General features: G+C 44.6%; 41 protein-coding genes, 6 tRNA genes and 3 pseudogenes (1 of these 50 only partly in view). 14 read left to right on the top strand and 36 right to left on the bottom strand.

Annotated features, from left to right (window positions below; translation table 11 throughout):
• Nucleotides 1–6: 6 nt before the first annotated feature.
• The 10 genes from AB4180_RS14375 to lolB all read right to left on the bottom strand — a co-directional run bounded on the left by AB4180_RS14375 (nt 7) and on the right by lolB (nt 5527).
• Nucleotides 7–91 (bottom strand) — tRNA-Leu (locus AB4180_RS14375).
• Between the two features lie 93 nt (nt 92–184).
• Nucleotides 185–261, bottom strand: a tRNA-Met gene (locus tag AB4180_RS14370).
• A 77-nt stretch (nt 262–338) separates the two neighbouring features.
• Nucleotides 339–413, bottom strand: a tRNA-Gln gene (locus AB4180_RS14365).
• Between the two features lie 29 nt (nt 414–442).
• Nucleotides 443–527 (bottom strand) — tRNA-Leu (locus tag AB4180_RS14360).
• 67 nt (nt 528–594) lie between these two features.
• Nucleotides 595–671, bottom strand: a tRNA-Met gene (locus AB4180_RS14355).
• 280 nt (nt 672–951) lie between these two features.
• Nucleotides 952–2043: a redox-regulated ATPase YchF gene (gene ychF, locus AB4180_RS14350; RefSeq protein ID WP_029223110.1), complete on the bottom strand. Its 1092-nt coding sequence runs from the start codon at nt 2041–2043 to the stop codon at nt 952–954.
• Nucleotides 2044–2053: 10 nt separating this feature from the next.
• On the bottom strand, nt 2054–2644 hold the full coding sequence (pth, locus tag AB4180_RS14345; RefSeq protein WP_010439162.1) for an aminoacyl-tRNA hydrolase: 591 nt from the start codon (nt 2642–2644) through the stop codon (nt 2054–2056).
• 370 nt (nt 2645–3014) lie between these two features.
• Entirely contained in the window at nt 3015–3959 is a 945-nt protein-coding gene (locus tag AB4180_RS14340; protein ID WP_012603389.1) for a ribose-phosphate pyrophosphokinase, read from the bottom strand.
• A 27-nt stretch (nt 3960–3986) separates the two neighbouring features.
• Complete coding sequence (gene ispE, locus AB4180_RS14335; protein WP_032500305.1) at nt 3987–4862, bottom strand: 4-(cytidine 5'-diphospho)-2-C-methyl-D-erythritol kinase; 876 nt, start codon at nt 4860–4862, stop codon at nt 3987–3989.
• Entirely contained in the window at nt 4859–5527 is a 669-nt protein-coding gene (lolB, locus tag AB4180_RS14330) for a lipoprotein insertase outer membrane protein LolB (protein WP_017103964.1), read from the bottom strand. Before lolB ends, ispE begins: the two co-directional genes overlap by 4 nt.
• Nucleotides 5528–5687: 160 nt before the next feature.
• Between lolB and hemA the strand changes: the two genes are divergently transcribed.
• From hemA to ybaK, 8 genes are all read left to right on the top strand, one after another.
• The gene (gene hemA, locus AB4180_RS14325; protein ID WP_017103965.1) at nt 5688–6947 is read left to right on the top strand and encodes a glutamyl-tRNA reductase; all 1260 of its coding nucleotides are present in this window, start codon (nt 5688–5690) and stop codon (nt 6945–6947) included.
• Nucleotides 6948–6975: 28 nt separating this feature from the next.
• Complete coding sequence (gene prfA, locus AB4180_RS14320) at nt 6976–8064, top strand: peptide chain release factor 1 (protein ID WP_009848728.1); 1089 nt, start codon at nt 6976–6978, stop codon at nt 8062–8064.
• 5 nt (nt 8065–8069) lie between these two features.
• Nucleotides 8070–8942 carry a peptide chain release factor N(5)-glutamine methyltransferase gene (prmC, locus tag AB4180_RS14315; protein WP_102250346.1) on the top strand — a complete coding sequence of 291 codons (873 nt, stop codon included), beginning with the start codon at nt 8070–8072 and terminating at the stop codon, nt 8940–8942.
• A gap of 190 nt (nt 8943–9132) precedes the next feature.
• On the top strand, nt 9133–9516 hold the full coding sequence (locus AB4180_RS14310; protein WP_102250347.1) for a SirB2 family protein: 384 nt from the start codon (nt 9133–9135) through the stop codon (nt 9514–9516).
• A 27-nt stretch (nt 9517–9543) separates the two neighbouring features.
• Nucleotides 9544–10353, top strand: coding sequence for a SirB1 family protein (locus AB4180_RS14305; protein ID WP_009848725.1), 810 nt, complete (start codon nt 9544–9546; stop codon nt 10351–10353).
• 22 nt (nt 10354–10375) lie between these two features.
• Nucleotides 10376–11230 (top strand): 3-deoxy-8-phosphooctulonate synthase, encoded by an 855-nt coding sequence (gene kdsA, locus AB4180_RS14300; RefSeq protein WP_083784152.1) that lies wholly within the window; start codon nt 10376–10378, stop codon nt 11228–11230.
• Between the two features lie 545 nt (nt 11231–11775).
• On the top strand, nt 11776–13437 hold the full coding sequence (gene ushA / locus AB4180_RS14295) for a bifunctional UDP-sugar hydrolase/5'-nucleotidase UshA (RefSeq protein WP_102250348.1): 1662 nt from the start codon (nt 11776–11778) through the stop codon (nt 13435–13437).
• A 118-nt stretch (nt 13438–13555) separates the two neighbouring features.
• The gene (gene ybaK / locus AB4180_RS14290; RefSeq protein ID WP_009848722.1) at nt 13556–14029 is read left to right on the top strand and encodes a Cys-tRNA(Pro) deacylase; all 474 of its coding nucleotides are present in this window, start codon (nt 13556–13558) and stop codon (nt 14027–14029) included.
• Between the two features lie 107 nt (nt 14030–14136).
• Here ybaK and rluF read toward each other — a convergent pair whose 3' ends face one another.
• From rluF to AB4180_RS14275, 3 genes are all read right to left on the bottom strand, one after another.
• Nucleotides 14137–15276 carry a 23S rRNA pseudouridine(2604) synthase RluF gene (gene rluF, locus AB4180_RS14285; RefSeq protein WP_017103970.1) on the bottom strand — a complete coding sequence of 380 codons (1140 nt, stop codon included), beginning with the start codon at nt 15274–15276 and terminating at the stop codon, nt 14137–14139.
• 177 nt (nt 15277–15453) lie between these two features.
• Complete coding sequence (gene smrA, locus AB4180_RS14280) at nt 15454–16035, bottom strand: DNA endonuclease SmrA (protein ID WP_102250349.1); 582 nt, start codon at nt 16033–16035, stop codon at nt 15454–15456.
• Nucleotides 16036–16202: 167 nt separating this feature from the next.
• The gene (locus tag AB4180_RS14275) at nt 16203–16343 is read right to left on the bottom strand and encodes a DUF3149 domain-containing protein (protein ID WP_004736246.1); all 141 of its coding nucleotides are present in this window, start codon (nt 16341–16343) and stop codon (nt 16203–16205) included.
• Between the two features lie 255 nt (nt 16344–16598).
• Between AB4180_RS14275 and AB4180_RS14270 the strand changes: the two genes are divergently transcribed.
• Nucleotides 16599–16675 (top strand) — tRNA-Pro (locus AB4180_RS14270).
• A gap of 503 nt (nt 16676–17178) precedes the next feature.
• Here AB4180_RS14270 and AB4180_RS14265 read toward each other — a convergent pair.
• Both AB4180_RS14265 and AB4180_RS14260 read right to left on the bottom strand, forming a co-directional pair.
• Complete coding sequence (locus AB4180_RS14265; RefSeq protein ID WP_017099139.1) at nt 17179–17601, bottom strand: hypothetical protein; 423 nt, start codon at nt 17599–17601, stop codon at nt 17179–17181.
• Between the two features lie 121 nt (nt 17602–17722).
• Nucleotides 17723–18585 (bottom strand): annotated as a pseudogene (locus tag AB4180_RS14260) (TraB/GumN family protein).
• Between the two features lie 404 nt (nt 18586–18989).
• On the opposite strand from AB4180_RS14260, the gene AB4180_RS14255 reads away from it, so the two are divergent.
• On the top strand, nt 18990–21644 hold the full coding sequence (locus tag AB4180_RS14255) for a beta-N-acetylhexosaminidase (RefSeq protein ID WP_017099142.1): 2655 nt from the start codon (nt 18990–18992) through the stop codon (nt 21642–21644).
• 536 nt (nt 21645–22180) lie between these two features.
• Nucleotides 22181–22894 carry an oligogalacturonate-specific porin KdgM family protein gene (locus AB4180_RS14250; protein ID WP_009848608.1) on the top strand — a complete coding sequence of 238 codons (714 nt, stop codon included), beginning with the start codon at nt 22181–22183 and terminating at the stop codon, nt 22892–22894.
• A gap of 249 nt (nt 22895–23143) precedes the next feature.
• Here AB4180_RS14250 and AB4180_RS14245 read toward each other — a convergent pair whose 3' ends face one another.
• Both AB4180_RS14245 and AB4180_RS14240 read right to left on the bottom strand, forming a co-directional pair.
• Complete coding sequence (locus tag AB4180_RS14245) at nt 23144–23584, bottom strand: DUF411 domain-containing protein (RefSeq protein WP_029223113.1); 441 nt, start codon at nt 23582–23584, stop codon at nt 23144–23146.
• Nucleotides 23574–26351, bottom strand: coding sequence for a copper-translocating P-type ATPase (locus tag AB4180_RS14240; RefSeq protein ID WP_102250350.1), 2778 nt, complete (start codon nt 26349–26351; stop codon nt 23574–23576). Before AB4180_RS14240 ends, AB4180_RS14245 begins: the two co-directional genes overlap by 11 nt.
• A 318-nt stretch (nt 26352–26669) precedes the next feature.
• On the opposite strand from AB4180_RS14240, the gene gltX reads away from it, so the two are divergent.
• On the top strand, nt 26670–28097 hold the full coding sequence (gene gltX / locus AB4180_RS14235) for a glutamate--tRNA ligase (protein ID WP_017099633.1): 1428 nt from the start codon (nt 26670–26672) through the stop codon (nt 28095–28097).
• Nucleotides 28098–28173: 76 nt separating this feature from the next.
• Here the strand turns inward: gltX and AB4180_RS14230 are convergent, their stop codons facing one another.
• The 19 genes and pseudogenes from AB4180_RS14230 to AB4180_RS14140 form a co-directional block, all read right to left on the bottom strand.
• Nucleotides 28174–28638, bottom strand: a complete 465-nt coding sequence (locus AB4180_RS14230) for an Sbal_3080 family lipoprotein (RefSeq protein WP_017103976.1) — start codon at nt 28636–28638, stop codon at nt 28174–28176.
• An 8-nt stretch (nt 28639–28646) separates the two neighbouring features.
• Nucleotides 28647–29870 carry a beta-ketoacyl-ACP synthase gene (locus AB4180_RS14225; RefSeq protein WP_017099147.1) on the bottom strand — a complete coding sequence of 408 codons (1224 nt, stop codon included), beginning with the start codon at nt 29868–29870 and terminating at the stop codon, nt 28647–28649.
• Nucleotides 29867–30592 (bottom strand): 3-ketoacyl-ACP reductase FabG2, encoded by a 726-nt coding sequence (locus tag AB4180_RS14220; protein WP_017103977.1) that lies wholly within the window; start codon nt 30590–30592, stop codon nt 29867–29869. Before AB4180_RS14220 ends, AB4180_RS14225 begins: the two co-directional genes overlap by 4 nt.
• The gene (locus tag AB4180_RS14215; protein WP_017103978.1) at nt 30589–31053 is read right to left on the bottom strand and encodes a hotdog family protein; all 465 of its coding nucleotides are present in this window, start codon (nt 31051–31053) and stop codon (nt 30589–30591) included. Before AB4180_RS14215 ends, AB4180_RS14220 begins: the two co-directional genes overlap by 4 nt.
• On the bottom strand, nt 31046–32245 hold the full coding sequence (locus tag AB4180_RS14210) for a beta-ketoacyl-[acyl-carrier-protein] synthase family protein (RefSeq protein WP_017103979.1): 1200 nt from the start codon (nt 32243–32245) through the stop codon (nt 31046–31048). Before AB4180_RS14210 ends, AB4180_RS14215 begins: the two co-directional genes overlap by 8 nt.
• Before the next feature lie 5 nt (nt 32246–32250).
• Nucleotides 32251–32874: a DUF3261 domain-containing protein gene (locus AB4180_RS14205; RefSeq protein WP_017103980.1), complete on the bottom strand. Its 624-nt coding sequence runs from the start codon at nt 32872–32874 to the stop codon at nt 32251–32253.
• Complete coding sequence (locus AB4180_RS14200; protein ID WP_102250351.1) at nt 32871–35243, bottom strand: MMPL family transporter; 2373 nt, start codon at nt 35241–35243, stop codon at nt 32871–32873. Before AB4180_RS14200 ends, AB4180_RS14205 begins: the two co-directional genes overlap by 4 nt.
• Nucleotides 35215–35913, bottom strand: a complete 699-nt coding sequence (locus AB4180_RS14195; protein WP_017103982.1) for an outer membrane lipoprotein carrier protein LolA — start codon at nt 35911–35913, stop codon at nt 35215–35217. The genes AB4180_RS14200 and AB4180_RS14195 overlap by 29 nt, the downstream gene beginning before the upstream one ends.
• Complete coding sequence (locus AB4180_RS14190) at nt 35900–36430, bottom strand: thioesterase family protein (RefSeq protein ID WP_017103983.1); 531 nt, start codon at nt 36428–36430, stop codon at nt 35900–35902. The genes AB4180_RS14195 and AB4180_RS14190 overlap by 14 nt, the downstream gene beginning before the upstream one ends.
• 39 nt (nt 36431–36469) lie before the next feature.
• Complete coding sequence (gene hutH / locus AB4180_RS14185) at nt 36470–38017, bottom strand: histidine ammonia-lyase (protein WP_017103984.1); 1548 nt, start codon at nt 38015–38017, stop codon at nt 36470–36472.
• A pseudogene (locus tag AB4180_RS14180) lies at nt 37995–38960 on the bottom strand (glycosyltransferase family 2 protein); the annotation flags it as partial. The pseudogene AB4180_RS14180 and the gene hutH, both read right to left, overlap by 23 nt.
• Before the next feature lie 62 nt (nt 38961–39022).
• Nucleotides 39023–39815 (bottom strand): annotated as a pseudogene (locus tag AB4180_RS14175) (glycosyltransferase family 2 protein); the annotation flags it as partial.
• A complete protein-coding gene (locus AB4180_RS14170; RefSeq protein WP_017099155.1) occupies nt 39808–40170 on the bottom strand; it encodes a 3-hydroxyacyl-ACP dehydratase in 363 nt (120 codons plus the stop codon). The gene AB4180_RS14170 and the pseudogene AB4180_RS14175, both read right to left, overlap by 8 nt.
• An 87-nt stretch (nt 40171–40257) precedes the next feature.
• The gene (locus AB4180_RS14165; protein WP_017103987.1) at nt 40258–41640 is read right to left on the bottom strand and encodes an AMP-binding protein; all 1383 of its coding nucleotides are present in this window, start codon (nt 41638–41640) and stop codon (nt 40258–40260) included.
• A 6-nt stretch (nt 41641–41646) separates the two neighbouring features.
• The gene (locus tag AB4180_RS14160; RefSeq protein ID WP_017103988.1) at nt 41647–42204 is read right to left on the bottom strand and encodes a septation protein IspZ; all 558 of its coding nucleotides are present in this window, start codon (nt 42202–42204) and stop codon (nt 41647–41649) included.
• On the bottom strand, nt 42204–42461 hold the full coding sequence (locus tag AB4180_RS14155; RefSeq protein ID WP_009848591.1) for an acyl carrier protein: 258 nt from the start codon (nt 42459–42461) through the stop codon (nt 42204–42206). Before AB4180_RS14155 ends, AB4180_RS14160 begins: the two co-directional genes overlap by 1 nt.
• A gap of 10 nt (nt 42462–42471) precedes the next feature.
• Nucleotides 42472–42732, bottom strand: coding sequence for a phosphopantetheine-binding protein (locus AB4180_RS14150; protein ID WP_009848590.1), 261 nt, complete (start codon nt 42730–42732; stop codon nt 42472–42474).
• Nucleotides 42733–42838: 106 nt separating this feature from the next.
• The gene (locus AB4180_RS14145; protein WP_009848589.1) at nt 42839–43609 is read right to left on the bottom strand and encodes a 1-acyl-sn-glycerol-3-phosphate acyltransferase; all 771 of its coding nucleotides are present in this window, start codon (nt 43607–43609) and stop codon (nt 42839–42841) included.
• Nucleotides 43606–44385, bottom strand: coding sequence for a beta-ketoacyl synthase chain length factor (locus tag AB4180_RS14140; protein WP_017103989.1), 780 nt, complete (start codon nt 44383–44385; stop codon nt 43606–43608). The genes AB4180_RS14145 and AB4180_RS14140 overlap by 4 nt, the downstream gene beginning before the upstream one ends.
• A gap of 71 nt (nt 44386–44456) precedes the next feature.
• On the opposite strand from AB4180_RS14140, the gene AB4180_RS14135 reads away from it, so the two are divergent.
• Together AB4180_RS14135 and AB4180_RS14130 are read left to right on the top strand one after the other, a co-directional pair.
• A complete protein-coding gene (locus AB4180_RS14135; protein ID WP_017103990.1) occupies nt 44457–44846 on the top strand; it encodes a hypothetical protein in 390 nt (129 codons plus the stop codon).
• Nucleotides 44847–44875: 29 nt separating this feature from the next.
• Nucleotides 44876–45866, top strand: partial view of a methyltransferase gene (locus AB4180_RS14130; RefSeq protein WP_102250352.1) — the 5' portion only. 83 nt of this gene lie beyond the right edge of the window; only the first 991 of its 1074 coding nucleotides appear in the window; the start codon lies at nt 44876–44878; the stop codon falls past the right edge of the window.

Here is a 45866-nt window from a genome sequence, read left to right as displayed (position 1 = left end):
AAATAATGGTGCGGTCGGAGAGACTTGAACTCTCACACCTCTCGGCGCCAGAACCTAAATCTGGTGCGTCTACCAATTCCGCCACGACCGCAGCAAAGCTTTTACTCTAGCGAAGAGTATAGTTATATCGACATTGGTGATTCAATATAACGTTGTTTGTACTTTTTCTTTCATAAAGAAAGAATGGTGGCTACTGCGGGATTCGAACCTGCGACCCCATCATTATGAGTGATGTGCTCTAACCAACTGAGCTAAGTAGCCATCTGAGAGCGAAGTAATATAATATAATCTCGCTTCCAATGCCATTATCTTTTTAAAGATAATTACACTTTAAATAGTGGCTGGGCTACCTGGATTCGAACCAGGGAATGCTGGCATCAAAAGCCAGTGCCTTACCGCTTGGCGATAGCCCAACAGGATATCAATTAAGATATCTAAATAATGGTGCGGTCGGAGAGACTTGAACTCTCACACCTCTCGGCGCCAGAACCTAAATCTGGTGCGTCTACCAATTCCGCCACGACCGCTTTATTTCCTAAAAACTCTTTGTTGTCAAAAGACATACGTTTAATAACAAACAGAGTGCTTAGGAAATGGTGGCTACTGCGGGATTCGAACCTGCGACCCCATCATTATGAGTGATGTGCTCTAACCAACTGAGCTAAGTAGCCATTTCCAAATTGTTGCTCATTTCGAGACGTTGCCGCTTCGTTGTGAACGGGGCGCATTATGCGGAGTTGAGTGAAACCCGTCAACTTTTTTTTTGAATAAATCACGAATAAACATCTGTTCGGTTTCTTTTTAGTCAAAGAGGCGTATTTGTCAGCAAGAAATAGGTTCAAATGCCGATATATATAGGAAGTTAAGTTTTGGATAAGAAGCTCTTTAGAAAGAGCGAAAACGAAAAAGGCCAGTGAATTCACTGGCCTTTTATTAGATGTTTATCGGTAATTAAACGTTGAAACGGAAGTGAACAACATCACCATCTTTAACTATGTATTCTTTGCCTTCAAGACGCCATTTACCTGCATCTTTTGCTCCGCTTTCACCGCCAAATTCGATGAAATGTTCGTAACCAACTACTTCTGCACGGATGAATCCTTTTTCGAAGTCGGTGTGGATCTTGCCTGCAGCTTGTGGCGCAGTCGCACCTACAGGGATCGTCCAAGCGCGAACTTCTTTAACACCTGCAGTGAAGTAAGTCTGAAGAGTAAGTAGTTCGTAACCAGAGCGGATCACTCGGTTAAGGCCTGGTTCTTCGATACCCATGTCTGCAAGGAACTCTTCACGATCTTCATCGTCAAGTTCAGAAAGCTCAGATTCGATTGCAGCACAAACAGCAACAACAACGTTGTTCTCTTTTTCTGCGTACTCACGAACTGCGTCTAGGTAAGGGTTGTTTTCAAAACCATCTTCAGCAACGTTTGCGATGTACATTGTTGGCTTAAGCGTTAGGAAGTTAAGGTAGTCGATCGCCGCTACTTCTTCTTTAGCAAGTTCAACAGTACGAGCCATACCACCTTCAGTCAGGATAGGTAGTAGCTTTTCAAGAACCGTAGTTTCGAATTTAGCGTCTTTATCGCCGCCTTTTGCTTTTTTAGCATTGCGGAATATTGCACGTTCACAGCTATCTAGATCGGCAAGAGCAAGCTCAAGGTTGATCACTTCGATATCTTCGATAGGTGATACTTTGCCTGAAACGTGAACGATGTTTTCGTTTTCAAAGCAGCGTACAACGTGACCGATAGCATCAGTTTCGCGGATGTTAGCTAGGAACTTGTTACCTAGACCTTCGCCTTTAGATGCGCCAGCAACTAGGCCTGCGATATCTACGAATTCCATTGTCGTTGGAAGGATCTTCTGTGGATTAACAATTTTTGCTAATGCATCTAAGCGTAGATCTGGAACCGGAACGATACCTGTGTTTGGTTCGATCGTACAAAATGGAAAGTTTGCTGCTTCGATGCCTGCTTTAGTCAGTGCGTTAAACAGAGTTGACTTACCAACGTTTGGTAGACCAACGATGCCACATTTAAAACCCATGATATAAACCTTATTCTGCTTTGAACGTATGTAAGCGATTTTGTGCTTTTGGTAGGCCATCTTTCAATAAGATGTCTAGGCTACGAACCGATTCGTCAACGACAGCCTCGATACACTCTTGCTCTTTCGCAGGAGCTTTGCCTAATACATAACCTGCAACTTTATCTTTGTGTCCTGGATGGCCAATGCCTAATCTAAGACGATAGAATTCTTTATTGTTACCCTGTTTGCTGATGATGTCTTTCAGACCATTATGTCCACCATGACCACCACCTTTTTTAAACTTTCCAATACCTGGAGGAAGATCTAACTCATCGTGAGCGACCATGATCTCTTCTGGTTTAATTTGGTAGAACTTTGCTAAGGCAGCAACAGCTTTGCCTGACAAGTTCATAAAAGTCGTTGGGATCAGCAAACGAAGATCTTCACCATGAACCATGATACGACCCGTTAGGCCAAAGAACTTTGGTTCGTTCTTCAGTGTCACGTTGTGTACACGTGCTAATTCTTCAACTACCCAAGCACCCGCATTGTGGCGAGTTTTGGCGTATTCTGGACCTGGATTAGCCAGTCCAACGAGAAGTTTTATTTGTTGGCTCAAGGTATGGATCTCTCTTGGGATTTCAAAAAGCGCCGTATGATATCACAGTTTATGAAAAAGGTGCGAGCTAGCTGATAGCAACTCAATGATTCAAACTGTGGTCAAATTCACTTTGTGGTCGTTATACCAATCGTAGTAAATAACTGGTCACCCTAGCTAGTTAAAATGCTCGATAACTGCGTTATAATTTTTGATTGTAGAATAACTACTTATAAAAAAATCACGCCTTGTTCTCAAGCTTTTTTCCTGCGCTATTTCTGAACACTTACTTACTGTGATTGGTATTAGATATAAAAAAAGCACTTCATCGAATGAAGTGCTTAATATCTTTTTCAGATTGTTCTGCTAAAGCAAAGCTATAGAGCTTTGATTAGTTGAACATCGCAGAGATAGACTCTTCGTTGCTGATACGACGAATCGCTTCAGCAAGCATGCGAGAAAGGCTTAGTTCAGTTACTTTACCTGTCGCGGCCATTTCCGGAGAAAGCTTGATTGAATCGGTAACAATAACTTGGTCTAGAACTGAATTGCGGATGTTTTCTGCAGCAGTACCAGAGAATACAGCGTGAGTTGCGTAAGCGAATACACGCTTAGCACCGCGCTCTTTAAGCGCTTCAGCTGCTTTACATAGTGTGCCACCAGTATCGATCATGTCATCAACGATAACACAGTCACGACCTTCAACATCACCGATTAGGTTCATTACTTCAGAAACGTTAGCACGTGGACGACGCTTATCAACGATAGCGATGTCAACATCACCTAGCGCTTTAGCTGTAGCACGAGCACGTACAACACCACCAAGGTCTGGAGAAACCACAACTGGGTTTTCTAGGCCACGGTTAGCCATGTCTTCTAGAAGAACTGGAGTGCCGAAAATGTTATCAACAGGTACATCGAAGAAGCCTTGGATTTGCTCTGCGTGTAGGTCGATAGTCAAAACGCGGTCAACACCAACGTTAGAAAGGAAATCTGCAACAACTTTTGCAGTAATAGGCACACGAGCAGAACGTACACGACGATCTTGACGGGCATAACCGAAGTAAGGGATTACAGCAGTAATACGGCCAGCAGAAGCACGGCGCATTGCGTCAATCATTACCACCAATTCCATAAGGTTGTCATTGGTTGGTGCACAAGTTGATTGAATCAGGAATACATCGCTACCACGAACGTTTTCATTGATTTGTACAGCGACTTCGCCATCAGAAAAACGGTCTACAGTAGCATCTCCAAGAGAGATGTATAGACGATCAGCAATACGTTGGGCTAGTTCAGGTGTTGCGTTACCAGCAAATAGCTTCATATCAGGCACGGTGGAAACCTCGGGTTGCGTCCAGTTTTAAATAGATTGTGGGTGGGCTGATTGGTATTCAGCCAAAGTTTCTTTTAAAGGCGAAATGTTTCGTCCTCTCGCGACAAACGCGGAAACTGTGTCAGGCAGTTGCTCTAGCACTGATTCGGCTTCTTTTTTGCTGCTAAATTCAGCAAAAACGCATGAACCCGTACCAGTCAATCTCGACGGCGCGTATTGTAGCAGCCATGAAAGTTGCTTATCAACCTCTGGGTACAGCATTCGCACAATTTTTTCGCAATCGTTTACGTATTCTTGCTCTAGAAGCGTTGATAGTGCTCGCTTCGGCGTATTTCGAGTTAATTCTGAATGTGTGAATATGTCTACAGTTGCTATGCTCACTTGAGGTTTAACAACGAGATACCATTTCTCATCCGGATTAGCGGGTTGTAATTGTTCACCAACACCTTCAGCAAAGGCGGCGTGGCCTCGAACGAAGACCGGAACGTCTGCACCAAGCTTTAAGCCAATCTCAGCTAACTGGTCATCAGACAGGTTGAGTTGCCATAAATGGTTGAGCGCGACCAACACGGTTGCGGCATTTGAAGAGCCTCCGCCAATGCCACCTCCCATAGGAAGCACTTTCTTTAACTGAATATCCGCACCGAAAGTTGTCGATGTATATTGTTGAAGGGCAGTTGCGGCTTTCCAAATCAGGTTATCTTCTGTCGCAACGCCTGGAATTTCAGGTGTGATTGTTATCGAGCTTGTTTCTCGGTTTGCGGTAACCGTAAGTTCATCGCCAAAGTCGACAAACTGAAATAGGGTCTGAAGTTCGTGATAGCCATTATCGCGTCGGCCAGTGATATAGAGAAATAAATTCAGCTTAGCTGGCGAAGGCCAGTGCGTTGGCGTTGTTATCATTTTTTCAGTGTCCACTTCGAAACTACAATGTTGATTTTGTTCTCGTCTTGCTTGAATGACAATCGAGTAGGGAGGGGAATTGTCTCTACCTTTGCGTTGTCTTCACTAGAGTTCTTGCTGTCTTCACCAGATAATAGTGTACTCGGCATCTCTGTATTGCGATAGTTAGCAAAATTCAGGGTCCACAATTGACTGCTGACTTGTTTAGACAGAGATTCAAGCGTGTTAGTGCTGTTGAGTTGGTAGCTGTCTGCTTGGTCGGGAATGCCAAGGAACCATTGTGGTAGGTGATCAATGGGGATCTGCAATCCAGTAAGTTGCTCTACCAATACAGATGCACTTGCATGGGTGAATACTTGATCATCGTAAGTCACGACTTTTGCACCCAAACTGTCGATTGTAAGGTTCAAAGCGGTTTGACCAAGGAAAGTGGTCAGTCTTAATTGGCTTTGATTTGGGGAGTGCTTCCATATGAAGTTTAGGCTTTGGCGTTGCTCTGGAGAAATGTAAGCGAGCTTGCCTGAAGCTTGATAGTTTTCTATCTGTAAAAGCCTGTTTTGGTGACTTTGCCACTCAACGCTGGTCGGTTGTTCTGGGATAGACGAGCAACCCACCATAATGATGGTCAAAAAAATAAGAGACGTGATTTTTCGAAGCTTGCTCATATTTGCTCACAACTTGTTCAAATTTATCTAAAAAACGTCTCAACTATAGCATTGAATTCACGAACTCAGGAAAACAAATCCCGCTTGCTCTTTAAATGGAGCCATGCATCAAGTAAAATTCGCCCCTTGTTTCCATTCCCTGATCGAGAACTTCTGATACATGTCTTTGCTTGCCGTAGGTATCAATCACAATACAGCGTCGGTTGAATTGCGAGAAAAAGTCGCTTTTGGTCCAGATAAATTATCTGAGGCACTTAAGCAACTTAACGCAAATGCACACGTAAATGGAAGTGTCATACTTTCTACCTGTAATCGAACTGAAGTGTATTGTGACGTCAAAGGCGTGGCAAAAAACAAGTTGATCGATTGGCTGTCTGTATTTCATCAAGTTAGCCCTGAAGAATTAAAACCGAGTATCTACATCCATGAAGAACAAGCCGCGATTAAGCACTTAATGCGCGTTGCCTGTGGTTTGGACTCTCTGGTGTTGGGTGAACCACAGATTTTAGGTCAGGTGAAGCAAGCTTATACAGACTCTCGAGATAACAAATCTGTTGATGCTTCAATGGAAAAACTGTTTCAGAAATCATTTTCTGTCGCTAAGCGTGTTCGAACTGAAACTGAAATTGGCGGAAGCGCGGTTTCAGTTGCTTACGCAGCTTGCACATTAGCCAAACACATCTTTGAGTCGATTGCTGAATCAACGGTGTTACTGGTAGGTGCGGGTGAGACGATTGAATTGGTGGCAAAACACCTTTCAGCGAATGGTTGCACCAAGATGATTGTGGCCAACCGAACTCGTGAGCGTGCTTTAGGGCTAGCTGAAGAGTTTGGTGCTGAAGTGATTAGCCTCAATGAAATCCCCGTTCACCTGCATCGAGCGGATATCGTGATCAGCTCAACCGCTAGTCCACTGCCTATTATTGGGAAGGGCATGGTTGAGACCGCACTTAAGACAAGAAAACATCAACCGATGTTGTTGGTTGATATTGCTGTTCCCCGAGACGTTGAGTCTCAGGTAGGCGATCTGAATGATGCTTACCTATATTCCGTTGATGATCTGCAGTCGATTGTTGATGGCAACATTGAACAACGTAAAGTGGAAGCTATCCAAGCGGAAGCTATCGTTAGTGAAGAAAGTGCAGCATTCATGAGTTGGATGCGCTCACTGCAAGCGGTAGACAGTATTCGTGACTATCGCAAATCGGCCAATGAAATCCGAGAAGAATTATTAAGTAAGAGTTTACAATCACTTGCCGCTGGCGGTGACCCTGAAAAAGTCTTACTTGAGCTAAGTAACAAGCTCACAAACAAATTGATCCATGCTCCAACGCGTGCACTCCAAAGTGCAGCAGAGCAAGGAGAACCTGCAAAATTAACGGTCATTAGACAGAGTTTGGGCTTAGAAAACCCTCAATAATATTCGACCTCCAACAGAATAAGACATTATGAAAGCCTCGATTCTAATAAAGCTTGAAACACTTGTTGAACGCTATGAAGAAGTTCAACATCTACTTGGTGATCCCGATGTACTTGGGAATCAAGATAAATTCCGTGCCTTGTCAAAAGAGTATTCTCAATTAGAAGAGGTGACGGGGTGCTTTAAATCATACCAGCAAGCTCAAGAAGATTTAGAAGCTGCTGAAGAGATGGCAAATGAAGACGACGCAGAAATGCGTGAAATGGCTCAAGAAGAAATCAAAGATGCGAAAGCGAACATTGAACGTCTGACTGATGAGCTGCAAATTCTTCTGATTCCAAAAGATCCAAACGATGAGCGTAACTGTTTCTTAGAGATTCGTGCCGGCGCAGGTGGTGATGAAGCGGGTATTTTTGCGGGTAACCTTTTCCGTATGTACTCTAAGTTTGCCGAGAAAAAAGGCTGGCGCGTCGAAGTGATGAGCAGCAATGTTTCAGAGCAGGGCGGCTTTAAAGAGATGATCGCTAAAATCAGTGGCGATGCTGTTTACGGCACAATGAAGTTTGAGTCTGGTGGTCACCGTGTACAACGTGTACCTGAGACGGAATCTCAAGGTCGTGTTCATACATCAGCATGTACCGTTGCGGTTATGCCTGAGATCCCAGAAGCGGATCTTCCAGAGATCAAAGCTGGCGATCTTAAGATTGATACTTTCCGTGCATCTGGCGCGGGTGGTCAGCACGTTAACACCACGGATTCAGCAATCCGTATTACTCACTTACCAACAGGTACAGTTGTAGAGTGTCAAGACGAGCGTTCTCAGCATAAAAACAAAGCGAAAGCGATGGCTGTTCTTGCGGCTCGTATCGTTCAAGCTGAAGAAGAGCGTCGTGCTGCCGCGATTTCAGATACACGTCGTAACCTATTAGGTTCTGGTGACCGTAGTGACCGTATTCGTACGTACAACTACCCTCAAGGCCGTGTTTCTGATCACCGCATCAACTTAACTATCTACCGCCTGAACGAAGTTCTAGAGGGTGATATGCAAAGCCTGCTTGATCCTGTTCTACAAGAGCACCAAGCAGATCAACTAGCAGCACTTGCTGAGCACAACTAATTACTATGCAGTCAGCATATACGGTTGAAAGTGCTTTAAAGTCAGCAATCGTACAGCTTCAAGAGGGCGATAACACATCGCCCTCGATTGATGCTGCGGTACTGCTTTGTCACGCCTTAGATAAACCTAGCTCTTACCTACTGACTTGGCCTGAGAAGCATCTCACTTCAGAACAAGAATCCGAATTCCATACCCTTCTAAAACGTCGCTTAACCGGTGAGCCTGTGGCTTATATTGTTGGTGAACGTGAGTTTTGGTCGCTGCCGTTAAAAGTCTCTCCTTCTACTTTAATCCCGCGTCCAGATACGGAACGTTTGGTTGAAGTGGCGTTAGACAAAACGTATGGCAAGCAAGGTGCGATTCTCGATTTAGGAACTGGTACAGGTGCGATTGCTTTGGCATTGGCGTCTGAGATGCCGAACCGACCAGTGACGGGAATTGATCTTCGTCCGGAAGCGCAACAACTTGCGACAGAAAACGCTCAGCGATTAAATATCACTAACGCCACTTTTTTACATGGCAGTTGGTTTGAGCCTTTGAACCTGGCTAACTCTGAAAAAGAAGCGGTCAAGTTCTCGTTGATTGTCTCTAACCCACCTTACATTGAGAAGAATGACCCTCATTTATCTCAAGGTGATGTGCGTTTTGAACCGATCACAGCGTTAGTGGCTGAAGATAAAGGTTTAGCTGATATTCGATACATCTCTGAAAACGCACGAAGCTTTTTAGAAAACGAAGGTTGGTTAGCGTTTGAACACGGTTACGACCAAGGTTTAGCTGTACGTGAGATTATGCAGGCGCTCGGATATCTCGATGTTGTGACAGAGAAAGATTACGGTGGTAATGACCGAGTGACATTGGGTCGTTACTGTTCATAGGCTGCTGTTAATCATCTTGTGAGCAATAGATGATTAACTTGCTAAATTGATACCTTTAACTCGAAAATACGTTTAACTCGATAATGCATTTAACGCAGAAATACAGAGATTTTACGCAGAACTACAGAGCATTAACGGGTATTGTGTGGCTCGTGTTAACGAAAGACATATAAAAATATAAAGGAATACCATGTACGAAGGTCTAAAACATTTTCACCTATTAACGATTGCTATAAGCGCACTGCTTCTTTCGATTCGTTTCGCTCTTATGATGGCTAACTCACCGAAGCTTAAGCATCCTTTCTTACAGCGTTTCCCTCATATCAATGACTCATTGCTGTTGCTTTCGGGTATTTGTTTGATTTTTATCACTGGCTTTATTCCATTTACACCAGCAGCACCCTGGTTAACCGAAAAACTAACCTGTGTTATGGCTTACATCGCATTGGGCTTCTTTGCGCTTAAGCTAGGTAAAAACAAGCTACTGAGAGTGTTCTCTTTCTTTGGTGCGCTTGGCTGGTTAGCGATGGCAGGTAAAATTGCAATGACGAAGACACCAACATTTTTCGGTTAATTATCTCCTTATTTCGGTTAACTACCTATGTACGAATTTTTTGATGAAGACTTTGACCAGCTAGAGTTAGCTGAAGGTGCATTGATCTTAAATAAAGCGATTAACCCAGAAACTCAAGACAGTTGGGCTGAACAAGAGTTGGCGAGATTGTTAAAAGACGCCGAGTTTGCTTTGGTTAACGAAACGGATGAACAGCAGAAGTTTGAATCCTTTATTCGACTATTCTTTTATGAGTGGGGTTTTGCTGGGGATAAAGATGCGTATTTTTCTTCGGAAAACGCATTTATCGATAAAGTACTTGAGAGAAAAAAAGGCATTCCAGTGAGTCTTGGTGCGATCTTTCTTTATCTAGGTCGCAAGTTAGGCTTCCCTGTTGAAGGCGTGTCTTTCCCAACTCAATTCTTACTTAAAGTGAGTTGGTTCGGGCAAGCTGCTGTATACATTAACCCGTACAACGGCGAGTACGTTGGCGTGCAAACTTTACGAGCATGGCTTATTGGGCATGATGGCCCACTAGCTAAGGTAAAAGCTGAACACTTAGAAGTTGCTGACCACCCAACGATTATTGGTAAGTGGCTAGCGTTACTTAAGAGTGCATTGCTTCGAGAAGAGCGTTATACGCTTGCATTGAAGTGTACTGATCTTGCGTTAACGTTTGTGCCGGATGATCCGTATGAAATCCGCGACCGCGGCTTTATTTATCAGCAGCTAGACTGTCATCAAGTCGCTGCTACGGATTATCAATATTTTATCGACCAATGCCCAGATGACCCTGCATCTGAGCTACTAAAATCTCAAGTGAACGTCATGAACGAAAAGACAGTGGTTGTTCACTAATTAATAATTATTTAGAGAGAATATGATGGAACAGAAAACAGTTCACATTGGCAATATGCCAATTGCTAATGACAAGCCATTTACGCTATTTGCAGGTATGAACGTTCTTGAATCTCGCGATCTAGCTATGCAGATCTGTGAGCACTACGTGAAAGTAACAGAGAAGCTGGGTATCCCTTATGTATTTAAGGCGTCTTTCGACAAAGCAAACCGTAGCTCAGTTCACTCATACCGTGGTCCTGGCATGGAAGAAGGTCTTAAAATTTTCCAAGAGCTGAAAGATACTTTTGGCGTGAAGATCATTACTGATATTCACACAGAAGCACAAGCTCAGCCTGTTGCTGATGTGGTTGATGTAATCCAACTTCCGGCGTTCCTAGCTCGTCAAACCGACCTTGTTGAAGCGATGGCTAAGACTGGCGCGGTAATCAACGTGAAGAAACCTCAATTCATGAGCCCAGATCAAGTGGGTAACATCGTTGATAAGTTTGCTGAGTGTGGCAACGACAACATCATTCTTTGTGAACGCGGTTCTTGCATGGGTTATGACAACCTAGTAGTTGATATGCTTGGTTTTGGTGTAATGAAGAAATCATCAAACGGTAGCCCGATTATCTTTGATGTGACTCACGCGCTTCAAATGCGTGATCCATCAGGTGCTGCATCTGGCGGTCGTCGTGAGCAAACGGTTGAACTAGCTAAAGCGGGTATTGCGACGGGCATTGCTGGTCTATTTCTTGAGGCTCACCCTAACCCGGATCAAGCACGCTGTGATGGCCCATCGGCGCTACCGCTAGATAAGCTAGAACCGTTCTTGAAGCAGATGAAAGCACTTGATGACCTTATCAAAGGCTTCGAGCACATCGAAATCAAATAGTTTTATCTGATGTTAAGTCACTAGTATTAACTAGAGAGTGTTAACTCGTTATTTGATTGTAATAGACAAACGCCCAACTCTTAGAGTTGGGCGTTTTTTAATGGAACATCCGTTTAGTTCACCGAAGCCTCGGCCTATTTGGCCTATGACTAAGCTGTCTGTCTGTTCACGAACTTGTTTTGCAGTGCGTCAATCTACGATAGGCGATTAAATCCTTGTTAACAGAGCCTCTGATTCCCTAAGAAAGCGCTATAGGTGTGTGAGGTCTGTCCTGTTTGTAGTGAATTGCTGACGTTCATCACACTTTATAAGTAAACGATTGCCTGTGATGCAGGGGAAGTTTGAGTGTAATCTCATAATTTTGTTACACTTAACTGTTGATCTATGCGTGACCAATTCGACATAAATATGAAATCGTCGTGTTACATTTAGAATGTTAATTTAAGATTAGTCATGTTGAAGTCTTATTGTTCGAACTCCAGACAAGGAGTCGCAATGGATTATAGAAAGCAGTGGATTCCCCTAAAAAGTTCAAAGGTATGACAATGAAGCAACGCCTTATTCTAAAGACAGCACTAAGTGCTGCAATCCTAGCTACTTTGGCTGGATGTGCGTCTCAATCAGCTCATGATTGGAACCAAGACGAAACTTATAAGCTAACTATCCTGCATACGAACGACAACCATGGTCGTTTTTGGCAGAACAAATACGGCGAATACGGCATGTCTGCACGTAAAACGCTTGTTGACCAACTTCGTGCAGAAGTTGAAGCAGAAGGCGGTAGCGTGTTGCTTCTATCTGGCGGTGACATCAACACTGGTGTACCAGAGTCAGACCTTCAGGATGCAGAACCTGATTTTAAAGGTATGAATAAAATTGGTTACGATGCAATGGCATTAGGTAACCACGAGTTCGATAACTCACTAGACGTACTGCAAAAACAGATCTACTGGGCAAACTTCCCAATGCTATCTGCAAACATCTACGACAAAGCGACAGGCGAGCGTAAATTCCAAGCTTACGAGATGTTTGAAAAGCAAGGTATCAAGATTGCTGTTATCGGTCTAACGACTGAAGATACTGCGAAAATTGGTAACCCAGAATTTATTGCTGGTATCGATTTCCGTGACCCTAAAGAAGAAGCGAAGAAACTGATCGCTGAACTTAAAGAAACAGAAAAACCCGATCTTATCTTCGCTGTGACTCACATGGGTCACTACGAAAATGGTCAGCGTGGTGTTAATGCTCCGGGTGATGTAGCACTAGCTCGTTACCTAAATGAAGGCGATCTAGATATGATCGTTGGTGGTCACTCTCAAGAGCCTGTATGTATGGAAGGCCCTAACGTTGCGAAGCAAAACTTCAAGCCGGGTGATGAGTGTAAACCAGACGTTCAAAACGGTACTTACATCGTTCAAGCTCACGAATGGGGCAAGTACGTAGGCCGTGCTGATTACGAATTCCGTAACGGCGAACTAGAGATGGTGAGCTACGACTTGGTTCCCGTTAACCTTAAGAAGAAAGTTAAGATTGACGGCAAGAAGCAACGCGTTCTTATTCAAGATGAAATCGCACAAGATCCAGAGCTGCTTGAATTCCTACGTCCTTTCCAAGAACAGGGCCAAGCTCAGTTAGAAGTTCAAATCGCTGAGACAAATGGCAAGCTTGAAGGTGACCGTAACGTAGTTCGCTTCCAACAAACTAACCTGGGTCGTTTGATTGCGACTTCTCACATGGAGCGTGCAAAAGCAGACTTCGCTGTGATGAACTCCGGTGGCGTTCGTGACTCAATTGAAGCCGGCGATGTGACGTACAAAGATGTACTGACAGTACAGCCTTTTGCAAACATCCTGACTTACACTGATATGACTGGTAAAGAAGTTCTAGATTACCTAAACGTAGTGGCGACTAAACCTGTTGATTCAGGTGCTTATGCACAGTTTGCAGGTATTTCTATGACTGTCGCTGACGGTGAAGTATCGAATGTCTTCATCGGTGGCAAGCAGCTTCGTTTAGATGAAACGTACCGCTTTACGGTACCAAGCTTTAACGCTGCTGGCGGTGACGGTTACCCTAAACTGTCTGACCACCCTGGCTTTGTGAACACAGGTTTTGTTGACGCTGAAGTACTAAAAGAGTACCTAGAAGCAAACAGCCCTGTTGATGTGAACAAGTACGCGCCTTCAGGTCAAATGGTTTACAAGTAATTGAATCCAGTTAATTGAATCATTAGGTGCTAAATTAGATTGACTCTAGCACCATGATAAATTTAACTAAAGCGACGCCTCGGCGTCGCTTTTTGTTTATCTATCGTTTGGATTTGTTATGACCCCTGCAATCAATCTCGCCAAGAAAAAGAAAATCGCTCACAGTGTGCATCAGTATCATCATGATGCGAATAACACGAATTATGGATTAGAGGCTGTCGAAGCGCTTGGTCAAGATCCCAAACGTGTATTCAAAACGCTTTTGTTCAGCTTGAATGGTGTGGCGAAAGATTTGGCGGTTGCCGTTATTCCCGTCGATCAGAAGCTAAATCTAAAGTTTGCAGCAAAAGCGGCGAAAGGTAAAAAAGCAGAGATGGCTGATCCAGATATTGCTCAGAAAACGACAGGTTATGTGGTGGGAGGAATCAGTCCTCTTGGTCAGAAAAAAGCATTGCCTACCTTTGTTCATTCCAGCGCTACCGATTTTGAAACGATATGCGTGAGTGCAGGGAAGAGAGGGTTAGAGATCGAGCTAGACCCGAAAGACTTAGTACTACTTACGCGTGGTCAGTTTGCTGAACTATGCCTGTAGCTTGCGCTTTCCATAACGATAAACGTACATGATCATAAATAAAACGCCCGCTAGACTAATCTAGCGGGCGTTTCTTTATCGACAGTCCCGTTTTGAAAGGATTCTGACTACTTTTTCAAACCTAAAGTACCACCAACACGTTTCGTTACAGGCTTGTTCGGTCTGTTTGAATCTGGACTGCGGTTTGTCGGTTTACCGCTTCTACGTTCGTTATTGTCGCGATCTGTGCGATTGCGATCCGAACGGTTTTTATCTGAATTAGAACGCTCTGAACGAGAGTTTGATTTCCAGTTCTCGGTATTGCCACCGCCACCGCTTTCACCGTTCGATGAGTTACGGCCACGCTTTGAGTTAGGCGCATGACGGAATTCATCCGCATTGTTACCGCGATAAGTGCGAGTACGGTTCTCGTTTTGATTACGGCGCGCTGTTGAAGTTTGGTTCTCTTCACGGCTATCAAAAAGTTTCGCGTCAGTCGCTTTACGAATGCGTTGACCTTTCGCGTTCATTTTTGACGCATCTTCAGTACTTACTGAGCCTTCACACATCGCCAAGATTTCAGTAATCTCTTCGTCGCTCAGGTAGCGCCATTTTCCGTTAGGAATGCCGTCTAATGAGATGTTCATAATACGAACACGGCGAAGCTTAAAGACTTCATATCCGAGGGCTTCACACATACGGCGAATCTGACGGTTAAGGCCTTGCGTTAATGTGATGCGAAACGAGAACTTGGTCTCTTTCTCTACCTTACATGGCAAGGTAACAGTATCGAGAATATGAACGCCAGCGCCCATTTGCTTCAAGAACTCAGTAGTAATCGGCTTATCTACACGAACCACGTACTCTTTTTCGTGATTGTTACCTGCACGCAGAATCTTATTGACGATGTCGCCATCGTTGGTCAAGAAGATAAGGCCGTCAGAGGGTTTATCTAGGCGACCAATTGGGAAGATACGCTTGTGGTGGCCGATAAAGTCGACGATGTTGCCTGGAATATCACGCTCAGTAGTACAGGTAATGCCTGTTGGTTTATTAAGAGCAATGTAGATCGGCTTCTCTTTTGAGCGAACAGGTTTATTGTCGATCTCAACATCATCACCGGGCAAGACTTTAGTACCCATTTCAGGGATCTTACCGTTAATAGTAACTCGGCCTGCATCAATGAGTTTGTCGGCTTCGCGGCGTGAGCAAAAACCAGTTTCACTGATGTATTTATTAAGGCGTTTAGCTTGGGATTCTTGTGACATGATATTCTCTTAGCGTTTCACAACGGAAATATAGATAAACAAAAAGCAACCTCTGAATAGTTGCTTTGAGTTGGGATTCGTTAACTGAGAACAATTTTAGCACTTGGTGTGAGTCTAGGCACGAAATATCGCTCTTGATGCAAGACCGCTATTAGCTTAATTATCTATCTCAACTTATCAACTGCTGCGCTTTTGATGGCGCTCTCTGTTCTCTAGCTTTTTGTCATTACTCTTTCTGAGCATGACATAGACCGCGCCTGTACCACCGTGAAATTGCTGAGCTGAATGAACACATTGAACATCGTTAATTTGTGTTAGCCAATTTGCCACGTAGCTTTTCATCATTGCTGGTGGATTCGAACGCTCACCTTTACCGTGGACAATGATAACGGTGCGAACATCCATTCTTAAACACTGGCGTAAAAATGAGAGTACTTCGTTACGAGCGTCTTTCAGTGTTTTCCTGTGAAGGTCGAGTTTGGCTTGAATTGGATACTTGCCCAAGCGCAGCTTTTTGTATACGCCTTCTTGTACACCATCTTTCTTATAAGCAATGACATCGTCAGGTTTGATCACTGGAGAGTAGTCTAATGATAAGTAGTCTTTCTCGTCGTCAGACAGCCACATAGCGGCTTCACGCTTAGCAAGGTGAGATTCTGTGACTCGGTGTACTTTCTGGTGTTCGGCGGTGTCATGGTCGATACGTTTAACATCGCCCATCATTTCTTGGAATAGATCTAAGTCGTCATCATGAGACATAGTGTGTATCTCAAGTTGGATAAGGATAGGGTAAGTATACCTAAGTTAAGGCCGGGTTTAAAAATGAAAAAACCGGAGAAGACACTAAGTCGGCTCCGGTGCAAAGCGTTTTTACATCTACCTAAAGAAAATGATACTTAAAAGTAGATGATTTAGGCTGAGCGATTCTAGTGAGGAGATTTTTCAGTCATAACTTTGTAGATGAAGAAGCCTCCATAGAACATCATGAGACCCAGAGCCCCGAATATTACTATCATTGAAGATAGCCCCACCGCATTACCAAATAGGAGTTCTAGCCAAAAGTCCATGTGTATACCTCAAAGTTATATGACACGAGTTAGTGTATTAACTGGTGTTATCAATTCACTGATCTGGATCAATCCTGTTTCATAAGTTAAATACTTGTTGGTAACTGTGTGTTTTTCGTCACATTGGCATTTCACTTGTACGTCTTTTGTTCGAACGATTCGATATTGTAAAAAAGAGTGAAAAAAGCCCTTGCGGATAAACTCAGAATCCGTATTATACGCTTCATCGACAGGCAATCAGCCAGTTAGATATCTCGGTGAATAGCGCAGCTTGGTAGCGCATCTGGTTTGGGACCAGAGGGTCGGGGGTTCGAATCCCTCTTCACCGACCACATTAAGAAAGCCTGCTCAATGAGCAGGCTTTCGTCGTTTTAGATCATAGGAAATAGGATCAGAACCAAGGTGGGGTTCGCCTGATATTCAAAATAAGCTCTTCACCGACCATATTTAGAGAGCCTGCTCAATGAGCAGGCTTTTGTCGTTTTAGATCATGGAAATAGGATCAGAATCAAAGTGGGGTTCGCCTGATGTTCAAAATAAGCTCTTCACTGGCCACATTAAGAAAGCTTGCTCAACGAGCAGGCTTTCGTCGTTTTAGGTCATAGGAAATAGGGTCAGAACCAAAGTGGGGTTCGCCTGATGTTCAAAATAAGATCTTCACTGCCACATTGAAGAAAGCCGTAGCACTCTCGTAATAGAGGGGGCTACGGCTTTTTTGCATTTTGGTATATGTGTCATTCCCTAGAGCGACGAAGGAGTGAGTCGGAAATCTCTTGTTGTTCTAAACATCCCGCATAGAGAAAGGATTGACTCAATAAGCCAGCCGAAAATCTGTTTACTTCACATCACACGTGATGTTCTTGATTGGCGTCTCTGAAGTAACAAAGCAAACATACGCTTCAACAGGGTTATTTCGACCAATTCGAATGTAACCCGCCTGTATTTCATCTTCATTAAACGTCACCGAGTGAGAGTTACTCGTTTGGCCATCGTAAAAGCTCGCTTCAAATTTTCTATTCATTTGGCTCGCGATACGGTTGCGTGTCGTCGATGTAATGAACGTAATATTGGCGCAGCGCATCGGTGGCTTCTCAGTGATCAGAAACTGGCCGCTTTCTTTATCTAACACACCGCCTTTTGTATCCGGTTGAATGTCTATCGCCTGAAACTGTTCGATGGTACAAGTTTCTTTAGCCGTCACTACCGTAGGCGTGAGGATCGCTAGGGCTAAAGGTAAAGCAAAGAGTACTAGTTTCATGAGAACAACACCGTATATAAAAAGAGCGAAAGATAATAACACCGTTATGGTGCAATTAAGTGTAATGATTCAGTTATTAGGTAATGGTTATATTATGAGAAGGTCATGGTATCGAATTTAGTTAGTTGTCGTCACTAGTCTCAAATTGACACCGGGCCTGTTGGCTTTGTGATTGTTGAGTGACATTGAAACCTTTCTCTTCTAACAACTGCAATAAGTTACCTTCTCCTATTAGGTGCAAGGCGCCAACCACAATTAAGTAGCTCTCTTTCGAGTCAAGTTTCCAATCATTGGCGGATAGTTTGTTTGCCCAGTCTATATTGCGATCGGTTAAAAATGCTTTCTCTAGTTCAGGTGACATCTCAGACAGCTCTGCGAAAGCTTCCAGCTTTCGATTAAGCAATGAACCACACGATCAGTTTGGTCAAACTCTTCAAGGCTACTGACTAACCACTCCTTACCGTCGTCCTTTTGTTTTGTCATCAGGTCTATTTGGAATTGAAGCGGTTCTAAGCTGACAACTGGAACATCTTGGATAGTCGCTTTGTAAGCTAGCGTCGCATCAACGCCGCCGGCGGAGCCATAACCAAGTTTTTTTAACTGCTGCATCTGTATCGATAGAGAGGTTGCCCAAGGCGGTGAGTTAAGCAGTTGTTGCGTTGGCATACCCAATGATTTTGATATGTCGGTTAATAATTGTTTTTGTTGTTTGTTTAATACATCAGCGGTGGTCACTTTGGTCGTCGGATAAACGACACCCTCTGTCTTTCTTATATCCGTTTCGATAACTAAGCCATCACTGTTTTTTAGCGCGTCGGTGATTGCCGAAGGAAGTGGGTACATACTTTTATCCCCAACGTGCACAGAACCTAAGATAGTAAGCGTCAGATCATCCTTTTTGGCTTGCCAATAAAGAGGCTCGGCCGCAGCTTGTTTGGCTGAAAATGCGAGAACGAATAAAGTTACGTACAAAAATGTGCGCAAGGAAAGCTCCTATTAAAAGATATGAACTCGTTAAAATTGATTTTGACGGCGTTTTTTAACGGTTTTTTTTGAGAACGATGTCACGTTGTTTGTACGAAAAGTATAACAACACGAATAAACTCTTAAACCTTTCTCCCTACCAACAACACGATTTTATGAAATCCTTTAAAAAGATTGTGATTCAATTCTCAGTTTTTACGTCAAAATAAAAATGACGGAAGTGCCGTAGGTTGTAACTTAATGATTTTAATATAATTAATTTTATCAGTGTTTTTGAGATTTGAAGCTGATCACTTTATTAACCTGATTTAATTCACGGCAAAAAATAAGCCCATATAGTTTATCTAACTTTCGAAGCGCTCCACTTTGCTTCTGACTCAATTTTAAATTTATGGGTGAATACGATGTTGAAGAGAAACTTACTATCTGTAGCGGTACTGGCTGGTTTGACGGGTTGTGCTGTAACGCAAGCACCTGAGCAACAGGTGGTTAATGCACTGGCTGATAACCTTGATGTGCAATATGAAATTCTAACCAATCACGGTGCGAATGAAGGCATGGCTTGTCAGGACCTAGGTGCTGAGTGGGCGTCATGTAATAAAGTGAACATGACTCTGACCAATGACGGTGAAGCGATTGATTCGAAAGATTGGACTATCTACTTCCATAGTATTCGCCTTATTTTAGATGTTGATAACGAACAATTTAAAATCACTCGTGTAACAGGTGACCTACACAAACTAGAACCAACAGATAAGTTCGATGGTTTTGCCGCTGGTGAAGAAGTGATTCTTCCGTTAACGAGTGAGTACTGGCAACTGTTTGAAACTGACTTTATGCCGGGTGCATTCGTAACTGCGCCAAACGCAGAACCTAAGATGATTGCTTCATTGAATACTGAAGATGTCGCGTCGTTCGTAACAGGTTTGGAAGGAAACAACCTTAAGCGTACACCTGATGACAACAATGTCATGGCGACTGCTGTTACGCGTTTCGAAAAGAATGCGGATCTAGCAACGCAAGACGTTTCAACAACGCTTTTACCAACCCCAATGTCGGTAGAAGCGGGTGAAGGTTCAGTGAGCATTGCTGGTGGTATTGCATTACCGAAAGAGGCATTCGATGCTGAGCAGTTCGCTGCAATTGAAGAACGTGCAGATGTGGTAAACGTAGATGTGAGTGGCGACCTACCTGTTAGTGTTGCCGTTGTTCCTACTCAGTTTACGGGTGATTTAGCAAAATCTGGCGCTTATGAACTAAGCATCTCGGAAGAGGGGATTGCGATTAAAGCGTTTGATAAAACAGGTGCTTTCTACGCAGTTCAGTCTATTTTTGGCCTAATAGACAGTCAGAACGCTGAATCACTACCACAACTGTCGATCAAAGATGCACCACGCTTTGATTACCGTGGTGTGATGGTGGATGTTGCTCGAAACTTTCACTCAAAAGATGCCATCCTAGCGACGCTAGATCAAATGGCTGCATACAAGATGAATAAACTTCACCTTCACTTAACTGATGATGAAGGTTGGCGTTTAGAAATCCCAGGTTTACCAGAGCTAACGGATGTAGGGTCTAATCGTTGTTTTGATTTGGAAGAGCAAAGCTGTTTACTGCCTCAGCTAGGTTCAGGTCCAACAACAGACAACTTTGGCTCTGGTTTCTTTAGTAAAGCGGATTACGTCGAGATCTTAAGCTACGCAAAAGCGCGCAGCATCGAAGTAATTCCAGAAATTGATATGCCAGCACACGCTCGTTCTGCTGTGGTATCAATGGAAGCGCGTTACACTCGCCTAATGGCGGAAGGCAAAGAAGCTGAAGCAAGTGAATATCGCTTGATGGATCCACAAGATACTTCAAACGTGACGACTATTCAGTTCTACGATAAGCACAGCTTCATCAACCCATGTATGGAATCATCGACTCGCTTTGTTGATAAAGTGATTACTGAAATTGCAGCAATGCACAATGAAGCGGGTATGCCGCTAACGACTTGGCACTTTGGTGGTGATGAAGCGAAAAACATCAAGCTAGGCGCAGGCTTTCAAGATGTTGATGCTCAAGACAAAGTGGCATGGAAAGGTAACATTGAGCTAGACAAGCAAGACAAGCCATTCCAACAGTCTCCACAATGTCAGTCTTTGATTGCTGATGGTTCAGTGAGTGATTTTGGTCACCTGCCTGGCTACTTTGCAAAAGAAGTATCAAAAATTGTTGCAGACAAAGGCATTCCTCACTTCCAAGCTTGGCAAGATGGCTTGAAGTATGTGGAAGAGGGTGAATCTGGCTTCGCTACTGAAACTACTCGCGTTAACTTCTGGGACGTTCTTTACTGGGGCGGCACTTCATCAGTGTACGACTGGTCAGCGAAAGGTTATGACGTGATTGTCTCTAACCCAGATTACGTATACATGGATATGCCATACGAAGTTGACGCAGCAGAGCGCGGTTACTACTGGGCAACGCGTGCAACGGATACTCGTAAGATGTTTGGCTTCGCACCAGAAAACATGCCACAAAACGCGGAAACCTCATTAGACCGTGACGGCAATGGCTTCACTGGTAAAGGCGAGATTGAAGCAAAACCTTTCTACGGCTTGTCTGCACAGCTTTGGTCTGAAACAGTACGTACCGACGAGCAGTATGAATACATGGTGTTCCCTCGCGTACTTGCAGCAGCAGAGCGCGCATGGCACAGAGCTGATTGGGAAAACGACTACAAAGTGGGCGTTGAATACTCTCAAGATACCGACCTAGTAAATAAGCAGTCTTTAAACAACGACTTTAATCGCTTCGCGAATATTGTTGGTCAACGTGAACTGGCTAAGCTTGAGAAAGCGGGTATTGATTACCGACTACCAGTTCCGGGGGCAAAAGTTATTGATGGCAAGCTAGCGATGAACGTTCAATTCCCTGGCGTAGAGCTTCAATACTCAGCGGATGGTGAAAACTGGTTAACGTACGATGAGCAACAACGTCCTTCGGTTTCAGGCGAAACTTACATCCGCTCTATCTCTGAAAGTGGCGAGAAAGTAAGTCGAGTGACTTCGGTGAAATAATCGATAAGCAACATTAATAGATGAGCTCCCTAACTATTATCTTACTCAGATAAAAGTGGGAGCTTTTTTTTCGTCCAAACTAAGTTCGGTACATTCGTTAAACTGAAACATATAGAAATAACCTTTGTTTATAACGTCAACAATGCACATAAGGTGAGCTTCATCGCAAAAGTGACGCACTTCTCATTCTTCTCTTCAAAAAATAAGTCCGCCATAAAAAACTATAAATCAGGTGTGATTGAAACAACTGAATCTAATTTTATGCCGTGAAATAACGTGATCTTGATCCGTTTTGATTATTGGGTTTCTTTTTTTATCTATTTTTATGTTTTTAAGCTATTGATTTGTTTGGGTTAAATAACTTTCCTTTTTTTGATGGTGAGAGAGATCACTCTGTTTGTCCTTTTATTTTGAAACGTAAATTAAATCGAGCAAGATAGATTTCATGCCAGGGAGGCTACCAATTACTCAAGCGGCGAAGGTGAATGATATACCGAAGATATGTCGCTGAAAAATTTAAACTAAGGCAGTTTACTATGAAAAAAATTATCGCTCTAAGTGCACTTTCTCTTGCTTTCGCTTCTAGTGCTTTCGCTGGTTCATCTTACGTTACAGGTAATATCCAATTTCACGACGATGGCCGTATCCACGGTTCTGATATGACTTCGACTCTAGAAGCTGGCCACACGTTTGACAACTCTCTAGGCGGTTTAACTGTTTACACTGAGTTTGATGGCATCCAACTTGGCGACCTTGAAGGTCTAACTGCTGCTGAAACTGGTGGCGACGCAACAACTGGTCAAGCAAATGCATTCATCACTGTTGGTGGTGAGCAAGCTTTCAATATCACTGACAACCTATGGGTTGCAGCGGGTTACCAACATGTCTTCTCTGCTGGCGAGAGCATTCAGTTCCGTCCACTGGTTAAAATTGGTTACAACTTCGACAACGGTATCTCTATTAGTAACCGTACTCGTGCACACATCGATGACACTTCTGCAGATGCTGACACTGATTACCGCATGGATAACCGCATTGCTTACTCTGTAAACGAAGACCTAGCGCTTAGCTACAACAACGTATACATGATTGATGCTGAAGCTATGGATCACGAGCTTCGTGCAACATGGACTCGTCAAGGTGTTCAACCTTACTTCGAATTCCGTAGCCAAGCTAACGGAGTTGATTTCGCGAACGGCGCGTCTAAAACAAACAACGCATTCGTATTCGGTGCATCTTACGGCTTCTAAGCTGATTCACTTGGCTGCTTAATCGATTAGATTATTAGCCAAGTGAGTTTCTTCGCTAATTAGCTTTTTTGTTAAATAGAGTTTTTGCTAACTAGCGACGAAAACATAGTGGTACTAACAGCCCGGTTGGTGCCGCGACAAGATTTGCTTTACTGTCCAAAAGCAAAGAGCCTAGTAAGTAAACCAGAGTCTTGGGTTTGCTTAATGCTAGGCTCTATTTTTATTGCTGTTCGTAGGTCTAATTACGCTCTATTTTCCGTTGTAATGACGGTATTCAAACACCTGACCTTTCTCGTTAAACGCATACACAGAATACTCGTCTTTCTTATCGCCATACTCCATGCCCGGAGAGCCCATTGGCATGCCTGGAACCGCCAAGCCAATCGCATTGCGTGGTGGGTTCTCTAAAAAGGCTTTCACGTCCTCTGCAGGAATGTGCCCCTCAAATACGTAACCGTCGATCTCTGCCGTATGGCAAGAAGCCAGTTCTGGCGTTACTCCTAACTTCTGCTTGATTGGGTTCATGTCATCATGGAGTTTCTCTGTGACATCGAAACCTGCGTCTTGCATGTGTTCTGTCCATTCTGTGCAGCAGCCACAATATGGAGACTTATGGTTTAGTACATTAGTAGCGAGAGCTTGTCCTGAAATTGCAGCGAGTGCAGTAAGAGTCATAACTTTACGAATCATGGTGAACCTCATGAATATGGTTTTTGTTGATATTATAATGAGTGGGTTTGAACAATCTTAATCTGTTGGCATTGCTGACTACGGTGATTGATGACATCGCCATCGCAGCGCCTGCAACGACAGGGCTAAGTAAAAATCCGAAGAATGGGTAGAGCACACCAGCCGCAATTGGAATACCTAACGAGTTATAGATGAAGGCACCAAACAGGTTTTGCTTCATATTTCTCACGGTTGCCTGGGATAGCTCGATCGCATTACTCACAGACAGTGGCGACGAGTTCAGCAGCGTCATTTGCGCACTTTCAATCGCCACATCGCTGCCGCTACCCATTGCGATTCCTATATCCGCTTGAGCAAGAGCTGGTGCATCGTTAATACCGTCTCCTACCATGGCAACGCTCTTATATTGTTGTTGAAGCTGAACAATATGCTGAGCTTTCTGCTCTGGTAGTACTTCCGAGATAACCTCGTCGATACCGACGTTTTTACCTATTGCTTGAGCCACAGAGTCGTTGTCGCCCGTTAATAGCACCGTGTGAATTCCGGCGGATTTTAGTTGAGTAATGGCTTGTTTGCTATCTATTTTTAACGCGTCTGAAATGCCAAATATGCCTTCCAGTTTTTGATCGATTACAACGAAGATGGGTGTCCATGCTTGTGTTCGACAAAGCTCGATAAAGTCCGCGCCAATGTCTGTATTGATGCCGAGTTGGGTGAGGTACTTAAGTGAGCCTACTTGAACGTTTTTGCCGCTAATTATTGCCTGTACTCCAAGCCCTCTTTGGTTTTCGAATTCGCTTTGGGGTAGCGCTGAAACTTGTAAGCTCTCAGCATATTGGCAAACGGCTTTCGCTAATGGGTGTTCTGAGCCTACCTCTACCGAATAGGCGTAAGCCAGCAGTTCTTGTTCTGATAAGTCGCCATAAAAGGCCTGCTGAACGGTTGGCTTACCTTGGGTTAGGGTGCCTGTTTTATCAAATACGACAGCATCGATTTTGCTTGCAGATTGCAACACATCGGCATCCTTGATCAGAACACCAAACTCAGCGGCTTTGCCCACGCCGACAGTACTAGAGAGCGGTGTCGCTAAGCCCAAGGCACATGGACAGGCGATGATCAGTACAGTGGTTGATACCACGAGCATGTAACTTGCACTCGGTTGTGGTCCAACAAAAAACCAAACTAGGGCGGCAATGGCTGCGATCGCGACCACAACTGGTACGAAAACGGCAGAGATAGAGTCGGCAAGCTTCGCAATCGCAGGCTTGCTGCTTTGAGCTTGGCGAACCATCTGAATGATTCGAGCCAACATGGTGCTTGAGCCGATTCCCGTGGCTTCAATGATCAGGCTGCCATCACCATTGATGGTACCTGCTGAAACGCCATCATTAATCGATTTAACGTTAGGAAGCGGTTCGCCAGTCAGCATCGACTCATCGATATAAGATTCGCCAGATACCACGACACCATCGACAGGGACTTTTTCTCCCGGTTTCACTCGTACTTGCATACCGACTTGAATAGCTTCGACGGCGATGGTTTGTTCTTTACCATCGACGATAACCACGGCTTTTTGAGGTTGTAAATTAATCAGTGCCTGCAAAGATTTGGTGGTGCGTGCCTTGGCTTTGGCTTCAATGTAGTGACCCAAAGATATAAGGCCAACAATCATGGCGCTCGCTTCAAAATAGACATGGCGCGATGGTTCTGGGAACCATGATGGAATTAGCACAACCAGCATTGAGTAGAACCACGCGGCGCCAGTGCCTAGAGTGACCAAGGTATCCATGGTTGCACGCTTGTGCATCAGTGATTGCCAAGCGTTAGTAAAGAAGCTGCGTCCTGAAGTGGCTAGCAGTACCAAACAGACGACACCGACCAATCCCCAAGCCAATTGGTCGTTAAATGTAGCAATGGTCATGCTGCCACCGAACAGACCCCACGCCATCAGTGGAGCACCGATCAGCAGCGCGCTTACTGAATTCTTTAGGAAAGCTTTTTGGGTACGAAGTTGTTGTTCTTGCTGTTTTTGTTGTTGAGTTGCCGCGTCGTCAACGAACTCGGCACCGTAACCTGCGTTTTTCACCGATTCTATTAGCGCGCTCTCGATGACGTCACGTGTTTCAGATGTGAAGACCAAGGCTGTCTGTTCAGCGAGGTTGATCTGAGCTTGGTCGACGAACTCATTCTTTTTCAGCGCTTTCTCTACCGAAGAAACACAACTCGCACACGTCATTCCCTCAAGAACAAGGTGATAGGTATATTGGCTAGCAGCAGGTTTATCTTGTGTCTGCTCCACTGGCGCTGTTTTTTTATCGTCTTCTGAATTAGATAAAGGCTCATTAACCTCAGAGTAGGGAGCCGCGTGATAACCCACACTTTCGATTAGCTCAATAAGCTCGGATTCTGAAAGCAGAGTAACCAAGGACAATTCATGTTTGCTGACTTCTAGGTCTGAGATTTGCTCGGTCTGCTCAAGCGCTTGTGTCAGCTTGTTCACGCACTTACCGCAGCTAAGACCGGATAACGAAAGGTGCAGTTTATTGCCCATGCTATAACCAAGCGTCGCTAACTGTTGGTTGAGTTGAACGTAATTAAAAGGAGTAGAAATATCGATGTGGGTCGGCGATATATCATTGATCGTCGTGTTGTCGAATTCGCCAAACAGTGTGCGAACTTTCTTCGCACAACCCATGCAATTTAGGCCGTTGAGCATAGCTGTGTAATAGTTCATATCGATACTCCAATTCTCATCTACGCCTAACATAAACCTTCCCGTAAGGGTAAGGTCAAACATAAATTCAAGAATTTGATATTTGCTGGAATATTGAGTGATGGAATAGATGAGGTTTATCGCGAGCGTGGCGAGAATTTGCCGTTTTAGAGCATTTGACATGTGCTTGAGCTATTGGTTTGCTCCTTCTACGATAGCTTTCGTACAAGATCAGCGCATTAATCATTCACTACTGATTGTAGATTTAAGCGGTGGTGATAAAATAGCGCCCAAAATTTAGTGATATTTTTCTGTTGCAGGCTTTGTAATGGCAATCACTAAAAGAATCACCTACATAATCAAGGTATTTAAATGACGGTTAAAACTCGTTTTGCTCCTAGCCCAACTGGCTATCTTCACGTTGGTGGTGCACGTACTGCACTTTACTCTTGGCTATTCGCTAAGAATCAAGGTGGTGAATTCGTTCTGCGTATCGAAGACACGGACCTTGAGCGTAACTCTCAAGAAGCGGTTGATGCAATTCTAGAAGGCATGCAATGGATGGGAATGGAATGGGATGAAGGTCCTTACTACCAATCTAAGCGTTTTGACCGTTACAACGAAATGGTTGATAAGCTACTTGCTGAAGACAAAGCTTTCAAATGCTATGCGTCTAAAGAGCTGCTTGACGAAATTCGTGCAGAGCAAGAAGAAAACAAAGAGATGGCTCGTTACGATGCGAACCACCCTAAAATTGTTGCAGCAAACGAAGCAGCAAAAGAAGGTGATGCGTGCGTTATCCGTTTCCGTAACCCTAAAGAAGGCAGCGTAGTATTTGATGACCAAATTCGTGGTCGCATTGAAATTTCTAACAGCCAACTTGATGACCTAATCATTCGTCGTACAGACGGTGCACCAACATACAACTTCGTTGTTGTAGTGGATGACTGGGACATGGGTATTACACACGTTGTACGTGGTGAAGACCACATCAACAACACACCTCGTCAAATCAACATCTATGAAGCACTAGGCGCGCCAGTTCCAACTTTCGCTCACTGTGCAATGATTCTTGGTGATGACGGTGCGAAACTTTCTAAGCGTCACGGTGCTGTTTCTGTAATGCAATACCGCGACGAAGGTTACCTACCAAATGCACTAAACAACTACCTAGTTCGTTTAGGTTGGTCTCACGGTGACCAAGAGATCTTCTCTCAAGAAGAGATGATTGAATTCTTCAGCCTGAACGCTATCAGCAAGTCTGCTTCTGCATTCAACACTGATAAGCTACTTTGGTTGAACAACCACTACATCAAGACTTCTGAGCCTGAGTACGTTGCTAAATACCTGCAATGGCACCTAGATGCACAAAAGATCGATACAACAAATGGCCCGGCTATCACTGAAGTGATCACGCTAGTTGGCGAGCGTTGTAATACGCTTATCGAACTTGCTGAACAGTCTCGTTACTTCTACGAAGATTTCTCTGAGTTTGAAGCTGGCGCAGCGAAGAAGCACCTACGTGGTGTTGCTAAAGGCCCACTAGAGCTTGCTCTTGCTAAGGTTGAAGCGCTTGAAGATTTCACTACTACAAACATCAAAGATGGTGTGATTGCAGCAGTATGTGAAGAGCTAGAGGTCGGCATGGGTAAAATCGGTATGCCACTTCGCGTAGCAGTAACAGGTGGCGGCCAGTCTCCTTCTGTTGATGCTGTGATGGAGCTTGTTGGTAAAGAGCGCGTAATCGCTCGTATCAAGATGGCTCTTGAGTTCATCGCTGAGCGTGAAGCTAACGCTTAATTGAGCGAATGCTAGATTCAAAAAAGGGTCAGTAACTTGGTTACTGACCCTTTTTATTTGTTTTGATCTTGGTTGATTAAAGCTTATCTTCAGCAATCATTTGAGTCGCTTGCGCGGCTGTTTTCTTATCGAACAAGATATCCATCATTGCTTTGATGCGTTCCATATCGTCACCAAACTTAGAAAAGTTTCCGCTGTTTGGCGCTTTGAATTCGACATTGCCTACGCGTTGTTGATCTTGATAAGCCGAGATCTTAGCGTCTGCAACAAAGGTTCTGAAATCCCAGCTCCAACGAGAGACATAATCGAACGTAATATCTTCTGGTTTATGTTCTGAACCGTCTGCAACGACTTTACATTTGACCTGATTGTTCAGACACCAATCGAGCATTGAATCGAGGAAGATACTGCGAGTTTTCACGTCTTCCACGATAGTGATATTTTCAATGTTATTTGCTTCTGGAAGTGCATTGCCCGAGTATTTCGGAGCACTACAACCTGCGAGTAAAACGACAACAGCAACAGCTAGCCAGTTTTTCATTCTCTATCCTAGATTTTTTTGAATATGATGGAGGTGTTGATCCCGCCAAAGGCAAAGTTATTGCTCATCAGGTATTCAACATCCAATTCGCGACCAGAACCTGTAATGTAATCGAGTTTACCGCAGCGTTCGTCGATGTTTTCAAGGTTCAATGTTGGGCTGAACCAACCGGAATGCATCATTTCTAGGCTCAACCAAGCCTCAATGGCACCACACGCTCCAAGCGTATGACCAAAGTAGCTTTTTAATGAGCTGATTGGCACTTCACCAAAAATGTTCGCGGTCGCATTACTTTCTGCAATATCGCCTTTATCTGTTGCCGTTCCGTGCGCCGAAACGTAACCAATTTTTTCAGCAGGAAGCTGTGCATCTTTCAGCGCTTTCTCCATACAGATTTGCATGGTTTCCATTTGAGGTTGGGTCACATGGGCGGCATCGCAGTTGCTGGCAAAACCGATGATTTCCGCGTAGATCTTTGCACCGCGAGCAACCGCATGTTCATACTCTTCAAGAACAAGCGTACCAGCACCTTCACCGATAACCAGGCCATCGCGCTCACTGTCGTAAGGGCTAGGGGATTTTTCTGGCGTGTCGTTTTTTAAACTGGTAGCAAAAAGGGTATCAAAAACGGCAGATTCGGTTGGGCATAGCTCTTCACCACCACCGGCAACCATCACGGTTTGGTAACCGTGTTTGATTGCTTCATAGGCGTAGCCAATCGCTTGGCTACCTGAAGTACAGGCACTGCTGGTGGGAATCACACGTCCACGTAAGCCAAAGAATAGCCCGACGTTGACCGCTGCGGTGTGTGGCATCATCTGAACGTAAGTCGTTGCGGTGATAGCTCGTGTCGATTTCTCGTTAAGCATCACGCCAAATGCACCAACCGCATCAGTACTGCCGGTTGAAGAACCATAGGCAATGCCTGTTTCGCCATTAGTCAAAACGTCGTGGCCAATCAGTCCTGCTTGCTCTAGTGCATTTTCGGTCGCCACTGTTGCTAGGCGAGACACGCGGCCCATGCCACGAACCTGTTTGCGCTTATAGTGCTTAGGTAGTTGGAAGTCATCAATAGGTGCGGCAAGCTTTGTGTTGAGGCCATCGTACTGCTCAAAGCTAGGCATGTACTGGGTCGCATTTTCACATGCTTTTAGTTTTGGCTCGATGTGCTGCCAATCGTTGCCAAAAGCGGTAACGCCTGACATGCCAGTTACAACAACGCGGCGGGTCATACTAAGCCTCCATTAACTGAAATCACTTGGCGAGTTACGTAGCTGGCAATATCCGACATTAGGTAGCTGACTAGGCCTGCTACTTCTTCTGGTTCACCCATGCGGCGTAATGGAACTTGAGGCAGCGCATGCTCTTTTACATGCTCATCAACCATCCCGGTATCGATTAGACCTGGTGCGACACAGTTTACCGTTATCTTGCGTTTTGCGAGCTCTAGAGCCAGAGACTTAGTTGCGCCAATCACACCTGATTTTGCTGCGGCATAGTTGGTTTGACCGCGGTTACCCATGATGCCGGATACAGAAGCCAGAGTAACGATTCGACCGCCTTTGCGTTTTTGAACCATTGGCATCACGCACGGGTGAAGTACGTTGTAGAAGCTGTCGAGGTTGGTATGGATAACACCATCCCACTCTTCTTCAGTCATAGCTGGGAATGCCGTGTCACGAGTAATGCCCGCATTATTCACTACACCATAGTAAGCGCCGTGTTCGGCAATATCTGACTCAAGCGTTTCGCGACATTCGCTGCGATTGCTGATATCAAATTGGATCAGACGTCCTGCAGCACCGAGCTCAGTGATCGACTTTAATGTGTCTTCAGCACCTTGCTTGTCACCCATGTAATGAACGGCGATTTCAAAACCGTCTTTCGCGAGTTGAATAGCGATCGCTTTACCAATGCCTTTACTGGCACCAGTGACTAAAACCTGACGGCTCATGATGGGCTCCTAGTTTTCATTTCTTGTAATTTTTGTTCGGTCGGCACGTAGACGTTGAGTTGGCATTGAGCCACTAACTCGCCTTGGTCTTCGACTCGGGCGGTAAACACGGCCATGCCACTGTCTTCCATGAGTTGTTCAGCATAGATATCAAGGGTTTGACCTTGAGTAAATTCATCACACAGTGACTTGTAGCGACGAGAACCGAGTAAGAAGCCGATTGGAGGAGTAGTGCCGTTTTTCAGCGCATGGTATCCAGACCAAGCTGCAACAGACTGCGCCATAAACTCGATGCCAACATAAGCTGGGACCGTTTGAGATTCGACGTCAAAGAATAGGTTGTGCGCGCCAATATCGACCTGGCAGTGAATCGACAATGCCTCAACGTTGATAGCTCGATCGATTAATATCATCGGGTCATCGTGTGGGAGAAGTTGGTCTACAGAAGGGATATCAGTCATTTACTACACCAAAAATCAGGCTAATGTTGTTGCCACCAAAAGCGAACGAGTTGCTTAAGATGTTCTTTACTTTAAGTTTCTGGGAACAGTTTACCAAATCAATCTCAATATCTTCAGCTTTATACTGACATTTTTGTAAGGGGAGTGGTAAGTCATATTTTAGAATATGCCACGCAATTGCAGCCTCTATCGCACTTGCCGCTCCAAGAGTATGTCCTGTTAGAGGCTTGGTTGAACTGACGGGAACCTTGTTTGCAAAAATGCGATGGATGGCTTTGCTTTCCATTGAATCATTGAGTGGAGTTGCGGTGCCATGGGCATTAATATAACCGATGTCTTTTGCTCGTAACTGTGCAGAATCTAACGCCTTTCTCATTGCTTGTTCTGCACCGTTCCCTTCTGGATGGGGCGCGGAAATATGGTGTGCGTCGGAGCTGTCGCCATAGCCTAATAGGGCTATATTCGAAGTGCTTTGAGTTGTATTGGTAGCGGTTGGTTTTGTCTTGCTAAGCAACATAAATGCCGCAGCTTCTCCGATGTTGATGCCATCACGAGAGGCGCTAAAGGGCTTACAATGTGTGGTTGATAGCGCTTCAAGACCATGAAAGCCATTGAGTGTCAGTTTACATAGTGTATCGACACCTCCAACCAACACAGCATCAGCCATTCCTGAATCTAACAAACGTTGGGCAGTAATAAATACACGGCCACTTGATGAGCAAGCGGTCGAGATCGCATAACTTGGCCCGGTTAATGAGCAATATTGACTAACAAACTCAGAGGTGTTCCCTAGCTCTTGTTTGGAATAGTGGAAATCTTCGGGGAAAGAGCCATGTTCGAGTTTGTGTTTAAATGCCGTTTCACCATCAGAAATTCCCGAGGTGCTTGTGCCGATAACTACAGCAATTCTATCGGCACCAAATTGTGATTTTGCTTGCTCGATAGAGTCTTTGATTTGATTAACAGCCGATAACGCCAGTTGATTGTTACGAGTGGCGTATTCCGCTTGTTCTGATGGAATTTCCGGTAAATCACCTGCGACCTTACCAACAACCGTCGGCTTACCGTCGTTTAGCATGTCGCTCACTTCAACCATGCTTGATTCATGCTCGCCTTTGAGGCAGCCATGAATGTCAGCAACGCTTGAGCCTAATGCGGAGTGGAAACCACAGTCTTGGATATAAATAGGCATAATGTTTAGCTCTTACTTGGGTTATCGACAATCGTTGAGTTCAACGTTTGTATCGTGATGGTGTAGCCTTGAATCAAATGCTTGAAAACAATGTTGCCTGCGGTTTTGTGTGTTCCGGGCTCTGCTTGGTAATCAATTTTAATGATTGGCTGTTGGTTTTCATCAAATACGGTGCGGCTGTTTTCGGTATCGACCAAATACCAACCGATGTCTTGTAAAGGTTGAGCCCATGCTTCAACTGGCCATAGAGTCAGCATCAAATTAAATAGTACTTGCTCGGGTAGCGGCAGGGTAGCGCCAAGACCAGATAGAACTTGAGTATCAATCGTTTGGTTTTGGTATTGCAGCGATAGAATGCGAGTACCCCAAGAGGAGAAACCCGCCAACACGACTTTGTCTGATGTGACTTCGACTTGAACAGGAAGTTGCTGCGTATCATCTTGCCATGTTGCGCTGATCAGCTGACTTGCCGTAAATGAGTATCCCAGTTCAGCAGGCAGCGGCAAGGCGAGCTCTGTGTCTTTGTCGATTGCGACACTTGCGCCTGTAGGCTGTTGAGACACCATCGAACAAGCGCTGAGTAGTAAGCCCAATCCAACGGCGAGCGCTATCTTGATTGTTTTGTTCATCTAAAAGCCTCTCGAGAGTTTGATTTTTCCGCTGCTTGTTGGTTGTTGATTGCAAGTGGCGAAAGCAACCACGCGACGAAAATACCAGTTAGGACGGTAACACCGAAGCTATGAATGGCATGAGTCTGACTCAGTGACAATAAGCCAAATGAGAGTAGCGTTGTGAGGCCTGACAAAGTAATCGCCAATAAGGTGCTTAGTGATTTCTTCTGCTCAGCAAAGAACAGGGTATAGTCGATACCAATCCCTAGAATCAGAATCAGTCCAAGCAGGTTAAACAGATTCAGTGTCGAGCCTAAAATTCCCGTGACCGCTAAACCAGCGACTCCGGCAATTAATGAAGGCAACAGCATTAATAGGCTTTGCTTCACACCATAACGCCAACCCAACACCATGCCAATAGCCGCTAATGCTATCAATAACAACTCGGTGATCTTGACTCTATATTCCGCAAAGAGAGCAGAGATTTCATCGGCTTTATTAAGGTATTTAACACCTTGTTGCTGAGCAAAGCTTGAATCGAGCCATTGAGAGAACTGTTCTGAATCTGTGACGTCTTTGATCAAAATGACCGACGCGGCTTGCCCATCGATCGGTTTTAACCAAAGTGGTCGAACAGGTTCTGACACTGGTGATTCTAAAAATACAGATACCGTGATTGCCTCGAACTTAGGAAGATCTGGAAAGCTAGGCCAACCAAGAGTGTTCTGTAAGATATGGCTTTGCTGGCTATAAAGTTGTTTAACCAATTGATAGTTATCATGCTGTTGTTGTTTGCTTAACAACTGTTGATTGATGCTGCGATATCCAGAGATACCTTGGCTATCGACCAAAGAATCTAAGCTTGTGGTGATTTCTGCCAGTTTTTTGAGTAGCTTTTGGTCGCTCTTGGCAGTCACCAGAAGCATATTTTGACCACTGCCTAATCCTGATATCTCAGTAATGGCTTGTTCTTGCTGTTTGAGTTGATTAGGCATCGCTTGAAGTTGACGAATATCGTCGTCGTAGCGAATTTGACTGACTGATATCAGGCTCAAGACAGTCACAGCTAACGGTAAGCCAATTTTAAATTTTTGGTTGCTCCAGAGGCTTAACCAAGTATGCCAAAGCTTCGACAGAGGAAGAGGGCGTTCTTGGCTTGGTTTTGCCGCTAAAACCGGATACCAACACACCACACTGGCGTAAGCTGCGATCAGTCCAATCGACGAAAAAAGAGCAAGTTGCTGTAACCCCGGGAAAGGCGCCACCAACAAGCCTAGGTAGCCAATCAAGCTGGTGATCAGACCCAAGGTGATCGCAACGATAATATGTTTCAACCCTTTGTCGCTTTGCCATTGATTACCTGCCGCCAAGCGATCAGTCAGGTAGTGAAAGGAGTAGTCGATGGATACGCCAATTAAGCTGGCACCAAACACCAAACTAAACAGGTGAACCTTGCCGAAGATAGCGACGGTGCTTGCCAGCGCAACCAATAATCCAGTACTGATGGAAAGTAAGGATAAGGCAAGTGGGAGGGCGCTACGAAATGTTAGCCACACCAATAAAATTACACCTGCCAATGAGCCCAAACCAATGGTACTGATTTCTGATTTCGCACTTTCGGTACCGTAATTGGCGTAGAACACCACACCGGTATGCTTCACTTTGACACCAAACTGCTTTTCGATCTCGCGCTCAATTGAATCAAGATCGGGAAGTTGCTCTTGAATCGCTAAACTATAAGGCGAACCTGCCAGAGTCGCCGTCACCAAAATATGAGTTTGTTCATTAGACTGGGCTGTGAGGTAGCCTTCTTTCAGAACAAAGTTGCTTGATTGAACGCCAACTGCACTGATGTAGTCGCGAAATAGCAGAAATGGGTCGAGAGATAGCTCTGCTGCAGTGACGCCTGAAAACGGATTGTACAGAGACTGAATGACATATTGAGCTCGCGAATCCGGCGAGTGTGTCAGCGTCTCTTTTTGTTGTTGGGTCAGCAGTTGAGCTCGGTGACGAAAATAGAAATCGCTCCATTGGCTTTGCGTGCTGGCGTTGATCTTGCCTTGAACTTGCTTAAACAGAGTTGGCTGGCTTGAGAAAGCTCTTTGGTTAAGTTTTTTTTCAAAAGCGTCAGTCGCTGTCATGGCTTGTTCGACGTCGGAGGCACTTATGATAAAGACCACTTGCTCGCTCATCGAGCTGGATATTTGCTGAAAGGCTTGCTCTACCATGGGATCTTGCTGGTTTTCTGGCAGCAATTTCATGATGTTGCTTTCAATGGGTACCGACGAAGAAAAAGCGAATTGTTTGATCAACAATCCGCTAAACAGTATTACGACAACAAGCCAAGCAAGGGCTAGGCTAGAATTGGAATTGTTGCGCTTCAGCATCTGATAATACTTCCGGTAGATGGCTTAACTGGCTAAATTCGATCACTGTGCTGTCCCCACGAACTTCTCTAAGTTCGATACGTTCAATGTCACCTTGTCCTTGCAGTGTGATGGCTTCAAACACCGCGTTCATTGGCGCATTCTTTGGCTTTAGAGTGAGAGTCCATCGTGTGTCTTGTGAACTTGAGTTTGCACTTTCATCAGAATTTGTCGCAGTCGTTGGTTCAAATGACAGTGAGAATTGCTCTTGAAGTTTTTGCGTGTCCCCGTGAAACACCGACAGGAATATATGGCTGAAATAAAATGCCATTGGGTTTTCTTTATCGGTAATGATCTTAGCGGGTTGATCGGCAAACCTTTGGCTCAGTTTGTTATCGGTTAGCACCAAGCTCACAGGAAAGGGGGTCACTTGTGTCCAAAGCAAACCATGCGACTTGTCTAACAGGAAAGTACCTTGTGATGTTAGAGGTTGGGCGAACATTTCCATGTTGCGCGTTTGAGTAAATTGACCACGAACGATACTATTTTCGCTTAACACGGCTTGTAGTTCTGTAATAGAACCGACAGCATTCGTGTTCTCGCTAGCGCCAGCCAAGTGACTCGCCATCATTGAGGCAAGCCCTAGCAGTGCGATACTGATTTGCTTACGCCCGTGTTTAAACAGACTCATGTTTCACCTGCTGCTGTGTGTTAGGTACTTGCGGTTGCTCTGATTGGTGATCGTTTGATTGCTGCTCAATTGATTGGGGTAAGCAGCCAAATTGATGCCAGTGTTCGACTTTATCGGTAAACACTTTCGGCGAAGCAAAACACATATCTTGTTCTTCAATGGTTACTGCAACCTGCATGGTGTGAGCGCGTGTCATACGAGCACCGGTGTTGGCATCGTGAATTTCGTAGTCAACACGCAAGCGGTTTTCCCATTCAGTTAACTTAGCGGATACCGTGATCTGATGATTAAACGGTATCGCTTTGATGTACTTTACGCGCGTGTCGATGATCGGCCACATGTAGCCCGAATTCTTCATCTCATGGTAGTTGTACTCAATCTTATCCATCATGATGCGCCTAACTTCTTCAAAAAATCGGAAGTAGTTGCCATGGTAGATCACGCCCATTGGGTCGGCATCTTGGAATGAGGTTACTAAAGTAACCTCTGATTTTAATGGATGAAGGATTTCAGACATAAATCGCTCTCAACAATATTGCATAAAGGGTTAGCTACTCTAGGAGTAAAGTGACCAGTGTTGACTTTGAATACGAGCAATGAAGTGGCGTAGATCGCCTTCAAGTGGTCGATCTTCTACGATAAATTCAAACTCTTTAAGCACTTCGTCGCGAATGTGCTTTAGGTTTTCACTCATGTGGTGCTCATCAAGCTCATTATGGCGTTTACGAAGTTCAAGCGCTTGTGTCCCCGCCAGAAGTGATGCTGCCGCTACTTGTTCAGTCAGTTCAAGAACGCGTAAGCAGTCACGAGCCGCAATAGTGCCCATGCTGACTTTGTCTTGGTTGTGACACTCAGTTGAACGAGAGAACACGCTTGCTGGCATGGTGTGTTTTAATGCTTCTGCTGTCCAAGCTGAAACGCCAATCTGTACCGCTTTGAAACCGTGGTTGATTGGTTTACGTTCGCCTTCAGCACCGGTTAGGTTAAATGGCAAGCCGTTGTTGAACTTGTAATCCATCAACTGCGCCATTTGTCGATCAAGTAGGTCTGCAAGGTTGGCTACCGCTGTTTTTAGTGTATCCATTGCCATTGCGATATGACCACCGTAGAAATGTCCACCGTGCAGTACGCGCTCATTGTCGCCATCGATAATTGGGTTATCGTTAGCGCTGTTAAGCTCGTTCTCAATCATTTGGCGTAGCCAAGGCAGAGAGTCTTGAACCACACCAATCACATGTGGGGCACAACGCAGTGAGTAACGATCTTGTAGGCGATCACTGTTACGTGGCGGACGATCCGCTTGTAAGTCATCACGTAGCCATGCAGCAACTTGCTGTTGACCCGGATGAGGCTTCACTGCAAACAGCGCTTCATCGAAATGGAAATCGTTGCCTTGCATACCTACAGACACCATTGCGGTGATCTTAGTCGACAGCTGAGCTAGGTATTCTGCACGTTTGTAGGCGATACAAGCTAAAGCCGTCATTACTGATGTGCCATTCATCAATGCTAAGCCTTCTTTTGGCTTAAGCTTGATAGGGTTAATCCCTAGCTCTTTGTAAACGTCACTAGTAGGGCGAACTTCACCTTTGTAGATGACATCGCGCTCACCAATCAGTGCAGCTGCCAGATAAGACAGCGGCGTTAAATCACCACTGGCACCAACCGATCCTTCTTGAGGAATGCGCGGCGAGATATCTTGGTTGATCAGAGTGACGATCTGGTTGAGCAAATCGTGAGTCACACCAGAGACACCTTGTGACAATGAACAAAGACGTGTCGCTAATACTGCACGAGATTGTTCGTGAGACAGTATTTCGCCTAAACCACAGCCATGAAAGCGCGTTAGATGCAGTGGTAATTCATCAACAAGGTTTGGCGGAATTGCAACGGTACATGAGTCACCGTAGCCCGTTGTCACACCATAGATCACGCCTTCTTCTTTCAATAGGCGTTCTAAAAAAGCGACACCGCGGTTGATCTTTGATGTGAACTCATTGCTTGAGTTCATCGAGGCTTTTGCGCCTTGTGAAATAGCGACAACATCCTCAATCGTGAGGCGTTCGGCACCAAAGGTGATGCTATTTGGATTTTTTTTCGTCATGGTGCTTGCTCAATGTCCAAAAGTTAAAAAAGTTGTACCACTGAAGCGGTGCTTTCAGTGTGTAGTGCTGAAGTCGGTCTGCGTATTTCTGCACGACTTGCTGTAAAGATTGTTCGCGAGTCTTCCTTGGTAGCTCTATCTTGTCGCTGAAATGCTCAAAATAGACATTAAAATGCGGTTTGGTTTGTGAGTCATCTCGTAGGCCAAACAATAAGAATACTGGCGCTTTGAGAACAGAGGCTAACATAAATGGCCCTTGAGGGAAGGGAGCTTCTTTACCCAAGAACTCTGCCCATACTGAGCGACTCTCTTTGCTGGTGGAGGTTCTATCGCCAACGATCACAATCCATTCACCTTGCTCCAATTTTTGTTGCAACAAGATGGCGGTATCAGGGCCCATCGATGTCACCTGAATCAGGTTTAAATCAGACTGTGGGTTTACCGCTTTCATCACCGAATTAAAGCGTTCGGCGTGTTCCGTGAAGACCAGCGCATTGATTTTGATGTGTGAGTGTCGACGTCCCAAAGCGCGGCACAATTCGATATTACCAAGGTGAGAACCTAGGATTAGCACACCTTGCTGGTTTTCCACCATACTTTCGAATTGCTCTTGACCATGAATAGTCAGGTTATCGACTGAGAAATCACCTTTCCATGCGGCTAATTTGTCTAGCATGGTGTGGCCAAACGAAAGCAGGTGGTTATAACTGGTTAATTCAGCGGGTAACTCAATATTCTGTTGCTCTGCGTATGTCTTAAGCTGGAATAGGTATTGCTCAGAAGCGTTTCGCGCGCGCTTGCCTGTCAAATGGTAGTAACGCATCACACCGCGCAAAATTAGGTTGAATACACCTCGGCCTAATAGTGAGTACACAGCTAACAACAGTTTGATACCGAGAACTGTGCCGCGCTCTTGAGTTCTGGACCAATGAGGCTGTTCAGTGCTATTTGGTGTCTGCTGCGCCTGATTGCTTTCTGAAAATTGTGTCGAACTTGTTAGGTGATCTTCAGAATTTGATTTGAAGTGACGAGCAATCAGCTTAGGGGCTCTTGGCAGCATGCCGAAGAACAGTCGAGTATGCATCCAACTGATTTTTACGTTGTCCCACAGCGCATCGAAATGAGAGACACCATTTTCAGGGTAGATGACTCGCGTCTCAATGAAGTCAATGTCGCAACCTTCCCAGTATAAGCGAACCAGAATCTCGATATCGAAGTCCATTCTCGAACCGACATCGTATTTATTCAGTACTGTTTGTGTCTTATCGATTGGATACGCTCTAAAGCCACACATGCTGTCTTTAATTGAGAGAGATAGAGTTTCTATCCACACCCAAATATGTGTCGCGTAGCGCCCGTAGAGCCTTGCCTTCGGTACGCTATCGTCATAGACAGGCTGACCTGAGATCAGGCGCTGGGGCTTAGCTTGTGACGCTTCGATTAATGCGGGTAGGGCGTCTAGGTCATGTTGACCGTCAGCATCAATCTGAATGGCATGACTAAAGCCGAGCTCCTGTGCTCGCTTGATGCCAGCCTTTACGGCACCTCCTTTGCCTTGGTTCAGCTCTAGCGTCACCAAGGTTACGTTCGAATTCTCTACTAGGGGAGCCAGAAACTGTTTCGTGGTGAGTTCACTGCCATCGTCAACGATGATGATCGGCAACTCAAAATGATGGAGTGACGACACCACTGCAGGCATGGTTTCGCCGTGGTTAAAGCACGGAATTAGGAAGCAAGCTTTGTAGTCGCTTTCTTTTGTTACGTGTTGAGAAGCAGCCTCAGCAGGAGCGCTATTCACTTTTCTCTCCCAGCTTCATTTTTCCTGAAGAGTGGGTCTGTTCACCGTTGTTTGAGGTGTAGCTGAAGCTCAGCTTGTCTTTGTCAGCATCCCATTTGAGTGATAGCTGGATTGTGGCGTCAGGAAGGATAGGCTCTTGGAATTTGATGACCTCCATACCTTTAAAGTAACCAGGGACATTTAACTTTTGGACAGCATAGTGAAGTGCCCAGTCAATTTGTGTCACACCGGGAAGAATAGGGAAGCTCTTAAAGTGCCCCTTAAAATCGGTGATGTCTCCGGTAACATGGAGTGTCAGGGTCGATTCTTTCTCTACAGTGTCAACAGCAATGACGTTTGGTTTTCTCTTATCCATAGCGTGTGCTTAGAATCCTTGGGCTAAAATGGGTCTTCTGACAAAAATATAAAAGATAATCTCAGTATAAAATGCGACCAGTGATTTTTATGATTTGACGAGCTGCTCTATGTGAGAGGTTAGTCGCTTGCCTTGGCTGTTGAGGGGGATCTCATCAACAACACGATACTTTCTTGGAATAGCGATTGGCTCTAACCATTTTCTGAGTTCTGAACGTAACATTAACCAGAATTTACCTTTACTCATGGTTGCGAGAGTCACTTGGCCTTCCTCTGATAATACCAAAACCGATGCTAAAATTAAGCGTTCAGGCTCTTCAAAGGGAATGACCACACACTCGCTTATCCAAGGTAGTTGCTCCAGTCGCTTTTCAACTTCAACCAGTGATACTCGTTTTTCTTCTATCTTGATCACTCGGTCGGTTCGGCCTTTCAATATAAATTGATTCTCTGAGACCATTTCGCACTCATCTGCGGTTTGATACCAGTTGTTTTTGTCGATGTACGGCGACAATAACTTAATGCAATTCTCACTATTAAGACTAGCCTTAATACAGTCAAAAAGCTGCCAAGGTGTTTGAACGCTCTGTTGCTGACGAAACGCGATGCCGCCGGTTTCTGTGCTGCCAAACACCTCGATAGGTAAATGCCCAAGCAGATCTCGTGATTGATGAGCCGACTCGGTAGGTAAAGGGCCACCAGAAGAGAACACCCCCGCTAGATGCGTAGACTTTGTCTCGTGTTTTAATCGTTTGAGTAGCGCAGGGCTGCTGATCAGCACGCTCTGCTTGTTAGCGTGAGACAGGATCTGTTCCGGGTACTCAAGATTGTTTCGAGAAAATGGAACTCCAGAACAAAGCGGCCATAAGATTCGAAACAACAGACCATAGATATGTTGGTGTGAGACGGTGCTGTGGACTTGGTTGTCTTTAAGCAAGGCGCCCCAGTTTTTATCTAGCTGAGCGATTTCAATATCTAGGTGTTCTAAGGTCTTATGGATTGCTTTTGGTGTACCGCTTGAGCCTGAAGTAAACAAGGTCAATTGGATTGCTGCTAACTCAATGGCGGGAAGATTATCGGTTAGAGGTTCTCGTATTTCGGTGTCTAATAAGGTTTGGATATTGCGAACTTCATTTATTTCCACTGCACCAATCGCATCATCGACCAACAGATAGTCAAAATGCTCACTCAGCTCAGAAAGCGCACACGGTTGATAATTGCCCGGTAAAATGATGTGTTTGTTGCTGGCTGCGCACGCTAAAAAGGCCACTGAAAATAGGTAGCTGTCTTGGGTGCAAATCGCAACTCGTTGAAAAGGGGATGAAGATAAAAGCTGTACGAGTTGAGATAAGTCGTCGTTAAATGTTTGCCACGAAATCTCGCTATTGTCGTCAAAGCAGACAATAGAATCAGGCGATCTGTTCTGACTGAGAAGTTCAGACAAGGAAGTGTAAGAGACGGTTTGGGTCATAACAATTTAACTCTGACGAATGCGCTGTCTTACTACCCACTCTCCTGCAAAGAGCAACCCTGCAAACAGATAGCTGAGTAAGCCATTGTATAGGGTCCATATTTCAAGAGGTTGGAAGCAGGTGTAAAGGGCAATAGAGCCATTGATAACAAAGAACAGACACCAAACTTTGGTGACTGTTCGTGTGTAATCAACGCCACTTTGTGGAAGCTCTGGCTCTTGGAGGCGAGCAAGCCGCTCGATAATCGTTTGCGGTTGCCATAGGCTCGAGGCGAACACAACCAGCATACAAACATTAACGATGACGGGGTAATAAGTTAGCCAGCCGTGCTGTTTGAAGGTTAACCCTAATGCCAGCAGAACAATTCCGGCACTTCCGCTGATCCAAGCTAGGTGTTTTAGCTCTTTGATTTTAGCCTGACCACCGGTGAAAATGCGGACAGCAAAAATAGCGGCTAAGACGATACCAACGGTTTGTAGGCCAAACTTGTTGAGTCCAAAGTAAACCGCTATTGGATAAGTGAAAAGTATGATTGCCGACAGTAAAGTCAGCAGAGGACGCATTATGCGTCCTTCAATAGTTCAACCACAGACTCGACAACGTCATTAACGGTGCGTACTGCTTTGAACTCTTCAGGCTTGATCTTCTTACCTGTAACGTTCTGTAAGTGAACGACCAAATCAACGGCATCAATGCTGTCGAGATCGAGGTCGAGATAAAGGTGTGCTTCTGGAGTGATATCTTCAGCATCAAGCTCAAACAGCTCGATAAGCGCATCTTTAACCTGGTTGAATACTTCTTGTTGGTTAGCTTGTGTCATAAAGATCTGTCTAGTTGTTTGTTTTAGATGAAATGTAGTTAGCTAGGTTTTCAACCGATGCAAAATGCTGGCGAGTGTTTGAATCGTCGGCATCGATAACAATGTTGTACTTTTTCTTGATAGCAAGGCCGAGCTCAAGGGCATCGATAGAATCTAATCCAAGTCCATCACCAAACAGTGGTGCTTCCGTTTCAATTTCATCAATGCTCATATCTTCAAGATTCAGTGCGTCGATAATCAGTTGTTTTAGTTCGTTGTGTAATGTTTCCACTTAGGCCTACTTAGTACTTTATCTAAATGCTACTTCAAGGGGGGCGATTCTACATTATGTGATGTATTTTCGAAACGCTGATATCACCAGTTGTTTTATTGATGAGCTAAATATTCTCTTCGGAAGGAAAAATAGTCTGTGCAAGGTGTTGATTGAGGCGCCTTGCTGCCGAAGTTAAGTTGTTTGAATTCTCAATAAAGGGTGCGACGTCTATTTTACCTTTCACTGCGATATGAAAAAAGGGTTTAGTGGCAGGAACTTGATACCATTTTTTCTCTTTTGTTAAGAATGTCGGAGAAACTGTAATATGAATCACGCGTAAGTCGGTTTGTGTTCGAGTGGCAATTTGTGCCGCACCACGTTGTAAGGATGGTTCAATTCCTGGCGTTGTGCGAGTTCCTTCAGGGAAAACTAACAATACATTGCCACGCGAAAAGCGTTCTTCACAGCGTTCTAAAAGATCGTCAGGGGTTTGGTTGGGTATGTATCCCGCTGCTTTGACAATCCTCTTCATAAACGGGTTTTCCCATATTGCCGCTTTAACAAGACAATCACATTGAGGAAGTTGAGAGGCGATCAGTACATAGTCAATCAAGCTAGGGTGATTGGCGACAATGATGCAGTTGCGATCTTCGCGGAGCAGTTCGGCGCCATCAATTCGGTAATCAATCGCGCCTGTGAACTTCATTATTTGGCAAAATGCATTGAATGAGAAACGGATTAATCGTTGTGCTTTGAGCTCTCTTTCTATGACGTTGCGAGTCGTTAGGGCGATCGAAGGTAAGATTAAGAAGCTTAAGACTAAGCCTCCCAAACCAAAGATGGTAAAGCAGAGCCCCGTCGCGAATACTCGCCAACATTGGCCTACTTTGCTCATTTCTGTGCACCAGCTTGGGCGTTATTGACCCAGGACCAGTTTTGGTGCTTACCAGCAATAGTCCAATGCTGTGTTCCCAATAGGATATGTTGTAGCGTTTGTAGGCCTTGTGGTAAATCAGCGGCTGAGCTGTCTCTAACTTTGGGGGGGCTAGCGATTGGTTTACTTGTTACTGCTCTCGAAACCGAGTAGTCACTGCCTGCAGTGAGTACTAAACCTAGAGCGTAGTCAGCATAGTGCTGATTTTCGTATTCTCGATATACATCAGGCAGAGGTTGGTCGAAGTCAATGACGAGTACACGATGTGACGGATACTGATGTAGGTAAAGATAAGCTTCAATCAGGGCGTTGTGAAAGGTATCTTGCCCAGAAGCGATAGAGGTCAGTGGAATCGGTGCTTTTGCAGCAATCGTTGTTAGGCCTGCTGCGGTGTTGTGTACTGATTGGGAAAACGCCATTGGAGAGGCATCGTCACCTTCTAATATTGATTGAATCAAAGCAACAGTTCGGTGGAGCTCACCATGCCGACTGGCAAAAACCAGATAATCAATCGAGGTATCTTTTAATAGGGTTAATGCGGTTTGGACGGCCAGTTTGCTTTGCAGGCTCATTCGGCGACGCATCATAGGAGGGATGGCTTTAAATTCGGTTGAGCCATTTTGCGGCCAATCTAAATGAGTGCTCCACGTTTGCCACTCGGCAACGGAATAGAGGCCTGGCGAATTTGCTGACCATTTTTCAATATTAAACGACATTAATTGGGATTGATTTGACATAGAGTATTGATTTACTTTGGGTCTAACTAATACTATGCATGCTTATAAATAAACACGGGTAAGGAGTTTAAATGAAATTACTAAAAATAGCCGTTTCAATGTTATTTATACTCGTTCTTGCAGGCTGTGGACGTGTCCAACCTGTAATGAATGTTGAGGATACTCCAGTTGCTTTGAATCTTCAAAGTAAACAGGTGAAATCAGCGATTTATGAGTCTGCTGAGAACCGAGGTTGGTTGGTTTCAGAAATTAAGCCAGGCCTAATCCGTGCTGAACTGTATGTCCGTTCACATCATGCTGTGGTTGATATTCCATATAATGATAAGTTTTACTCTATTCTTTACGTCGAATCAGAGAATTTGAAGTACGACGATGGTGAAATACACCGTAATTACAACCGTTGGGTTAATAACTTGAACGTTGATATTAAACGCAAGCTTGCACAAATGGCTGCTATGTAGCTCTCTATTATTTTAAAGTTAGGTTTTTCGTGTCGGAATATAAATTAGATCCATTTAACGCATTAGAAGCAAAAACAGAAGCGCAAAAATTGTCTTTTGCTCCTATTGTTTTTCATACAGCTCGTACACTTCGTGATTTAGGTATTTTGAAAGCGTTAGATGACGCGGGCAATGATGGTTTACCCGCTGAAACTATTTCTCAAGCAACGGGTGTATCCGAATACGGTGTCAAAGTTCTGCTTGATATGGCGTTGAGTGCTCATATCGTTACTTGGGATAAGCCCCATTATAAAATGGCTAACCTAGGTTTTTATCTATTGCACGATGGCATGACCAACGCAAATATGGATTTCACGGCTGATGTCTGTTACGCCGCGATGATGCATTTAACCGAAGCAATAGAAGAAGGTACACCCGCGGGCTTGAAAGAGCTGGGTGACTGGGAAACGATTTACCAAGGTTTGTCTCAATTGCCAGAAAAAGCAAAAGAGAGTTGGTTTAAGTTTGATCATTTCTATTCAGATCGTTCGTTCCCTGTGTTACTTGAGAAAGTTTTCAGTAAGAAGCCTAAATCGCTGGTGGATATTGGCGGTAATACAGGTAAGTGGGCAATGCAATGTTGTAACTACGACTCTGATGTCGAGGTGACGATTGTCGATTTGCCGCAGCAATTAGAAATGGCAATGGCAAACGCAACACAGCACGGTCATCAAGACCGAGTGACTCCATTCCCCGCTAACATGCTTGATAAACAGCAAGCGCTGCCGACAGGTACGGATGTGTGGTGGATGAGTCAGTTCCTTGATTGTTTCTCGCCAATGGAAATTCTTAGCATATTAAAGCGTGTTCGCTCTCATATGTCAGAAGACGCGACTGTTTATATCCTTGAACTGTTTTGGGATGCACAGAAATACGATGCGGCTTCTTATAGCTTAAATGCGACGTCTCTCTACTTCACTTGCTTGGCCAACGGCAACAGCCGCTTTTACCGCAGTGAAGATTTCCTAGAGATAGTGGAAG

The organism is Vibrio sp. 10N.286.49.C3, from assembly GCF_041469545.1.
GTDB lineage: Bacteria > Pseudomonadota > Gammaproteobacteria > Enterobacterales > Vibrionaceae > Vibrio > Vibrio tasmaniensis_A.
This window is presented reverse-complemented; position numbering and strand designations above follow the sequence as displayed.

Bases quoted from the DNA above. Each gene is read 5' to 3' on its own strand.
- hemA (WP_017103965.1), top strand. From the start codon at position 5,688: ATGTCTTTGCTTGCCGTAGGTATCAATCACAATACAGCGTCGGTTGAA.
- AB4180_RS14240 (WP_102250350.1), bottom strand. From the start codon at position 26,351: ATGTTAGGCGTAGATGAGAATTGGAGTATCGATATGAACTATTACACA.
- AB4180_RS14190 (WP_017103983.1), bottom strand. From the start codon at position 36,430: ATGTCTGAAATCCTTCATCCATTAAAATCAGAGGTTACTTTAGTAACC.
- lolB (WP_017103964.1), bottom strand. From the start codon at position 5,527: ATGAGCAAGCTTCGAAAAATCACGTCTCTTATTTTTTTGACCATCATT.
- hutH (WP_017103984.1), bottom strand. From the start codon at position 38,017: ATGACGAAAAAAAATCCAAATAGCATCACCTTTGGTGCCGAACGCCTC.
- smrA (WP_102250349.1), bottom strand. From the start codon at position 16,035: ATGTCTCATGATGACGACTTAGATCTATTCCAAGAAATGATGGGCGAT.
- AB4180_RS14165 (WP_017103987.1), bottom strand. From the start codon at position 41,640: ATGACCCAAACCGTCTCTTACACTTCCTTGTCTGAACTTCTCAGTCAG.
- AB4180_RS14205 (WP_017103980.1), bottom strand. From the start codon at position 32,874: ATGAACAAAACAATCAAGATAGCGCTCGCCGTTGGATTGGGCTTACTA.
- ispE (WP_032500305.1), bottom strand. From the start codon at position 4,862: ATGATAACAACGCCAACGCACTGGCCTTCGCCAGCTAAGCTGAATTTA.
- AB4180_RS14195 (WP_017103982.1), bottom strand. From the start codon at position 35,913: ATGAGTCTGTTTAAACACGGGCGTAAGCAAATCAGTATCGCACTGCTA.
- AB4180_RS14155 (WP_009848591.1), bottom strand. From the start codon at position 42,461: ATGACACAAGCTAACCAACAAGAAGTATTCAACCAGGTTAAAGATGCG.
- AB4180_RS14230 (WP_017103976.1), bottom strand. From the start codon at position 28,638: ATGAAAAACTGGCTAGCTGTTGCTGTTGTCGTTTTACTCGCAGGTTGT.
- prmC (WP_102250346.1), top strand. From the start codon at position 8,070: ATGCAGTCAGCATATACGGTTGAAAGTGCTTTAAAGTCAGCAATCGTA.
- AB4180_RS14210 (WP_017103979.1), bottom strand. From the start codon at position 32,245: ATGCCTATTTATATCCAAGACTGTGGTTTCCACTCCGCATTAGGCTCA.
- AB4180_RS14255 (WP_017099142.1), top strand. From the start codon at position 18,990: ATGTTGAAGAGAAACTTACTATCTGTAGCGGTACTGGCTGGTTTGACG.
- AB4180_RS14245 (WP_029223113.1), bottom strand. From the start codon at position 23,584: ATGATTCGTAAAGTTATGACTCTTACTGCACTCGCTGCAATTTCAGGA.
- AB4180_RS14265 (WP_017099139.1), bottom strand. From the start codon at position 17,601: ATGAAACTAGTACTCTTTGCTTTACCTTTAGCCCTAGCGATCCTCACG.
- ybaK (WP_009848722.1), top strand. From the start codon at position 13,556: ATGACCCCTGCAATCAATCTCGCCAAGAAAAAGAAAATCGCTCACAGT.
- AB4180_RS14135 (WP_017103990.1), top strand. From the start codon at position 44,457: ATGAAATTACTAAAAATAGCCGTTTCAATGTTATTTATACTCGTTCTT.
- AB4180_RS14140 (WP_017103989.1), bottom strand. From the start codon at position 44,385: ATGTCAAATCAATCCCAATTAATGTCGTTTAATATTGAAAAATGGTCA.
- AB4180_RS14170 (WP_017099155.1), bottom strand. From the start codon at position 40,170: ATGGATAAGAGAAAACCAAACGTCATTGCTGTTGACACTGTAGAGAAA.
- AB4180_RS14215 (WP_017103978.1), bottom strand. From the start codon at position 31,053: ATGACTGATATCCCTTCTGTAGACCAACTTCTCCCACACGATGACCCG.
- ychF (WP_029223110.1), bottom strand. From the start codon at position 2,043: ATGGGTTTTAAATGTGGCATCGTTGGTCTACCAAACGTTGGTAAGTCA.
- AB4180_RS14250 (WP_009848608.1), top strand. From the start codon at position 22,181: ATGAAAAAAATTATCGCTCTAAGTGCACTTTCTCTTGCTTTCGCTTCT.
- kdsA (WP_083784152.1), top strand. From the start codon at position 10,376: ATGATGGAACAGAAAACAGTTCACATTGGCAATATGCCAATTGCTAAT.
- AB4180_RS14305 (WP_009848725.1), top strand. From the start codon at position 9,544: ATGTACGAATTTTTTGATGAAGACTTTGACCAGCTAGAGTTAGCTGAA.
- ushA (WP_102250348.1), top strand. From the start codon at position 11,776: ATGAAGCAACGCCTTATTCTAAAGACAGCACTAAGTGCTGCAATCCTA.
- prfA (WP_009848728.1), top strand. From the start codon at position 6,976: ATGAAAGCCTCGATTCTAATAAAGCTTGAAACACTTGTTGAACGCTAT.
- AB4180_RS14160 (WP_017103988.1), bottom strand. From the start codon at position 42,204: ATGCGTCCTCTGCTGACTTTACTGTCGGCAATCATACTTTTCACTTAT.
- AB4180_RS14200 (WP_102250351.1), bottom strand. From the start codon at position 35,243: ATGCTGAAGCGCAACAATTCCAATTCTAGCCTAGCCCTTGCTTGGCTT.
- AB4180_RS14275 (WP_004736246.1), bottom strand. From the start codon at position 16,343: ATGGACTTTTGGCTAGAACTCCTATTTGGTAATGCGGTGGGGCTATCT.
- rluF (WP_017103970.1), bottom strand. From the start codon at position 15,276: ATGTCACAAGAATCCCAAGCTAAACGCCTTAATAAATACATCAGTGAA.
- AB4180_RS14225 (WP_017099147.1), bottom strand. From the start codon at position 29,870: ATGACCCGCCGCGTTGTTGTAACTGGCATGTCAGGCGTTACCGCTTTT.
- AB4180_RS14310 (WP_102250347.1), top strand. From the start codon at position 9,133: ATGTACGAAGGTCTAAAACATTTTCACCTATTAACGATTGCTATAAGC.
- AB4180_RS14220 (WP_017103977.1), bottom strand. From the start codon at position 30,592: ATGAGCCGTCAGGTTTTAGTCACTGGTGCCAGTAAAGGCATTGGTAAA.
- gltX (WP_017099633.1), top strand. From the start codon at position 26,670: ATGACGGTTAAAACTCGTTTTGCTCCTAGCCCAACTGGCTATCTTCAC.
- AB4180_RS14145 (WP_009848589.1), bottom strand. From the start codon at position 43,609: ATGAGCAAAGTAGGCCAATGTTGGCGAGTATTCGCGACGGGGCTCTGC.